We start from the raw sequence: 46,452 nt of genomic DNA on the forward strand, positions 1-46,452 counted from the left end.
CAATTATACTTGTGAATGTACTTAAGAACAGGATAATAGAAGCAATAAAAACAAATATTGATTCGTACTTAATCATAATTTTATTTTTGCTGTCCAATAATTTATTAGATATTAAATACATAACAATCATTAGACTCCAAAAAATAGCATTATTATCAGCTAAATAAATGGATATAGCTGATAATATAAGGAAAAATACAACCAAAGTTTTATAGTATTTTTTCGACATAATTCCCTCCAATATACTGATCGAATATAATATACAAAATTATCCTACATCTCTTAGATCAGTTTCTACCCGTTATTATATTTGTTAAATCGTGAGTTTTGCTTATATTAGCTTTATAATATTTGTATAAATGGAATTTATGTTTTTAGATATTGATTAGAGTATAAATATATAAATTTTACAAGAGTTTTTTTCGGACAAATTAATCTTGGTTTAACTTTGAAGAAGACCACTATAATTAACGAGTTTTAAGTGTTAGTATTAGAAAGGTTGTTAGTACTTTGATTTAAAACTTAAGGATACAAGTTTTGAAATCATGAAGACTATGGGGAGTCCAGGATGTTATTTAAAAATAAAAGATTTAAACCATATGATAATCTGAAGGATTTAAGGAAAGATCTGGAGTAGAAAAAGTCTTGAAATGAGATTTAAAAAAGTTCAATGGCAGATTAATAGTATTTGATATTAGGGAGAAAATAGACAAGAAAAAGAGGACATTTAAGTCCTCTTGGATTTAAGTGCAAAGATTGCCCATTAGACGATTTAAAGATTCGAATAAAGGACTATTTATTTTCCTTCTTCTGACACTCAGGGCAAATTCCTGTGAACTCGAAGTTGTGGCCGTTTATTAGAAAGCCTGTTTCTTTTTCTATCTTTTCTTCTAGAAAATGGACTGGGCAGTTTTCTATGATGAACTTCTTCTTGCAAGACGTGCAGGTTATGAAGTGCTTGTGCTCATCGTTATTTAGCTGATAGTAACTAATGCTATCGACATTGGTTGTCTTTAAAAGAATTTCTGCTTCTTCAAGAGTGTTTAGGTTTCTGTAGATTGTAGATAGGTCAAGTTTGGTCTTATACTTTATTGTTGCGTAAATTTCCTCGGCAGAAATGGGGTTTTCTTCCTTGGCGATTGTTTCTAATATTAACTTTCTTTGCTTGGTAATCCTTAGGCCCTTGTCCTTAAGAATATTTTCTATTTTCAAATTCTCACCTCTCTTCCATTATACTTTTATTTGACAGATAAAGAAATAATAATATAATCATACATGCAAACTGGTTGCAAAAAGAAAAGGAGTTTTAAATGAAAGTTAAAAATATAATTGCAGTTTTAGCCCTAAGTGCAGTCCTTGCTGCTTGTGGCAACAATGCTCAAGAAAATGCAAAGACTGATTCTAACGAAACAAAAGCAGAGATCGACGTTAACGAAGATAGCAAAGACCAAGCTAAGTCTAACGAAGATAAGAAGGATTCATCTTCTGATGAAGCTAATGAAGAAAATGTAATATATGCTTCATTTTTCCCAATCTATAACCTTACTAAGCAAATCGCAGGAGATAAGTTTGAGGTAAAATCTTTTACAAATCTAAAGACAGAAAGTCATGGATTTGAGCCTTCTGCAAAGGAAATTGCAGAATTATCTACTTCAAAACTTATGTTTGTAAATGGTGCTGGTATGGAAGAGTGGGAAGAAGCCGTAAAAAACACAGTAGATATTGATATTGTAAATACAAGCGAGGGAATCGACCTTATTAAGGCAAGCGAAGATGATCACGATCATGACCATGAAGACGCAGACCACGACCATGACCACGAGGATGCAGAACACGACCATGATCATGAAGATGCTGACCACGATCACGATCATGAAGAAGGTGAGGAAGGTCATGAACATCACCACCACCACGGTGAGTTTGATCCACACATATGGCTAGATCCAGCCAATGGTAAGGCACAAGCTAAGGTAATAGCTGATAAGCTTTCAGAAGTAGATCCTGCCAATAAGGATTATTACATGGCAAATTACGAAAAGATTGCAAAAGAACTTGATGATATAGTGGCTGAATACAAGGATAAGTTTAAAAATGTAGATAACAAGAAGTTTATTGTTCCTCACCAAGCTTTCGGTTACCTTGCTCGTGAGTTTGACCTAGAGCAAATCCCACTTAACTCCCTAACATCTACTGGAGAAGCTGATGCTAAGGTTCTTAAGGAAGTATCTGACCTAGCTAAGGCTGAAAAAATTAAGACAGTCTTCTACGAGATGGGAGGATCTGATAAGGAAGCAAAGACCCTAGCAGATGAAATCGGTGCTGAGGCTAAGCCAATCAACACACTTGAGTTTGCAACTGACGAAGAGCTTTCTTCAAACAAGACCTACCAAGAAATGATCAAGGAAAACCTAGAAGCAATCTACGATTCTCTATCATAGGAGAAAAAAGATTTTACAAAGACTATAAAAAATAAAGAGCCTAGGGGTATAATTAAGTATATGAAATTACTAGAAATTAAAAACTTAAAGTTTGGATATGAAGAAAATTTAATACTAAATGATATCAACCTAGAGCTCGATAAGGGTGACTTCCTTGCTATAAGCGGAGAGAATGGTTCAGGAAAGTCGACTCTAATCAAGCTAATCCTAAAGGCTATCAAGAAGGATGCTGGAGAGATTAATATCTTGGGTAAGCCTATAGAAGACTTCGTTGACTTCGAAAAGATCGGCTACGTTCCTCAGGTAAATGACTCGGCAAAGATTGCCTTTCCAGTAACTTGCAAGGAATATGTAAGTCTGGGCCTTTATAAGGAGTTTAATTTCTTAAATATGGCTACAAGGAAGGTAAGGCTTAAGACAGAAAATATCTTCGAATCCCTGTCTATTGAAGACTTGATGGATAGACCCTTCAACAAGCTTTCTGGAGGTCAGCAACAAAGGGTCATGATTGCAAGAGCCCTTGTTTCGACACCAGAAATATTAATCTTAGATGAGCCAACTGTAGGAATTGACGCAAGGCATAAGGAAGATTTCCTAAAACTCTTGCTTCGTTTAAACCAAGATCATGGGATAAGTATCCTAATTATAAGTCATGAGATGGATCTTATTAAGGAATTTGTAACAAGGACAGTAGTTCTTAAGGAAGGGAGGCTAATTAATGCTTAAGTATGATTTTATGTTAAGAGCCCTCCTTGCGGGAGCTATGCTTGCAATAATAATTCCTATGATTGGTGTGGTAATGATAAACAGAAGGACCTCTATGATAGGGGATGCCCTAAGCCATTCCTCCCTTTCTGGTGTGGCTATCGGTTTAATCCTTGGTGTCAATCCCTTGTGGACTTCTTTAATAATATGTGTACTCGCAAGTTTTGCGATTGAGATTATTAGAAGAAGGTTCGACCAATATGGAGATATGGCGACAGCTATAGTGATGAGTGCAGGAATTGGTCTTGCGGCTGTTCTTTCAGACTTCACTCCCGGGGGAACTAGTTTTGAATCTTTCATGTTCGGTTCAATTACGACTGTAGGAAAGGATGACCTTATTCTTATTGGGATTATATTTGTTGTAGTGCTTGTAGTTTCCCTCTATTTTTATAATGCCCTCCTATATAATTCCATAAATCCAATGATGAGTAGGCTTTCTGGAGTAAGGACTGAGCTTGTGGATTCCTTCTTCACCTTGATTACTGCTATAACAGTTGCGATTTCCGCAAAGACGGTAGGTGCCTTGATGATAACCTCCCTTATGGTAATACCGGTTGCGACTTCCCTTCTTCTTAGCAAATCCTACAAGTCATCATATATCCTTTCTATAATCTTATCCCTCCTATTTATGATCTCAGGTATAAGCCTTAGTTTCTATAAGGGAGTAAAGCCAGGTGGAGCCATAGTCCTAATAGCTATTGGGTTTTTGATAATAGTTACTATTGTTAGTCTTATTAGAAAAAAGATTATGGTTAAGAAATAGCTTTAAGTATAATTTAGAAGCTAATAAAATTGTCATAATTTAGTAATTAAAATACAGGCAGGCTAGGGCCTGCTTTTTTTGTAGGTATTTTTGTCGTAAAAAGAAAAGGGACTTTATAGTATAGTGTATATATAAGGAAGGTATTATGAAAATTATTATATCACCAGCAAAAAGATTCAAACATTTTGAAAATAGAAAGACAGATGATATTTTATTTGAAGAGAAAACTAGAGCTCTTGTAGAAAGGATTCAAAAGCTTAGCTTAAATGAAATAGGAAATCTCAACCAGACCAATGATGAGCTAACCGAGAAGGCTTATTTTGATTATAAGGAATTTGACTTTGATCATTTGGACAATCCCGCTCTATTTTCCTATGATGGTTTAGTTTTCAAGCAATTTTCGGAGGAGGACTTTAATGATCCAGCCTACTTAAATGACCATGTCTATATAATCTCTGCCCTCTATGGAGCCCTTAAGCCATATTCAGGCATTAGGGATTATAGACTCTATTTTGATAACAAGATGATCGATCTCTATGATTTTTGGAAGGATGATATCTACAAGGAAGTCTTCAGGGATGGTGAGCTTGTGATTAATCTTGCTAGCAAGGAATATTCTAAAACTATCAGGCCATATCTTAAGGAAGAAGACCAATTTATTACTATAGATTTTAAGGATGAGAAAAATGGAAAGCTTAGATCAATCGTCGCTTGGACTAAACAGATGAGGGGGAAATTTCTCAAGGAGATTATTAGCAATAAGATAGAAGACTCAGAAGAGATCAAGAAGATTGAAATCGACGGATACATATTCGATCCTTATTTGTCCACCGGAGATAATTTCGTATTTATAAGGAGAAAGTCGTGAGACTCCTCCACCTATCAGACCTACATCTAGGAAAAAATATCGGTTCGTATTCCCTAATAGAAGAGCAAGGCTTTGCCCTAGCAGAGCTTATCAAAATTATAAAAGAGGAAGATGTCGATATAGTTATGATCGCAGGAGATATCTTCGATACGATTATTCCAAGTGCCGAGGCCATGGATCTTTATTCTAACTTTATAGAAGAGATAGTCTTTGATTTAGGAAAGAAGGTCCTAGCTGTTTCTGGCAATCATGATTCTTCAAAGAGACTTGATATCAACAAGAGATTCTACAGGTCCAATAATTACTATCTAGTAAGCGAATATGACAAAAACCCTATTAGTTTTGAGGATGATTTTGGGAAAGTTAACTTCTATCTCATTCCCTTTATTTCCATAAATAAGGCGAAAACAATCTTTGATTCATCTATAGATAATTTCACCGATGTCTATAAATACGCCTTAGAAGCTATTGACTATAGAGATAGGAATGTGCTTATCACTCATTGCTACGCTTCAAATATGAGTTCATTTGACAAAGAAGTTTATGACGAAGGGCAAAAGCCTCTTACTATCGGAGGAACTGACGCCATGGATGCAAGTTTATTTGAAGACTTCGACTATGTAGCCCTGGGCCATCTTCATAGGGCTCACTACGTCTTAGACCCTAAGATCAGATATTCAGGGACCTTTATGAAATATTCCTTCGATGAGGAAAATCTTACAAAAACTGTAAGTCTAGTCGACCTTAAAGATAAGGCAGAAATAAGAAAAATCGAAATCCCCTTCTTGAGGGACTTTGTTACAAAAAGGGGAATGTTTGAAGAAATTTTAAAGGAAGAAAGGTCAGAGGATTATATAAAATTTATACTAGAAGATTCCTATATTCATGAAAATGCCATGGCAAGGTTAAAGGAGAAATTCCCTAGGGCTGTCTCAATCACTTACGCCAACAAGGCTGTATTTGAGAGGGAAGATAGTTACGATGTGGACATAGATAAAAAAAATTTGCTAGAGCTTTTTGCAGAATTTTATCACTTCAAGATGGATGAAGACCTTAGACAAAAAGACACCCAACTTATACAAAGGATAGGCTTATGCGACCAAGAAGACTGAAAATGAGAGGTTTTATAACCTACAAGGAAGAGGTCGATATAGATTTTACGACTCTTTTTGAGAAAAAAATATTTTTAATATCTGGGGCGACCGGATCAGGTAAGACCAGCATTTTTGATGCAATAAATTTCGCCTTGTATGGGAAGGTAGCAAGAGACATATCCGCTGATAAATTGAGGTGCGACTTTTTATCAGAAGAAGATCCTTACACCTACGTATCTCTTGACTTTGAAGTAGGAGATAAGACCTATAGGATAGAAAGAATCCCAAGACAGGTCGCAAAAAAGACTAAAATCGGTCAAAATATAGGAAATGCTGTAAGTTTATATGATATTACTGACGGTGTGACTCTTCTAAGCGAGAAGAAAACCGAGACAGATGAGATGATTAAAAACATTATAGGTCTCGATGACAAGCAATTCTCTAAGGTAATGCTACTTGCCCAGGGGAAATTCCAGGAGTTTCTATCTGCCAAGTCCACCGACAAGGCCAAGCTTTTGGGAGATATATTTAAGACCTATGAATACAAGAAATTCCAGGACCAAATTAAGGACATGGCCAAAGATAGTATCCAAAAGATGGAATACATAGATAATGATCTGGAAAATATCATCTCCTATAATGAAGAAATATCCGGACTAATAGATAGGGACTCTATTATAACCCACGATTTTACTGAAATAGAGAAAGTCATAGAGGATAAAAAATTAGTATATAAAAATAAAACAGCCCTCCTTAAGGAAAGTGAATCTACTATTGATAAGGCTATAAAATCTGACATAAGAGATCTTCAAAAGGCTGAATTAGATAATACAAATATAGGAAAATACCAGGAAATAGAAAAAAATCTGAGTGCAGAAAGAGAAAAAGAAAGCGAATACAAAAAGCTAAGAGATTTAATAAGAAAATCAGAGCTCGCAAATAATATTTCTATCTTTGAGAAAAACTACCAAGATGCCCTTACAGATATCGATAAAAATAAGGTTAATCTCGAAATTTTGAAAAAAGATGAGAAAACTGCTCTTAAAACAAAAGAAGAAGTAAGGGGAAAGTACGAAAAGCTTGCCGAGGATAGATTAAAGCTTGATAAGCTAAAAAGAAAAGCAGAAGATGTAGAAAATACTATCCTTTCCTTGGAGAAGTTTAAGGAAGCTGAAATAGCCTACAAATCAATAGAAGAGAGGACAAAGCTACTAGATCAAACTCAAAATGAAAGAGGAAGTCTAGAAAAAGATTTGGCAAAAGAGAGAGAGCTATTTGATCTAAATAACGAATTTTTGGGAGAAATAACTGAAAAGGGAAGGTCTGAGAGTAAGAATCTATCAAATCTTATAGAAAATATCAGAAAAGAAGAGGAAGACTTAAAAAAGCTAAGGGAGATAAAAAGCTACGAAGAAAGTCTCCTATCCTTAACCAAAGAAAAGGATAAGCTTGAATCCTCTGAGCTAAAGGCCAAGGAGAATGAAGATTTACTTATAATCAACAAGCTTATCGATAGGACAAACGAAGAGGGGATATGTCCGGTATGTGGAAGTAGGCATGATGAGGCAATAGGAAAGCACCCAATAGAGGACTACGACCTTGACAAATTAAGAAAGAGTCTAATAAGTAGTAAGGAAGCTATCAAACTTCGACAAGATCAAGTCGAAAAAATAAGAAAAGAGATAGTTTCTGATAAAAATATAAACGAGCTTGAGAAAATCCTTACAGAAAATTACAAGAGAAAAGATGAAATTGAGAAAAATATAGAAGCCTTGAGAGAAAATTACAAGAAAAAAAGCCAAGATAAGATAGACTTTAAGAAAAAACTCGATAAAATCTACCGCGACCTAGAAGTAAAAAAGAAAAAAGAAGATGGGCTAAAAAGGGATGCTCAAGATAATAAAGAAATTGAGATAGCTTACCTAAGCCAAAAGGATAAGATGAAAGACTTATCCAAAGAAAGTCTAGTAGATGAGAAAAAAATCCTAGATAAAGAAATATTAGACTTGGATAAGGATATTACTGAAGTTAACAGGAACTATCAAAATGCAGAGCTTAAGATTAAGGAAATTCAAACAAAGATAGAAAACATCAAGGAAAATATAAAAGACCTTGACCTAAAAAGAGACAAGTACAAGGAAGAATTTGATAAAAAGCTAGAAGAAAATTTTGATAATATCGCTTCTTACAAGGAAGCTCTAGAAAATTATTTTGGATTAGCTGGTAAAAAAGAAGGAATGGAAGAATTTTTCAATAATTTGGAAAAACTTATGATAAGCGAGGAGAACTTTGCTTCTTACAAGGATATGGATGTAATGGACCTCGATAAATTAAGAGGGAAAATTAAGTCAAAGGAAGATGAGAGAGACATAATAAGGAATCAAAAATCAGAGATCCACACTAGACTTGATAATTTCTCTAAAGTAATAGCTAGGCTTAAGCTTTTGAGGAAAGATTATGAGATGAATATGAAAGAAAATGAATCTCTTGCCAGACTTTCCAAGGTGGCGGATGGGTCTTTCGGCAAGGTAAAGGGCAGGGAGAAAATCGACTTTGAGACCTTCGTCCTAACCTATTATTTCGATAAGGTCCTTAAGCTTGCCAATATGAGGCTTTTGGATATGACTGACAATCAATTCTCCATGGTAAGAAAGTCCGATACGACAGATCAAAGATCAAAGACAGGTCTTGATATAGAAATCCTCGATGCCAATACTGGAAAGATGCGTCCGGTATCTACTCTTTCTGGGGGTGAGAGCTTCCTAGCAAGTCTTTCCCTAGCCCTCGGCCTATCTGACGAGATCAGTATGGAAAATGGGGGAGTAAGGATTGATACTCTCTTTATAGATGAAGGCTTTGGAAGTCTATCCAAGGATTATCTAGAAAATGCAATTTCTGCTATTGAAAAGCTCGCCTATGAGGATAAATTTATTGGGCTTATATCCCATGTGGATGAATTAAAAGAAGCAATCGATGCGAAGATTTTGGTTTCATATGAGGCAAGTGAAGGATCAAAGGTGGAGGTTAAACCGTGATAGAGACAATTATTTCAAGATATCCTAGAGAGATGTCTACCTATATCTACAGTAAAATTGAAGAAGATTTAAATAATGGCAAGAAGGCTCTTTTGATAGTGCCAGAGCAATACACCCTCCAGACGGATATTAATTTTCTTAAAAATATCTCCTTTGAGGCGGTAATGGATGCCAAGGTATTAAGTTTCTCCTCTCTTAAAAGCTATATTGGGGAAAAAATTGGTCAGGCAAATGAGAAATTCCTTACGAAAAACGGAAAGATTATCCTAATTTCCAATATCCTCCAAGATATGAATGATAAGCTAAGTTTATTTCAAAATAAATATTCCAATATAGAGTTTGTGAACAATATTTCTTCTTTAATATCATCTATTAAGGACAATGCCTTCGATGAAGACTTCTTTAAGAAAATCGAAGAGAGTGATGATCCTATTACGAGGATTAAATTTAAAGAAGTAAAGATGATCTACGATGCCTACGAGAAGGAGATTTCTGGCAAATTCATAGACTCTGAGGATAGCCTATCTTATATTATAGAAAGACTTCCTAACTGTGACTTCCTAGCTGATACAGTATTTTACTTTGATAAGTTCGATAGCCTATCAGACCTTAAGCTTTCCTTTGTCGAGGGGCTTATAAATAGGGGAAATGAAGTTTTCTTTAGCCTAAATCTCGATACAGAATTTATTAATAGCAAGGTTTTTTCTGACTTGGAGTTTTTCGACTCTACCAATAGACTCTACAGAAAGTTAAATGAAATAACTAAGACTCACGATACAGTCCTTGATAATACAAGCCTTGCGAAAGAAGATATAGCCCATCTTGCTAGAAACTTCGAGAGATTTAATCCTAAGAAATTTGGAGGAAGGCCTAATAATATTCGTTTCCTTGAAAATCCATCTACTAAGACAGAGGTTGAAAATACTGCAAGAATTATAAATTATCTAGTAAAAGAAAATAGCTACCGCTACAAGGACCTTGCTATTTATATTTCTAGTGAGGAAGAATATAAGAATGAAATCGTAAAGGTCTTCAACAGGTACAACCTGCCTATCTTTTTAGATTCTGATAGGAAGCTTATAGACAATCACATAGTAAAGACATTTTTGGCTATTTTAAGACTTGTGATTTATAATTTTAACAGTCAAGACTTAAGCTATTTCCTAAGGTCTGGTCTATTTAGCTTCTCAGAAAACTTTGAGGAAAAGGCCATAATTCTTGAAAATTATATCAAAAATAGGAAGATTAAGGGCAAGATGTTTTTTGAGGACAAATATTTTGCCTATGATGAAGATTTCTACAAAAATCTCTACGAGAATGATCCCAAAAGAGAAGAGAAACTAAGAGCAAAGGCTTATGAATATCAAGTTATAAATGAGCTAAGAGATAGGATTTTGGACCTTCTTAATCCTCTTTTAGAGCTAAAAGAAGAAAAGACGAGGAATCTTTGTATAGGAATCTTTAATATTATAGATGATAAAGATATAAGAAGGGGAATCGCTAGCTTCCAGGAAATCTTAAAAGAAAGCGGAAGGCTTGATGAATACAAGGAAAACGACCAAGTCTGGGATGAGTTTGTAGAAATACTTGAAGAGATTGTAGATCTTATGGGAGAAAGGAGTTCGAGCCTTAGGAAGGTTTATTCCTTGATTGAAGCTACATGTAAGGACATCAATGTAGGAATTATCCCACCTACTAAAGACCACATCGAAATAACAAGCTTTGCTAGGGCAAGGATTGCCGATAGGGGAGTAAACTTTGCCCTAGGCCTCAATGATGTTTTCTTTCCTTCAACTAATAGGGAAGACCTCATTGTAGGCAAGGGAGAAAAGGATAAACTTAGGGCCTTGGATCTTGACCTAAAGATTTTCGATGAAGACTTCGAAGAGCGTGAGAAGCTAGTTTTTTATAAGCTAATTACCATATCAGACAAGCTCTTCTTATCGTATTCCCTTGCCAATAGGAAAAGTGAAGCGATCAATAAATCAATCATCCTAAATTCTATTATGAATATCTTCTCTGATAGGGAAGGGAAGACTTACGGGATGGTTTATGGCAATGACTTGGGTCTTTCCATAGAGAAATTTTCCTACAAGACTATGGAAGTAAGAGCTCTAAGAAGTATCAGACAGATGATGAGAAATGAGAATGTAGATGAAAATGATAGGGAAATTGCTAGGGCCTTTATCAAATATCTTAAGGAAAATGATTCATATGAGTTAATAGAAAAGGGCCTAAACTTTACTAATGATAAGAAAAATCTTAGAGAAGACTTGTCAGGTTCTTTATATAAGAAAAACCACTTCAATGTAAGCGAGATCGAAAGCTACTCCAGGTGTCCTTACAAGTATTTCGTAAACTATGGCCTAAGGCCAAATATCGGCGAAAGCTATGAAGTAGACCATATGGAAGTGGGTAATATTGTCCACAAGCTCTTCGAAGATATTTCTAGAAACTTATCAGAAAAAAACATAGAAGAGCTCAAGGCAAGTGATCTTGAAGATATATTGATAGAAAACTTCAAGGAAGCCACCCTTAGAAATCTTGACAAGACTAGAAGAGAAGATCCTAGGAATAAATTTATCCTAAACAATGTCCTAAATTCTGCTAAGAGAAATTCAGAAAAGTTAATCGACCAGGTAAAAAGCGGGGACTTCAAAATCTACGCTGTAGAAAAAGACTTTGGTTACGAAAATGAAGACAATCTACCAAAAGTCTATGTTGACGATAAAAATTATCTGAGGGGAAGGATCGATAGGATCGATAAGGCTGGCAATTTCGTAAGGATTATCGACTATAAGACAGGAAAGAAAACCTTCAAGATAATAAATCTCCTAAACGGCCTAGACCTCCAGCTTTTAGTCTATATGATGTCGGCTACAGAAAACGAGAAGGACCTCATGATTCCCGTAGGATCCTTCTACATGCCCCTATATGATGAGATGGAGTCTGTAAATAGCGAAGGATATTCTAAAGAAACTTTAGAAAAGGCTATGAATGATAAGTTCAGAATAAATGGCCTTATAGTTAAAATTAACGAAGAAATCTTTAAGATAATAGATAAAAATGCAGAAAGTCCAAAGGATTCTAGTATACTTGATTACAAAAACTCAGATGTCCTTAGCCCTGAGGAAGTGATAAAGCTTGAGCAATTTACTAAAAATCTTGTGGGAAGCTTTATAAAAAATATCAAAGAAGGAGATATTAGCCTTAGACCTTTGGCCTATGATTCGAATAGGAATGAGTGCCAGTATTGCGACTTTAAGGGAATATGTAAGTTCGATGAGACTATCGACCAGCTTCGTTACAGGAATTTTGATAAGGATAAGACAATAGAGGACTTGGGAGGTGAAGATGACTAAGATGGAATTTAGCAAAGACCAGAAGGCTGCTATAGAAACTAGGGGTAAAAATATTATAGTTTCGGCTGCGGCAGGATCTGGTAAGACGAGCGTTCTCGTAACGAGGATTATCCGCCTTCTTATAGAAGATAGGAAGGATATAGGAAGTTTTATTATAGTTACCTTTACCAACAAGGCCTCAGTCGAGATGAAAGATAGGATAAGGACTGCCCTTGAAGAAGAGCTAAAGAAAAAGGGAAGTGATCTTAAGTTTATCAAAGACCAACTCAAAAACTTAAAGCATGCCCAAATCAAAACCCTCCACTCCTTCTGTGCGGATATGCTAAGAGAAAACTTCTATTATTTCGACGACCTATCTCCAAATTTCAAGGTTATTAACGAAAATACGTCGACAATATTAAAATCTACTGCAATCGATGAGGTCTTTGACAAAAGATATGAGAAGATGGATACCTCCTTTGAGAACTTCCTCCACAACTTCGCTAGCAATAAATCCGATAGCGGGGCAAAAGATATCATCTTAAAGACTTACGAGAAAATCATGGCTGAAGTAAGGCCAATTGCTTGGCTAGATCAGGCGACTTCGGAAGGCTTTAAGCTTGATAAGTTTAAGGAAACTGTAAGAAGCGAAATAGATCAAATCCTAGACTTAGCTAGGACCAACTACGACTTTACCATGGGCCAGGCTATGCGTGATAAGCACCAAGAGCTAATCTTCGATGATTTTTCAAAGATAAATGACCTTACTATTTTACTTGATAAGGATTGGGATAAGTTTATAAGACAAATTTCTAAGGTTAAATTTGGAAGAATATCTAAGTCCAAGAAGGATGTCGAAGAAGACTATAGCTTCATCAAAGATACGAGAGATTTATATAAGGAAGATATCAAAAATGTAGCTAAGTTTGTGACAAATACAGATAGCCTAACCATGGAGCTTTTTGCCAAGAAGGAAGAGGACCTTCTTTCTGAAATCAATGTCTTGGTTAAGGACTTCATGAAAGTATATCAGAGACTAAAAGAAGAAAAGGCCTATCTCGACTTTTCTGATATGGAGCATAAGTTTATCGACCTGATCGATATAGTAGAAGCTAGAAATAAGCTTAGACAAACTTACAAATATATATTCTTTGACGAATATCAAGACTCAAACGAAATTCAAAATTACATTATAGAAAAGCTTAAGGGAGAAGATAATCTATTTTTTGTAGGAGATGTCAAGCAGTCCATCTATGGCTTTAGGAGGGCTGAGCCAAAACTTTTCCTAGAAAAACTAGAAACCTACGAGAAAGATGATAAGTCAGTTAGGATTGACCTTAACAAGAACTTTAGGTCACAAAAGGAAGTCTTAGACTTTGATAACTTTATCTTCGATAGGCTAATGACTAAGGAAGAAAGCGACATCGACTATAGAGATGGCGGCCACAGACTCAACTTCAACAAGAATGAGCAAAGTGCTTACGAGAGAGCTAATATAAAGGTGATTGATAACAAAATCCGTGAGGAAGATTATCTAGTCAAACTTATCGAAGAAATCAGGACTATGGGCTACGAATATCGTGACATAGCGATTCTTTTAAGAAGCGGAGGAAAGTCCTATGTCTACGAAGAAGCCTTTAAGAAGGCGGAGATTCCTTTCTTTAACGATATAAGCAAGGTTTCCTTTAGGGCTGTTGAAGTTACATTTTTCATCAATCTCTTAAAATATCTTGCCAATCCAAAAGATGACCTAACTCTTTTGTCTATACTTAGGTCTGAAATCTTCGATTTTGATGAAGATGATTTGGTTGAAATTAGATTAAGCTCTGATTCATATTCCTTCACTAAAGCCTTTGATGAATATGACAAAGATGATACGATTGTAGAGAAAGTTAATGACTTTAAGACGGTTTTTACCGACTTAAGCTATAGCAAAAACCTCCTTTCCCTTTACGAATTTGCTAATTATGTCTTCGAAAAGACAGGATTTTATGAATATTTGCTGGCAAGAGATAGGGCAAGTGATAGGATAAATAATGTCGAAAGTTTTATAGATATAATGGATGAGTATGATAGGACTAATGACAATGGCCTATTTGGCTTTTTGGACTTTGTAGATTCACTTTCTATGAATCAATCGGACAATATCCAAACGACAAGAGAGCTTTCCGAGGCGGAAGATCTCGTTAGGATAATGACTATCCATAAGTCCAAGGGCTTGGAGTTTCCAGTAGTAATCCTTGCAGATTCTGGCAAAAGATTTAACAACAAGCACTTGCGTGAATCAATTGTCTTTGATGATGATCTAGGAATTGGGATCAATCTTTCTGATTATGAAAACAAATTGAGATTCTCGTCTCTTAGGAAAAACTTAATCAATGATAAAATCACTAAGGAAAATAAAAAAGAGGAGATGCGAATCCTTTATGTAGCCATGACTAGGGCAGAAGAGATGCTATTTATCACAGGCGAGAGAAATCTTAAGACAGTAGGAAGATTAAAGGGGAGAATAGACTTTCTCAATATGAATACCTACATGGATTGGATTCTTTCGATTCTTTCAAGAGATAAGGTCTCAGAAGAATTATTTGAAGACTATGAGACCAATGCTCTAGCAGGCCTAGCTTCCCTTGAAGTAATAGAAGAAAGTGATCCTATAGATAAGTTTGAGTCTAAGGATATTACAAACTTTCTTAAAAGTGAAGATGTAAATCAAGAAATTTATAATAAACTTAAAGAAATTTTCGATAGGCCATATCCTTATGAAGATCAAACTAGAGAATCTATAAAAAGATCTGTTACAGAAATAAGTAAGGACTTCGATCCTTCCCTTGACGGCTATAGACTTCCTAGCTATGGGGAAAACGAGCTTGTAGGAGACTTTAGGAAGGCGAAGTTTATGACAGAAGAAAAATCCTACAAGGCTACCGATAAGGGAACTATGATCCATAGAATCTTCCAAGCCCTAGACTTTAAGGACTATGATAAAGTAAGCCTAAAAGAAGAAGTCGATAGACTTGTTAGGGAAAAAAGGATTGAGGAAGATAGCTTGGACCTAGTAGAATTAGATAAAATCTTGGGATTTTTTGAAGACCCTTTTATCAAAGATATATCGCAAAAGGCTACAAATATCAGAAAAGAAGAGTCCTTTCTGATGACCTACGAGGACTATTATGTCAATGGACAGATAGATTTGTTATTTGAGATAGATCAAAAGGTAATCTTAATCGATTTTAAGACGGATAGAACAAAGAGGGAAAACTTATATAAGAAACAAATCCAAATTTATAGACAGGCTATAGAAAAATCTCTAGGAAAAAAGGTAGATACTTCCCTAATCTATTGGTATAACTTTAAGGAATTTACAAAAATCGAATAAGAACAAACTAAAAAACGACGAGAATAAAGCTTATCTAAGTTCCTTCTTCGTCGTTTTCATTTATTTATTCTTCTGTGATTATTTTTGTATCGTCATATTCGATATAGTTAAAGTAGTGGTCGATTTCGTTTAGGTCGGCGTTTTGATAGATTGTAGTCATCTCCTCATTCATTTCTCCTATGAGGGCTAGGATAAAGACACGGAGGGACTTTTGGCCGAAGAACTTATCCGATATATTCATCTTAGCTCTCCTTACAGCTCTGGAATGGGCGATTGTTTTTGCAAGGTCGACTCCAGTGATGGAACTCTTTTTAGTGATAAATCTTGAAAAGAAATCTAATAAATCTCTTAGGGTCTCTACCCTTCCTATAAGATATTTATAGGCGAAGTTTACCGGAAAGCCCTTGGTTTGGATGAGACTTTCGAAAAACTCTTTCTTTGATCCGTTTCTTTCAAGGATTATTGACTGAGTAACTGTATCAAAGACCTCATTTATCTCAGAAGCCGCATAGTCTAAAACAATATTAATTATATCATAGTCGGGATCGTTTATATTATCTATCATCTTCGTAACATACGAAGGTTGCTTCTCTTCACTAGTTGACCTATATTGGTATATATAATTAGCGAAGTCATAGAAAGTATGTCCCTTATCATCAATCGGCATGGCAAAGATCTTAGATGAAATCTTATCCATGGCAGTGATTACAAAGTGAGGGGTTAGGATTTTTTCGGCTTGATCAATGATTATATCGATTGCATCTTCTATATTCCTGGCCTTTATAAAAAGTATATTCATCAAGGCCTTGATCCTAAACTCGTACTCATAGTTTAAGTTACTTATTACGATCCTTCCTATATACTTGCTATAGATTGGGAAGTACTCAGCAATATTTGGAAAAACTATTTTATTCATATATCCCTGGTATGGAATGTCTATTCCTGTTTTTGATCTTAAATTATCTATGATTATTTTTTTATAATCCATATTATCAAAAAGCGGGTTGTTGGCCTGGATCCTAATATAGTTGTGAATTACCTCTTTAAGGCTAAGCTGGTTGGTCATGGTGTGAAGGATTGCATCTTTTACTATTTCCTCCTTGCCATTATAGTCAGTGAAGGAGAAATTATCTATAAGCTCAGTCGTGACAAAAACTTCAAAACCATTATCTGTAGAGGTCTTGTTATTAATTAGGATATGTCTTATAGGAAGGGGATAGGTTATGGTCGATCCTGTTTGGATATCATATATAGTATTTCCTATTTCGCTTGTGTATTTGGCTGTTCCATTTTCGTGAAGATGGCCTGTAAAGACAAACTTAACCCCACTGTCTGCAAGGATTTCTATAGGAGTTTTTCCATCTATCCTAGGATCTTTATCTTCAAACTTATCCCTCCATTCTTTTATGATAAAAGGTGAGAAGGCGAGTTCTTGATTTCTGAAGTTTGGAAGGAGGGCATGGTGGGCTACGACAATTACCATATCCTTTCTCTTCTTAGCTTCTTCAATTTTTTCTAGCATCCATTTAATCTCTTCTTTTGTAATAGATCCTGGAATATTCTCCCTGCCATCTCTATGTTTTTCTTCCCTATCAGCAGAGTAGATCGAAGTATCGAGCATTATTAGGCTAAGTCCATTTTTATCGAGATAGTCCTTTTTTATCCTTGCTACATAGGAAAAATATCCATGGGCGTAGTAGGAATATTTAACGTCTCTATTATATTTTTTGTTAACAAAATCTAAATAATTCTTAAAAATCTGGCTATCCCTATAAAACTCAAGTATGGAATCATCCTCATAGATAAAATCATAGATTTCTTCAAATTCTCTTGGATTAACATTTTTAGTCTTTTCATCATTTAAGAAGTCATAGGCCCTGTGGCAGTTGATGTCGTGGTTGCCTGGTGTAAGGAAAATTTTCCTCCTAGGATCCTTATTCTTCCAATCCCTTAAATAACCTGCGACTATCTTATGAGACTTATACTCTCCTTCTTTGACCATATCTCCAGGAAGAATCAAGTAGTTACTGCCTGCATTATCTACAATTTCTAGGGCACGCTTAAAAAGCCCCTCGCTTTCTACGACAAGCTTCCTTTCTACTTTAAGCTCCTTGATGAAACTTTCGCTAGGTCCCATTAGCTCATTTGCTAGAACATGGGGGTCGGATATAATCGATATATCAAAATCTTTTATAAAAATTTTTTCTCTTTCTTCATTAATATCTTTCATACTTCTATTATACTTAGAAGGGCTTAAATTACACTAATAAAAATTAGGTTTGCAAATTATAAAAAAGCAAAGTATACTAAAACAGTAGTATATAAGACCTTGATAAGAAAAGTACATATAAGTGAATTTTTTACAGAGAAAACCAGTAGCTGAGAAGGTTTGAAATTTTTATATGGAAGTGCATCTTTGAGTCTTGTGGCTGAATTTTTAGGCCATAACAGTGCGAGTGTTATATCGCAAATGAGATTTCTATTTTTATAGAAGTGAATTTAGGTGGAATCACGGCTAAGCTCGTCCTTTTTGAGGGACGGGCTTTTTATATGCTATAAATATATAGAAAATGAATATAGATAGAAGGAGAATATGAATTTATCTAAGAAAATCATCCTAGCTTCTTCACTAGTTTTACTTACTGCCTGTTCTACTTCAAGGGCAGAAGTAGAGAGAGATAAAAATTTAGTGAAAGAAGAGATCACAGATCAAAAGACAGAAGAAAATTTCCAAGAAGAAGAGATCATCGACTTTAATGATCCCAACTTTGATATAAAAAATGTAGATTATGATTCATGTTGTAAATAAAAGGAGATATTATGAAAAATAAGAAATTATTGGCTGCTTTACTTTTAGCTTCAATAAGCTTAACAGCTTGTGTGAAAAATGGGGAAGACGAAAAAAAAGAAACCAAGACCGAAACCAGCCAACAGGCAAATCAAGGAGAAAGTCTTGTAGACAAAGAACACAGTATAAAAGATGAGCCAAGGTATGGAAGTAAAATTAGAATTGGCTTTGACGGTGATCTTTGTATAGCAGGCCAAAATATAGCAGAAATTGAAGGCTACTACAAGGAAAAAGGACTTGATGTAGAATTCGTAAATACAAAACAAGGTAAAGATGCTCTAGGAACAGGCCAAATTGATGCAATGACAGGGGAGTTTGGGGGACTATTAGTTCCAGCAACCAAGGGACTTAACTATGTCTTCTCAACATCCAACCACTCAGGTTGTAAGTCACTTTATGTTCTAGATGAAAGTTCATATAAAGAAACTAAAGACTTGGAAAATGAAGCTGTTGCTGTAACAAATGGTATAGGTAACAGTGGACATAACACTCTTTTAAGATTCCTATCCCACGATGGAATAGATTCAGACAAGATTAGCGTTAAACCTGTAGATCCTTCTGCAGTAATCCAAGCTTTGGAAAGTGGGGAGATAAAAGGAGCAGTACTTGATGACCAATTCGCTCAAGAATTCTTACAAGCAGGAAAAATTAGACCTATAAGATCTCTTACAACAAATGATGATTTTAAGGAAGAAGTATGCTGTGTAACAGCCTTTAACAGAGATTTCGTTGAGCAAAACCCAATGATTGCTGAGCTTGTAGCAGAGCAAATCGTAAGGGGAAGCCACTACGTAGCTGATAATCCAGAAGATGCTTTAAAGAAACTTCAAGATAATAACCTAGCAGCAGGAGATCCTAAAGTTGCTACTGACCTATTAAAAACCTATGATTACAGCCTAGATAACGAAGATGGACTTGAAACAATTAGGGCTTACTTTGATGATTATAAGAAATTAGGTTTAATTGATGATAGCAAATCTACAGATGACTATATCAAAGAATACTGGATACCACTAGGAAATGGAGAAGTCGAAGTAGTTGAATAATAAGGAGATTTTATGCAAGATAGCAAATTTCTTAATGAAAATTTAAAAGAAAAGCTAACTGCAAAAGATTTAGAAAAACTTGAAAGTGGTGATGAAAAGCCTTCTATTATTGGGCTTTTCATTCCTCTAGTCTTTGCAGTCTTAGCTATTCTAGAATTTATATATGTTAAAAATTATGATCCAAATATAGAAATTACAAGGTTATATCCAACTTTTCTAATGATTCTAGGAGGAATTTACCTAATTTCCCTTCTAATATCATTAAAGTTTGAAAGGGTTAGGGACACTTTAAACCATTACTGGCCTTTATATACAGCGATTTTTGTAATATTTATTGTATTTGACTTGTTGACATTGAAATTTAATATATTACAATTGCCATATTTCCCATGGTTAGATAAGGTATTTAATTCAATGGCAGCTGATAAATCTTACTTATTAGAATCAGTAATATCATCGCTCAAACTCTTATTTACTGGTTATATTATAGGAGGACTCTTGGGAATAATTACAGGAATTCTTGCTGGTTACTTCGAGAAGGTTAACTATTGGATCGACCCAATCCTAAAACTACTTGGACCAATTCCTACAACAACTTGGCTTCCACTAGTTATGGTTCTTGCTATTAATTTATTCCAAGGAGCTGTATTTATCATAGCCTTGGGAGTTTGGTTTCAAGTAAGTCTTGCGACTATTACAGGAATTAGAAATGTAGATCCTTCATTTTATGAAGCAGCAAGGACTTTAGGAGCGACTAACAAGGACATGGTAAGAAGAATAGCAATACCATCTGCGATGCCAAATATCTTCCAAGGTCTAGTATCTGCGATGAGTGCAGCTTGTAACGCCCTAATCGTTGCTGAGATGATGGGAGTTGAGTCAGGTCTTGGCTGGTATATAACATGGAAGAGCTCTTGGGCAGATTACACTGCTATGTATGGAGCTATAATCCTACTAGCTGTAACCTTCGTTATAGTTAATATCCTAATCAAAAAGCTAAGCGATAGGGTACTAGTTTGGAAGAATGAGGGGGGAATATAATGACAGAATTAGTATTTGATAATGTAGGCAAATTATTTACAAGAGCTGACAAAAATGGCTTAACTCATGCCATATCAGATGTTAGCTTTAAAGCTAAGGAGAAAGAATTCGTATCCATAGTTGGTCCATCAGGTTGTGGTAAAAGTACAATGCTAAGACTTATAGCAGGTCTTATTGGACCAAGCTTTGGCGAAATCACCCTAGATGGAGAAAAAATCACAGAGCCAAGAAGCAACAGGGGCATGGTTTTTCAAAAACCAACCCTATTTCCTTGGCTAACCGTTAAGGAAAATGTGGCCTTTTCGGGAGATTTAGCCAAGAAAACTGATGATAAGATGGTAGAGAAATTAATAAATAAGGTAGGTCTTGAAGAGTTTAAGGAGGTCTACCCATCAGCTCTTTCAGGAGGAATGGCCCAAAGAGTATCCCTAATAAGAACTTTAATCAACAAGCCAGAAGTAATGCTTCTAGATGAGCCACTGGGAGCCCTTGATGCCTTTACTAGAATGAATATGCAAGATTTAATCCTTGACTTATGGAAAGAGGAAGAAAATCTAAACATAATGGTAACCCACGATGTTGACGAAGCTATATATATGTCAACTAAGGTCATAGTTATGCAGGCAAATCCAGGAAGGATTAAGAAAATAGTAGACATTGACCTCCCTTACCCAAGATCAAGGACAAGCAAGGAATTTACCGCTTATAGAAATGAAATAATGGAAGAATTAAATATTGATTAAAATCAACTCTCAGAGTATTTTCTGGGAGTTTTCTTATGCATAAAATAATTTGATAAATTGGTTACAATTAATTATATATATTATCTAATGCTAGTAGAAAAAATAAAAAGGTATTATTTAGAGAAGATTTTGTCAGTGGTGTAATCCTTCTTGTCGGCTTTTTCTTAGCCTTTTAATGAATCCTCAAGAGATGATTGATTTATTGAGATTAGAAAATATCTTATTTTGCAAAGGAATATTTGGATTTCTGGTATCTATGGTTTTGTTTATACTTTAGCTTGGAGTGGGAAAAGAGCGGCTATATTTTCGATTGTAGGATTTATATCAGTAATATTTACCTACATCGGAGTAAATACTCTCCTACCATCACTACATTCTTATGCATAATTAGAGCCTTTGAGGCTCTTTTTATTTATCAATCAAAACTAGTGTGATTGAGTAAAAAGAAAGATGGAGTAAAATACTTATAGCTTAATTTATTAAGTGAAAGGAAATTTATGGATATTAATGAAAATTATAAGAAAGTAATTGAGCCTATTTTTATGGTGGCTTTGATAAGCATACTGATATTTTTATCGAATGTATCATTATTAATTCTTGCCACAGGTCCAATTCTTTTGAGTATTTATATTTTTAAATACGGATACAAGGGATTTTTAACTACTCTTCTTGGGACTTTTATCCTAGGACTCTTGTATATGGATATAAAAGATTTGATAGTACTAGTAGGCTTGATTTTTCTAATAAGTTTATGCTTTTATCTACCGATTAGATATCAAAAAAACGACAAGGATGAGATTCTAACGGTATTTATTCTCCTGACTTTTATCCTAACAGGATCCTTTAGCTATTCTTTAGTTAAAGAAGGATTAAGTCTTGATTATCTTGCAAATGAAATGAAGGGGATAATCGAAGGAAGCCTAGAATACAAGTTACCAATAGAATATATTAAGCTAAGTATAGGGCTTTACCCAAGCTTCTTTGCTTTTTTTTCTTTTATCTACTCTTTAGCTGGCATCAAACTTATTAGAAATTATGTAAGTATAAAGCTATCTTTAGTGGATGACCTTAAGAAAGCTAACGAGCTTAGGTTGGAGTGTAAGGATGTGTTAGCCCTTGTGGCCTTTGCAGGTCTTTCCTATCTATTAGCCTTTTTATTTAAACTTGATATGAACTATGTTAAACTTAATATTATAGGAATTATCCTAGTTATTATAGCCTTTAATGGCTTATCGGCCTACGATTATATGATATCAAAATCATCAATTCCCGTATCTAGAGGATTTCAGTGGTTTTTCATTATTATTTTATTAGAATTTTTGCTGATTTTTTTCGTGATTTTAGGATTTATTGATATAATACTAGATATAAGAAAGAAAAGGAGCTTAAATGAATAAAGAAGATGTATATGTGGGAATGGAAAATATTATTGCAATAATGGCTCTACCAGTCACAGCTTCCCTTGTCATATTCTATTATAATCAGATACTTGGATCGATTGCGATTATCCTAACTATTGTCCTCTTTTTCTTTTTAAGAAAGATAAATATGAAGAAGAAGGACGACTTACAGGCCTATGTTGATGATATGAATGTATCCTTTGATATAATCACTAAAAACGTAGTTTTTGAGATGCCCTTTCCGATTGCTATAGTAGAAGACGATAGGACAATTAAGTGGCACAATACTTATTTTAGAGATTTGTTTGACAAAAAATCCATCGTAGGCAGTGAGATAGATAAGTTTCTACCAGATTTTTCTGATGTAGACTTTAAACAAGACGGCATGAGTCTTCCGAAAAATATTAGTATAGATGGAAAGATATTGCAATTTTATTATCAAACTATAACTAACGAAGATAATGGCAAGACTCAGACCTTCCTTTATGGAATCGACAACACATACGACGAGTCTATCAAGCAGCTTTTTAAGGATAAGAGACTTGTATTTTATTCTGTAATCATCGATAACTACGAAGATATCAGAAATTCTACAGAATCTGTCGACAGACCCCAGGTTATTGGAGAAATTGATAGAGTTATCAATGAGTATTTCAAAAAGTACAATGGTTTGATCCGTAAATATGAAAATGATAGATACATGGTAATAAGTGAGTATCAAGATTATAGGGATATTTACGAAACTAAGTTTTCAATTCTTGACGGGGTAAGAAATATTGAAAAGGGAAATACTCTTCCACCAACTCTATCAATTGGGGTAGGAATTGCAGGGAAAAACCCAACAGACATATACTCTGATTCTAGAGAGGCTGTTGACATTGCCCTATCTCGTGGAGGAGACCAGGCTGTTGTCAAGCTTGAGGATAATTACGAATATTTTGGTGGAAAGACTAGAGCGATAGAGAAAACTAGCAAGGTTAGATCTAGGGTAATATCCCAAGCTCTGAGGAGAATGATTCAATCGTCACCTGATATTTATATTATGGGACATAACAATCCCGATATGGATTCTTTCGGCTCATCCCTTGGAGTTTATGAAGGGACTTATGATATGGGAAAAGAAGTCTATATCGTATTAAATGAGGTAACAAGGCCAATTGAAAATATGTACGACAGGGTAACGACAGAGTTAAGTGAACTTAAGGGAAATATCCTAACAGAAAGTGAAGCCTTAAGTAAAATCAGTCCACAATCTTTGATAATTGTAACAGATAATCACAGGAAGAACTCAACCGAAGCACCAGCCCTTCTGGATAAAAGCGATAATATTTTTATTATCGACCATCACAGAAGAGGCAAGGACTATATAGAAAATGCTACTATTTCTTATATAGAGCCTTATGCTTCAAGTGCATCTGAGCTTGTAACAGAAATCCTATCTTATCTAGACGAAGACTTTAAGGCAAGAACTCCTATAGCGGAAAGTCTCCTTGCAGGTATAACAGTAGATACCAAAAACTTCGTCTACCAGACTGGTGTTAGGACCTTTGAGGCAGCCTCAATTCTTAAAAGATGGGGAGCTGATTCTGTTTATATCAAAAGAATGTTTAAAGATGATTTTGAAATAGTAAAGTATAAGTCAGAAGTTATAGCAGATTCATTTATAGTTAATGATTTCATAGCCATAGCCCACTTCAAAAGAGATATCGATGGATCAACATTAATAGCTTCTCAAGCGGCTGATGATCTGTTAAATATAAAGGGAGTTAAGGCAAGCTTTGTCCTTACTATATCCAATAATAAAATTCACATTTCAGGTAGAAGCTTAGGAGATATATCGGTACAATTAATACTAGAGCGTATCGGAGGCGGTGGTCACTTAACAGCTGCTGCTACCCAACTAGATATGACTATGGAAAATGCTGAAGACATGTTAAGAAAAGCAATTAAAGAATATTTAAGAGAGGAAGAAGAAAATGAAAGTAATACTAACAGATAATATTGTAAGAGTTGGAGTTAAGGGAGACCTTGTAGATGTAAAGCCAGGATATTTTAGAAATTACCTTGATCCTCAAGGAAAAGCTGTAAAGGCTACAAAAGAAAATATGGCAGAACTTGAAAAAATGAGAGAAGAGCTTAAGGCTGAAGAAGCAGAAAACAGAAAAGAAGCTGAAGCTCTTAAGGATAAAATCGAAGCTTTAACAATCACAAAACAAGTTAGAGTTGGAGAAGACGACAAACTATTCGGTTCAGTTACAAACAAAGACATTGCTGAAAGCCTAGCTGAAGAAGGTATTGAAATCGATAGAAAGAGAATCGAAGGTGTTGAAAAGATCGAAGGCCTTGGAGAATTTTCTCTTAATGCAAGACTTTATGAAGGAGTAAATGCTGATCTTAAAGTTAATGTAGTAGCTGAGGAAGCCTAATGACTGAGGGCCTAAGGCCCCTTCCAAATGACTTCTTAGCAGAACAAGCTATAATCGGAAGTATCCTTGCCAAAAACGAGACTTTCGATAGTGTAAATCAAATTATAAAACCTGTAGACTTTTACGATTCTAGAACGCAGAGGATATATAAATCCATCCTAAAGATGTTTGAAAAAGACATCAAGGTAGATGAGATTTCCCTTATATCCCAGTTAAAGAATGAAAATATATTACAAGAAGTTGGAGGGGAGGAGTTTATCACTGAGATTACCCTCTCCTCATTTTATACTCCAAATATCGATACATATGCCAAATCAGTCAAGGAAAAATCTATTCTAAGAAGTCTAATAGGGGCGAGTGAGGATATTATCGATCTAAGCTACAGGCATGATGACAAAATCGACTCTATCTTATCAGAAGCGGAAGCTAAAATATTTGAAATATCCCAAGATACACACAACCAGGGCCTTGTTAGATTATCTGAAACTATGAGCGAAACCCTCCAGATGATAAACGAACTAACCCTATCTGATGGAGAGATTACTGGGGTAACGACAGGTCTTGAAACGGTAGATAACAAGCTATCAGGACTTCAAAAATCTCAGCTTATCCTTCTTGCAGCCCGTCCAGCCATGGGTAAAACTGCCCTAGGGCTTACTATCGCATGGAATGCTTGTAAGAAAGATAAGTCTGTTGCTTTTTTCTCTCTTGAGATGAGCACCTACCAGCTTAATCAAAGGCTTTTGTCTATGGTATCTATGGTGAATCTCGAAAATATTATAAGCGGTTCTATAAGAGATGAGGACTGGCAGCTTCTAATCCATGCTACCAAAGAGATCACCAGTAAGGATATATATGTTGACGAAACTCCAGGAATTACCCTATCTGAGATGAGAAGTAAGCTCAAAAGATTAAAGGCTGAGTCAGGTCTAGACCTTGTTGTAATCGACTATCTACAATTGATGCAGGCTGATGGTAGACAAGAAAACAGGCAAAATGAAATCGCCTCAATTTCTAGAGGACTTAAATCTCTATCAAAAGAGCTCAATTGTCCTATTTTATCCCTAGCCCAGCTTTCTCGTGAGGCCGACAAGAGGGCAGACCATAAGCCTATTTTATCAGATTTAAGAGAATCAGGTGCAATCGAGCAAGATGCGGATGTCGTTATGCTCTTATATAGGGAAGATTATTACGACGAAGAAGATAATCCAAATGTCGCAAAGCTTATTTTTGCCAAGCACAGAAATGGTGCAACTGGAACAGTCGAGTTATTTTTCAACAAACCATGTACCACCTTTAGAGACTTTACCAATAGAGAAAAAAATGAATAGAATATATCTTGAAAAGATTGATATCGAAACAGCCTTTTTGGTTAAAGAATGGACAGACTTCAAAGACCCAAGGCTAGTTGGCTACAATTATTCCTCCCTATCTGATTTTGAAATAAAAATCTGGTATGGGTCTATCACTACACCGAGGAAGAAGTATTTTGCAGTCAAAAGATATGAAGATGATAGATTCATAGGTTTTATTGGTCTTAAACGAATAAATCCAATCACTAAAAAAGCAAAACTTGGCATAGTCTTTGACAGTGCCTATACATCTATGGGTTATGGATCTGAATCTATTGATTTACTTTTAGCTAAGGCTTTTAGAGACTATAAACTAAAGGAAGTAAGTCTTGATGTAAATTTATTTAATGAAAGAGCATACAAGGCTTACAAAAAGTGTGGTTTCAAGGATGGTTATGAATCGACAGAAGTTTTTGAAAATCAAAATATAGACTTTGACGAAAGGTATTTTACTTACAAATCAGGACTAATTTATTCGAAAATATTGACTATGAAAATAAAAAAGGATGACTACTATGGACTTTAAGATGCAAGATTTAAAACTAGATATGGGAACTACTCCTATAGAGAATATGTTTCTAAATACCTATGTGCAAATGGCAGATGGAGACCAACTTAAGGTCTATCTTTTGATTTATAAAGATTGCTACAACTACCGAAGGGTAGACAGTGCGAAGATTAAAAGACAACTTAGATTTTCCGATGAAAGATTCGATAAAGCGGTGGACTTTTGGGTTAATATGGGAGTATTTAGACAAAAGAGGGCCGACAATGGGACTGATTTTATAGAAATTGTTTCCTTAAGACAAATGTATTTTGGTAATAGTGAGGATAATCAGTCAACAGAAGCTGCCTACGACCTTGCCCAAAGGAAGTCAATTATGTTTTCAAATATTGAAACAATGATAGGAAGAAGTCTAACTCCAGCGGATATTACTAGGATCCAAGAGACAATCCTTGAATATAATTGTGATCCAGAGCTCGTCACAGAAGCCTTTAGGCAGGCTAAGGCAAGTGGTAATGTGGATGTAAAATATGTGATGGGATTTGTAAAAACATGGCGCGACCAAAATATTTCAACCTTAAATGATCTTAGGATGAAAGAGGAAAGGGATAAACTCGTAAGGAAGAGGTCTCCTCGTAAATACAGGAGAAATCCCGCCTCAGCTAAAATGGAAGCAAGCGATAATGACGAGATTTCATCATTTATCCAAAGAAGGAAAGAAGAAAGATTCAATAGAATTATAAACCAAAGGGGTGAGGATAATGACTCCTAGTCAAAAAGCTAGCGCCATTCTTGAAGAAAGAAGGAAGACTGATAAGAGGAATCAGCAAAAAAGAATTAGAGAAGTCTATGAGAGGCTCCCGCAGATTAAAAGTTTGGATAAACAAATAAAAGAAATTGGTTTTACAACTCTTTCTCTCATTGCAGAAGGAGTCGATACCGGGGACTTGGAAAGTAAAATAGATCATCTAACTAATGAAAAAAAGAGGATTTTAAAAGAAAATGGCTATCCCTTAGACTATATGGACATGCATTATTTCCACGACAAATGCAAGGATACTGGCTTTATTGGAAGAAAAATATGCACTTGCAGGAAACAATTAATAATAGATCAGAAGTATGACCAATCCAATATCAAAAGCCAAATTACCGAGGAAAACTTCCAGTCTTTCAATATAAATCTATTTTCCAAAAATACTAACAGGGTCTATGGAGTTAGCCCTTATGAAAATATGGAATATATAATCAGGGAAGTTAAGAGATACATAAATAACTTCGCCTTTGAGACAAGAAATATTTATATTTACGGAGATGTTGGCAGGGGAAAGACTTTTCTTATCAATTCTATAGCAAAGGAAATCCTAGATAGGAACTTTTCAGTAGTTTATATGACTTCTACCAAACTTTTCAAATTCCTAAACGACTACCATTATGCATTCGAGGATAGGAGAGAGAATCTAGAAGAAAAGTACAGGTTGATATTCGATTGTGATCTTTTAATAATAGATGACTTGGGTGCAGAGTCTACCCGTCCAGCAGACAGGTCCAATCTCTTCGATGTGGTTAACGAGAGAATGAATGACGGTAAGCCTATAATATTTTCATCTAATATTGATGAGGAAGGCCTAGAAGAGATTTACGGACCTAGGATATTCTCAAGAATTATGGGCAATAATAGCAGGATTTTTGAAATATTTGGTGAAGATTTAAGATTGAGGTAAATATGCTTGTAGTAGATAGTAAGACTATGAAGAAAATTGACCAATATGCCATAGATGTACTTAAGGTTCCTTCTATATGCTTAGTAGAAAGGGCAGCCCTTGCTGTGATTAAAAATATTAATCTCGAAGTAAGGACCTCCTTTGCTATTGTGGCAGGAGTGGGAAATAACGGAGCAGATGGCCTTGCTATTGCAAGAAATCTCCTCGCTATGGGAAAATATGTAGAAATCTATATAGTAGGCGATCTTAGTAAACAAAGCCAAGATTTTAAAATAAATCTAGATTCCTGCAAACGTCTTACAGATAAAATCTTTATGCCAGAGAGCATTGAAGACCTTGCTATAATGGAAAAGAATTTGGAAGAAGTCTCTACTATAATAGATGCTATCTTTGGCACAGGATTAAACAGGACCGTAGGGGGCATGCAGTCTTACATGATTTCTCTTATAAATAGAACTATGAAATACACAATCTCTGTCGATATTCCTTCAGGTCTTGATGGAGATAGCGGGAGATTTTGGGGAGAGGCCGTAGATTGTGACCTTATAGTTTCTATGCAGCTAATGAAAAGAGGAGTCTATGAAAAGAATCGCTTCAGGGATAAGTGCATAGTAGAAGATATTGGCATACCACAAAAGGCTATTAGAGCGATTTTGTAAAGTTAGAGCGAGCTTGGATAAGATTATTTGAGCTAGCTCTTTTTTTGTTAAAGTTGTAGGGAAAATGTAAAATATATGTTGAAATTTTAGGGATTTTAGTATAAACTATAAGATGGATATAAATATGAAGATTTTATATTTTATTATAAACAAGGAGAAATTAAATGAATGAACAAGAAATTGATTTGATTGAATTGTCTAAGAAGATTGCGAAGCATCTTCCTATGATTATTATATTTTCTATTATATTAGGAGCGGCAAGTTTTCTTTTATCTAAGTTTGTCATCACTCCTAAGTATGATTCAAATACAACAATGATAGTTAGCAACTCAAATCAAAACAAGGATCCAAACAATCCACAAACTAACGTAGAACTAGGACAAATTCAAGCCAACAAGGCCCTAATTTCTACATACTCAGAGATAGTTAAGTCAAAGGGAATTGCTGAAAGAGTAATAAATAATCTAGGACTCGATATGGACTATGAGGAGTTTTCCTCAAAGGTTTCAATCGAACCTGTAAAAGACACCCAGATTATTTCTGTAAAAGTTGTAGATACAATCCCAGAAAGAGCGATGGATATAGCAAATGAAACGGCCAATATTTTTAAATCTTCTATTGGAGAAATTATGAATGTTGACAATGTCCAAATTCTCGATGGGGCAATCCTTCCAGAAGAAGCTTCTTCACCAAATATCAAGAAAAATACAGCTATAGGTCTTATTCTTGGTTTTGTGCTTGGTGTAGCTGTTGTTTTATTTAAGGAAATAGCAGACTCATCGATCAAATCAAGCGAAGAAGTTACAGAATATTTCGATATACCAGTTATTGGTATAGTGCCAGATAGTGAACAAGGAAATTAATATGAGCAGTAGAAACAATCATTATAATGCTTCCATGTATGACGAAGCTATTCGTTCTGTAAGAACTAATATACAATTTAGCAGCTTGGATAAGAAAAACAAGGTAATATCTATAACTTCTGCGAAACCTGCCGAGGGAAAGTCCACAGTTATCTATAAACTTGCCAAGTCCTTTGCAGATAATGGAGATAAGGTTATTCTTTTAGACTGTGACCTAAGATCTCCTTCTATTTCAGAGATTGCAGGAATTAACGATAATGTAGGAATTACAAATTATCTTACAGGTAAGGTCAATATCCAAAGAGCTATTAATAAGGATAGAGAACAGTCAAATCTCGACATGATTTTCACAGGACCTGTTCCTCCGAATCCCGCAGAGATGTTGGCATCAGATACTTTTAGAGAATTCATAGAGGATTTGTCAAAAGAATACGATTATATATTTATCGACACACCACCTGTGGGACTATTTACTGACGCATCACTAGTATCAACCATAAGTGATGGTGTTATCTTTGTTATAAAATCTTCTGACACCAAGAAGGAAGACATAGCCCTTGCTATTGAGAATCTCAAAAAGGTCGACGCCCATATCCTAGGTGCTGTTCTTACCCATATGCCAATGAAAGATAAAAAATACGGGAACTATTATTAGATGATAGATATACACAATCATATAGTTTATGGGGTAGATGATGGATCGAGGAGCCTCGATGAAAGTATGAAGATGGTAGATCTTTATATGGAGCAAGGCTTTTCTGAAATAATTGCTACAAGCCATTTCGATAGGTCAAGATATATGGTAGATTCCTCTGAAATCAGAGAAAAGGTTGATATTTTAAATAAAACAATACAAGATAGGGGACTTTCTTTTAAGATTCACCCAGGCCATGAGATACAGGTAGAAGCTGGGATGGAGAAGAAGTTAAAGTCAGGAGACCTTCTTACTTTGAATGATTCTAGATATGTCTTGTGCGAGTTATCCTTTGTAAATAAGCCAAATTTTTTAGGCGAACTTTTCTATAGTCTGGGACTTGAAGGATATGTGCCAATCATAGCCCATGCAGAAAGATATCCATATGTAGAAAAAGATATAGACTGGCTTCTAGATTTTATAAAAAAGGGAGCCCTAGTTCAGATAAACTATTCATCTATCAAGTCACACAAAGAAATAACAAAGACCTTACTTGAAAGAAATATGGTCCATATAATAGGAACTGACGCTCACCAGTCTGAGTGGAGGAGTCCTGAAATAGGTGAATATAAGAGAGAGATTCTTGAAATTATTGGAGAGGAGAAGTTCAAAAAGCTATCTTCTACAAACCCTTCTCTTATTATAAATGATCAGTTTATCTCTAGTGAATACGACAAGGTTAAAGTTAATAAGAAAAAAGAAAAGAAAAGTATATTTAATTTTTGGAGAAGAAAATGAAAATAAAATATATAATTTCTTCTGCCCTAATAATCCTAATTCTTGCTTCCTGTAACAAAAAGGAAGAAGATTACCAGGCTAAGAATATAAAGGTTGAGTCAGTCTTTGACAAGGTTGAAAATGGAGCTAAGGACGAACCGAAGGAAAATGCAAATCCTAAGCCAGAAGAAAAGGCAGGAGAAAATAAAGATAATCCTAAGGGAGAAAATCAAAATAATCCTAATGAGGATAAGAAGGCGGAAGAAGCCAATAATAAAAAGAAATATAAGACACGTGATACTACAAATATGAGATCTAATCCAAATACGGAAGAAGATAACGTACTTGTAGCAGTTCCAGGAGGAAGGGAATTCGAAGCCATAGAAGAGGCAAACGCCGAAGACGGTGTATGGATAAAGCTAAACTTCGAAGGAAATACCGGATTTATCAGAAAAGATCTCTTGGACGAAGTAAAGTAGACCGCTAGAATTAGCGGTTTTTGCTTGCTCGATTTTAATAAAATCCCCCATTTATATTTACAATTTCACCTGTTATATATTTAGCCTTGTTAGAGATTAAAAACTCTACTAAATCTCCTATCTCTTCTGGGCTTGCGAACCTATTAAGACCTACTTCTTTCTTTAGATCTTCTAATTCATTAGAATCAAAGTCATTTCTCATCATATCCGTATCTACAATACCACATGCTATGGCGTTAACTTTTATATTCATAGGGCTAAGCTCCTTGGCTAGGGATTTAGTAAAGGAGTTGATAGCACCCTTACTTGCTGCATATGCACTTTCCATACTCGCTCCTACTTCTCCCCAGATGGAAGACATATTAATAATTACTCCGTCTCCTCTACTTAACATTTTTGGGACTGCTCTTTTGGAAGCAAGAAAGACAGAATCTAAGTTAATAGCAAGAATCTCCTTCCATTTATCGAACTTTGTATCTTGGATTAGGGAGAAGTGGGATATGCCTGCGTTATTAATCAGAATATCGATATGACCGAAGTTACTTTCACCTATCTCAAACATTTTCTCTACTTCATCTTCTTTACTAACATCTGCCTTTACAGCAATCACAAAGGGATTTTCTTTCCTAAGTTCATCAAGGAGCTTAAGGGCATCTTCCTCGCTTTTATTGTAATTTATTATAATTTTATAATTCTTATTAAGCTTCCTACATATGGCAGCCCCTATGCCACGTGAGGAGCCTGTTACTAATACTGTTTTCATATCTATATTCTATCATAAAATCTTGTAATTAGGATAGATTTCTTTGGGTATCAATGTAAAGAGAGAAGAAAGGATAAAATATGAAATATTACACAATTAATGACGGACTAAAAGTTCCAGTAATGGGAATGGGAACTTATAAGATAGAAGACGAAAAACTAATGGAAGAAGTAATTCAGGCAGCTCTTGAACTAGGTTATGAGTATTTTGATACTGCAAAATACTATAACAATGAGGCCTACATAGGTAAGGCTTTGGAAAATGCTCCAGTAAAAAGAGAAGATTATATGCTAGCAACAAAGGTTTGGCCAAAAGACTTTGGGCTAGATGAGACTAAAAGATCAATTGATGAATCCCTTAAGGACCTAAGGACAGATTATCTAGATGTAGTTCATCTCCACTGGTTTGGCAAGGACTTCGATAAGGCTTGGAAGGTCTTTATGGACTATAAGGACCAAGGTATTGTAAAATCAATAGCTGTATGTAATTTTATGCCAGAGCAGTTAGTGAAGTTACTTGAAGTAGGAGATGCTCCTTCAATGGACCAATTAGAAAGTCATCTCTTCCTACAAGATACAGAAACAAGGACTTTTCTTAGGGAAAATAATATAAAACATCAAGCATGGAGTCCACTTGCAAGGACTAGGGGAGGCTTACTTGATGAAGAAATCCTAAAACAATTGGCTGATAAGTACAATAAAACTCCAGCCCAAATAGCTCTAAGATGGAATATTGATCAAGGAACAATGATAATTCCAAAGTCAGTTCACGCTAATAGACTTAAGGAAAATATTGATATTTTTGATTTCGAGCTTGAAGAATCTGATATGCATGCTCTAGCAAGCCTTGATAGGAAAGAGAGATTCTCCCAAGACCCACTAGATGAAGATTGGTTAGAAGAAATTAGAAATATGTGAGGAATTCCAATTTGATAGCGATGAATAATATGGCAGATGATATGAGAAAAATTAGTCCTGCTGTAAAAACTTTGGTCCATTTTTATCATTTTGAAAGCAATATATGATTGATGGTCCTAATTTGCTAAAATTTAATATGTAGTTAGAAATACCAGAGAATTTACTTCTTTGGTATTTTTTTATTAAAAAAATTTACAATAAAAGTTGAACAACGTTCATTAGGGCGTATCATATATTTGTAGCAATTAATGAACGGCGTTCATTTTGAAGAAATTGGAGTGATTATATGGTAAGTTTTACGAACGACAAGGGAAAAGTTATAATGGATTCTGCTCTTAGGATTTTCAAATCGAAGGGAGCTGACAACACTTCCGTAAGAGATGTGATGAAGGAAGCGAGCTTTGGCCTGGGGACCTTTTATCTTTATTATTCAGACAAGAAGGACCTTAAGGAAAAAATAGTCCTAAATATAGCCAAGGATATTATTATTAAGGCAGAAGATAGCTGTAATCAGGAAGATCCTATCGAAAGATACATATATTTTCTAGATTACATTATAGATTATCTAATAGCCCATCCATTTGAGCTGGACCTTTTAAGTAAGAATATCACTTGGGCCCTTTATACTAAGATTGAAAATGATGAACAGCTTAAAGAAGCTGAATCGTCCTTACATTTTATTCTTAGCAAGTATGAGAATCTCTTTACAGGGGATTATACCGAGAGTCAGAAACTCTACATACTTTCTTTGACCCTAGAAATTGTAATGTCTACTTGTAAAAGTGCGACAATGGATGAATCAATTTTGACTATTGGAGAGATGAAGCCGGTTTTGTATGCTAATATTAAAAAAATGTTTAATAGAACAGGAGAGATAGAATGAAAAAGATAACAAAGTTTATTTCACACCATCCTAGGCTTGTCTTATTGATAATGACTCTATTATTGATACCATCTTGGATAGGATATAAGAATACAGGTGTGAACTATGATATCTTATCATATTTGCCAGCTGACCTTGAAAGTACCCAGGGCCAGGAGATACTAGATAAAGATTTCAAAAATGCAGCTACCGGTATGCTGATTCTTAAGGGCGATGATTACGATGCAGACAAACTTAAGGAAGAGATACTAAAGATTGAGGGAGTAGAAGATGTTATTTCCAAATCTTCTATAGTAGGAGATAGCGTTCCAAGCGAGTTTTTACCTGATGAGTTAAAAGATGTTTTCTATGCTGAAGATTCGACCATGCTTATGGTTAAGTTTAGTGAAAGCTCTTCTTCATTTAAGACAATGGAAGCAATAGATCAGATTAAGGCTATTGAGTCAAAGGAGAAATTTTTAAGTGGTATATCCTCTTTAGTTAAGGATACAAAGGATTTAATAGATCACGAAACACCAATATATGTAGGATTGGCGGTAGTGCTAGCCTTGATTGTCCTAAGTTTTACCAATGAATCGACAATTATACCATTTCTTTTCTTATTAAATATCGGCTATGCGATTTTGTATAACTTCGGAAGTAATGTTTTCTTAGGAGAGATTTCCTATATAACTAAGGCCATAGCGGCAGTATTGCAGCTTGCTGTTACGACAGACTATTCAATCTTCTTATATCACAGATATGTAGAAGAAAAGAAAAGACGTGATTCCAACAACGTAGCTATGGATAAGGCTATGCAAAAGACTATAGCATCAATCTTTGCTTCATCACTTACAACTTTTGCAGGATTTTTGGTACTTATATTGATGAGGTTAGGACTTGGTAAGGATATCGGTCTTGTAATGAGTAAGGGTGTCCTTCTTGGACTAATTTCTACAGTAGTAGTATTGCCACCAATGATATTAATAGCTGAAAAACTAGTAGAAAGATTTAACCATAGGGTATTTCTACCATCTTTCGAGAAGACTTCAAATCTTGTCCTAAATCACAAGAAGACATTTTTCCTAGCCTTCTTGATCCTCTTTGTACCAGCTATTTATGGGGCACATAATACAGACCTCTACTACAATCTAGACAGGTCTCTTCCAGCAGATCTTGATTCGATTGTAGCTTTAAACAAGATGAAAAAAGATTATGATATGGCTTCAACACATTTTGCTGTGGTAAGTGATGACTTGAGTAAGCAAAATATTAACGGACTTGTGGATGAGCTTGATAAGGTAGAAGGTGTAAACAATGTTTTAGGTCTTAACTCTTTTACAGGCCTAACTCTTCCAGATAGTGTTCTACCAGATAAACTAAAAGATAATTTCCATAAGAACGGATATCAAATGCTTATGATGAATTCTAAGTATCAGACAGCATCAGATGAGGTAAACGAGCAAGTTGACGAAATTCATAAAATAATCAAAGAACACGATCCTGATGGATATCTTACAGGGGAGGCAGTCCTTACAAAAGACCTTACGACAATATCTGATAGAGACTTCAAGATGGTAAACATAGCATCAATTGCGACTGTATTTGTAATACTAGCATTTGTGTTCAAATCACTTGGTATTCCTATAGTTTTAATAGCAGTTATCGAACTTGCTATACAAATCAACATGGGTATCCCATTCTACTTGGGACAAACAATCCCATTTGTAACATCAATCATAATAGGTGTTGTCCAATTAGGATCTACAATCGACTACTCTATCCTTATGATGGATAGGTTCTTGGCAGAATATAAGAAAAGTGGAGATGTAAACAAGTCGCTTAAGCTAACAGTAAAGGAAGCTTCAAAATCTATTGTAACTTCAGCCCTATCATTTATGGCTGCGACAGTAGGTGTAGGCTTGTATTCAAAAATGGAAATAGTTTCAACAATATGTATGTTCTTGGCAAGAGGAGCTATAATAAGTATGCTTTCAATAATATTCTTCCTACCAGCCATAATCAGCATAACATTTCCATTTATCAAAAAGACAACTAAGGGATTAAACTAGGAGGAAAAGATGAAAAATAAACTTGTAAAAAGCTTATCTGTAGCGCTCGCAGGCTCAATGCTTGTGACAAATGTAGTTTTTGCAGATGGGTCAGTTAAGAAAAACGAAACCTTGTATGTAACACAAGAAGAAAATGAAATAAAAGATAAGACAGCATCAATCTGGATTAACTCAGATGGTAATGTAAAGGTTAAGGATAAGTCAAATCTTAAAGATATCAAAAACCTGAAGACAGATGAAAAAATTGATACAAAAGATGGTTATATAAACTGGAATGAAGATAGCAAGGATGTATACTATCAAGGACAAGCAGAAGAAGACCTTCCTGTAGATATTTCTGTAAAATATTTTCTAGATGGTAAGGAGATTAAGGTTAAAGACCTAGAAGGAAAATCTGGTCACCTAAAAATCGAAATATCAGCTGAGAACAAAAGAAGCGGAATGGCTACAGTAAATGGTAAAGAACAAAAGGTATTTTCACCATACCTAGTACTTGCTGAAATTAACTTCGATGAAGATAAGGTTACAAATATAAAAACAGACGACGGCAAGGTCGTAAAAGATGGTAAAAACGAAATTGTAGCAGGAGTTCTCGCACCAGGACTTAGACAAAACTTTGAAGAAATCCTTGAAGATGATAAACTTGATAAGTTCAAGGATAAAATCGAGATGGAAATGGATGTAAAAGACTACAAGCCTACTGAGGTCTATGCGGTAATTACAAACGAACTCTTCCAAGATTCCGCTAATATCTCATCCTTAGACGATTTAAACAAGGGAATTGATGAGCTTGAATTAAATGCAGCTAAGCTTGTTGATGGATCTAATCAATTGGCAGATGGGGGCAATAGATTAAATGATGGTATAGGTCAGTTAAGTAACGGAGCTAGCGAGCTTGCAGCAGGTTCTGGAAAAATCGTATCATCATTCGATCAAATGGCTAATGCCTTTGCGGACCTACCTAACCAAGTCGGAGCAATGACTTCAGCAATTGACATGCTAAATAACGGAGGAAGCAGTCTAGATCAAGGTATCAACCAATACACTGCCGGAGTTAATAAGGTTAATGAAAATATGCCAAAGCTAACAGAAGCTAGTAGACAACTAGAAGCTGGAGCAAGTGACCTAGATGATGGTCTTCTAGAACTTGATAATGCGACATCAACACTAAAAGAAAAAATGGGAATGGCTGATGGCAAAGAAGACTTGGGCAAATTTAGTGAATCCATGACTGAACTTAAGACAGGACTTGATAGCCTATCAACAGGAATTGCTCCACTAAGTCATGGAGTAAGTGAGCTTAGCCAAGGATTAAGTAAACTTGAAGACTCAAGTCGAGAGCTAAGTGGGGGAGTTAATAATCTTCTATCTTCCACCCAAAACATGCCAAATCTTGATCAAAATTCAGCCGATCTTACAGCTCAAGCTCAAGCAATTGATGCAGTAATAGCAAACTTAGAAGAAAATAACGAAGATGGAAATCTAACAGGTCAAATCGAAAGTCTAAGAGCTGTTAGAGACAATCTCTACCAAGAAAGTGAAAGCGTGGCTACAGCAGGATATGCTTATAGCCAAATCTCAGGATCTCTTGAGCTTCTTTCCCAAGGAGCAAGCGAGCTTAGCGGAGGAATCAGCGGGGCTTATAAGGGAGCAAGTGATATCGATGAGAAATTAAAGGCTTCATCAGATAAGATGATTACAGCTTCAAAGAGTCTTGCCGCAGGAACTGAGAAAATAAGCCAGGGATTTGATAAGAGCAATCTAGCCAAATTACAAGAATCTATAGTTATGCTAGATGAAGCTACAGGAAAGTTAAAACAAGGATCAGCTAAACTTAAGGAAGGAACTAGCCAAAATAGGGCAGGTGTTGAAAACTTAGCAGCTGCAGTATCTGAGCTTGACGGTAACTCTCAAAGCCTAAGAGAAGGTAGTGCAGAACTTTCAGGAGGATTGGCACAATTTGCCGAAAGAAGCAAGGCCCTATCATCTTTAGGAAACATCAATGAAGAAGCTATAAATCCTATGGCTGAAGGGCTAAACCAACTAAATGATGGAATAATGAAACTAGACTCATCTACTAAAGAATTAAAAGACGGAAGTGACCAATATATGGCTTCATTTGAAGAGTTTAGATCTGGCCTAAGCGAATACAAGGCAAAGGGAATCGATGAAATTGCCAATAAAACATCTGAAGTAAATGAAATTTCAGAAATCTTAGATGAAATGAGTAAGCTTGCCAAAGAAAACAATTCAATCACAGGCACAAGTGATGACTTTGAAACAAGATCTAGGATAATTCAAAAGATTAAATAAAAATAAGAACCTACGAAAGTGGGTCAGAGCGTAGACAAAATCCAAAAACGCTTATAGGGTACAGAAATTTAGAAATTCTAAATCTCATAATACTATAAATCGCAAACTCACTTAGGCTCGAACAATGCGATTTACGGGCGTATTATTTCGATTTGAATTTCTTGAAATTTCTTCCGAATGGAACGCTTCCTTTTGGATTTTGTCCCTTTGTCAAAAGTCTGACTTACGAGAGTGGGTTCTTCTATGGTTAAATCTAAAAAAGCTCTTTAAAGCTTCTATTAAATCACACTTATCCATTATTGTTTATGATGAAAAGTGTATGATTTAATGAGCTTAAAAGAGCTTTTATCTTACTTATCTTTTTTTCTTAAATATTTATCTATATTTTCTGCGGCTTTTTTACCTGCTCCCATGGCAAGAATTACTGTTGCAGCTCCGCTTACTGCATCTCCTCCAGCAAAGACAGCTTCCTTTGTTGTCATAGTCCTATCATCTATTATAATTCCACCCCAGCTTTCTGTATCTATATCTGAGTTGGTGTTTTTGATAAGTGGATTAGGTGATTGGCCAATGGCGATTATTACAGATTCAAACTCGCATTCTTCAAATTCTCCTGTAGGAATAGGACGTCTCCTGCCAGAGCTATCTGGCTCTCCTAATTCCATTTTCTCAAGTTTTACTTTCTTAACCCAGCCATTTTCTCCCATGATTTCTACTGGATTGTGAAGATTCATAAACTTGATACCTTCTTCTCTGGCATGGTGGCTTTCTTCGATTCTTGCAGGCATTTCTTCGAAGCTTCTCCTATAGACAACAGTTACATCCGCTCCCATTCTCTTGGCAGACCTTGCTGCATCCATCGCCACATTTCCTCCACCTACAACACAGACCTTCTTTCCTATATGGACTGCCGTGTCATATTCAGGGAACTTGTAGGCCTTCATGAGGTTCATCCTAGTTAAAAATTCGTTAGCTGAATATACTCCATTTAAGTTTTCTCCAGGAATACCTAGAAATCTTGGAAGACCTGCTCCAGTAGAAAGGTAGATCGCTTCAAATCCCTGATCGAAGAGGTCTTTTATAGAAATTGTCCTTCCTACGATCGTATTAGTCTGAAGTTTGACACCTAGACCTATTACGTTTTTAAGTTCCTTTTGGACGAGTTTTTTAGGAAGTCTAAATTCTGGTATACCATACATTAAGACTCCTCCAGCTGTGTGAAAGGCATCAAACATAACTACTGAATAGCCTCTTTTGGCAAGGTCAGCTGCAGCAGAAAGACCAGAAGGGCCAGCCCCTACTACTGCGACTTTCTTGTTTATGCTAGTTACTTCGACTGGCTTGTTGTATTTTTTATTATTTCTATAATCTGCAACGAATCTTTCAAGTCTTCCTATACCAACAGGCTCGTCTTTTATGCCTCTGGTACATTTTCCTTCACATTGGACCTCTTGTGGGCAGACCCTACCGCATATTGCAGGAAGATTGTTGGTCTCAGCTATTTTGTCGTAAGCTCCATCTAGGTCGTCTTCAAGGATTAGGTGGATGAATTCAGGGATTTTTACTCCTACTGGACAACTTGATACACAAGGCTTGTTTTTACATTGGACACATCTGCTAGCTTCTTCTTTGGCCATTGCTAATGTATAGCCAAGACTTACCTCGTCAAAATTTTTATTTCTTACATCAGGGTCTTGTTCTGGCATTGGAACTTTCGTTTTTGCCATATTAAACTTAGCCATTTCTTACCTCCCCTGTTAGATTGCATATATGATCACGTTCTTCTGTAGAGTAATTTCTTGATCTGTTCATAGCTTCATCGAAATCAACCAAGAATCCATCAAAGTCTGGGCCATCTACACAAGCAAACTTCATTTCGCCTCCAACTGTAAGCCTACAACACCCGCACATGCCTGTTCCATCAACCATGATAGAGTTCATTGAAACTGTGGTAGGAATATCGTGAGGTCTTGTAACATTTACTACATTTTTCATCATGATTGCAGGACCGATAGTAAGAACGTGGTCGTATTTTTTTCCTTCTTTTATGAGATCTTCTAGAACTTGGGTTACAAATCCTTGTCTGCCATAAGATCCGTCGTCTGTTGTTATGTATAAATTATCTGAAGAAGCCTTAAGCTCATCCTCTAGGATTATTATGTCCTTATTCTTAAAGCCCATTATTACATCGACATTAGCTCCGATTTCATGAAGGTATTTGGCTTGGGGATAGGCAATAGCTGTACCAAGTCCTCCTCCAACGACACAGACATTTTTGCCTTTTAGATAATCAAGCTCGGTAGGCTTTCCTAGTGGACCTACGAAGTCGAGGAAGCCATCTCCTGCCTTTAAGGCATTCATCCTCATTGTAGTACCACCAACGATTTGGACAATAATAGTCACATTTTCATCATCTGTTGATGAGATAGTAAAGGGAACTCTTTCGCCTTTCTCATCAAGTCTAAGAATAATAAACTGGCCAGGCAAGGCTTTTTTTGCAATAGCTTCTGCCTTGACAACAAATTTAATGGTATTCTCATTTAAATTAGTTTTTTCTATAATTCTTGCCATAAGATCCTCCTAATATAATATTATCAAATACTAAACTAATTTACAATAAGGGTGCAAAAGTATAGGGAAATAGTAGAGTATATATTATTGATAATATTGAAAGGAAGGGGAAATATGACAGAGAAAAAATATACTAACAAGTATTTGCTTAAAAGATTTATACCTTATTATAAACCTTACAAGAAAGTACTTACTATAGATTTATTATCAGCTGCTCTTACGACCATAAGTCAGCTAGTCCTTCCTCTATTGCTATCCTACCTAACAGATTGGGCTCAGTTAGGCCTTCTCGATATGCCTAGGCTAGGAAAGGTCGCTCTAATATACCTTGCGACTAAGTTTATAGAGGTTGTGTCAAGATTTATCATGCAATCTTATGGGCACATCATGGGGGCATTTATTGAAAAGGATATGAGAGGGGATGTCTTCTCCCATCTTTTGACAATGGATACGGAGTTTTTCAATGAGGCCAAAATTGGCCAACTTATGGCTAGGATGACTACAGACTTAAACGAGATTACAGAATTCTCCCACCATGTACCAGAAGAATTCTTAGTAGCAGCCATTAAGCTTGCTGTATCCTTTGTAGTCCTTCTAACTATCAACTGGCAACTTTCCTTAATTATATACATCCTAATACCAATTATGTATATATTTTCTAGGAAATCCAGACAGAAGTTTAGACAGGCGACTATGAATACAAGAAAGCAAATTGGTGCCATAAACTCAGGAATCGAAGATACTCTTCTTGGAATCAATGTTGTAAAAAGTTTTGCCAATGAAGATATAGAAAAGGAAAAGTTTGGCAGAGAAAATGAGAAGTTTGCCGATATCAAGAAGGACCAATACTTCAATATGGCCAAATATTTCTGTGTCAAGGATGCCTTTTCAGGTTTTATGTATGCAGTATTAATCCTAGTCGGAGGAATTTTTGTAATCCAAAAGACAATCACCGCAGGTGATCTTATAGCCTTTACTATGTATTTAAATATGCTAGTTGCAACTATAGAAAGGCTAATTAACTTTACCGATACTTACGAGAGAGGGACAACTGGTATCGAAAGATTTGTCCAAATCATGAATCTCGATAGGGATATATATGATAAGGATGAGGCAAGAGATTTAGAGGACGTTCAAGGAAAGATTGAGTTCGACCATGTTTATTTCAAATACCCTGAGGCAAAAGAGGGAGATCCTTATGTCCTAGATGATATGTCCTTTACAATTGATGTAGGAGAAAATATATCCTTAGTTGGGCCATCTGGCGCAGGAAAGACCACTATATCCAAGCTAATCCCAAGATTTTATGATGTAGATGATGGTGCTATTAGAATCGATGGAGATAATATCAAGGATTTAACCATCGACTCCCTAAGAGATAATATAGGAATAGTCCAACAAGATGTCTATCTTTTCAGTGGAACTATTAAGGACAATATAAAATATGGTAAGGAAGGTGCCACAGATAAAGAAATCGAAAAGGCAGCAGAGCTTGCAGGAGCCTTGGAATTTATCAAGGACCTACCATATGGATTTGATACCTATATAGGAGAGCGCGGGGTTAAGCTTTCTGGTGGACAGAAGCAGAGAATATCTATAGCCAGGGTATTTCTCAAAAATCCACCAATACTGATACTCGATGAGGCGACTAGCGCCCTTGATAATAAGAGCGAGTCGATAGTTCAATCATCTCTAGAAAAACTAAGTAAGGGAAGAACAACCCTTACCATAGCCCACAGACTTTCTACAATAATAAATGCAGACGAAATCCTAGTCTTGACCTATGATGGCATTGTAGAAAGGGGAAACCACAAGGACCTCCTTGCCAAAAAGGGAGTCTACTATAATTTATATAATTCAAACAACACAGACTTGTTTGGATAAGATTGAGCAGGGAAACCTGCTTTTTCTTTGGAGATTTTTAGATAAAGTATATTCTTAGCAAACTTTACTTAAATACGATGATTTTATAAGGCTTAAGTCGTATAATCCTATAATAGATAAGGAGATAATATGGGAAAATTTTTCGGTAAGATTTTACATGGGCTTGCCACTATTTTGGGAAGTATATTTAATCTATTAATAAACATAATGAACGTAATAACCATGACCTTTGAAGGAATCAGACAATTACTAACGTTGATATTTGTATTTGGTTGTTCGACATTTTTTTTCTTTCCTGTCTTTGCTTTGGCCATACCGAGGAAGTGGTGGACGGTTATATTTATAATATTAATCATTCCAATCCTTGGTCCCAAGTTTATATCCATGCTGAAGTATGGAAACTACACCCTGACAGAGTGGATGTACGATAGGGCGGATACATTGATAACAGGAAAGAAAGTCGGCTACGATTCCATTTCTGATTATTCTAACAAGTATAAGTTTGAAAGAGAAGAAGAAAGAAGAAGGGCAGCCGAAGAAGCTGCAAGATTTCGTCAAGAAGAAATGAATAGAAGGTTCGAGGAAATGTTTAGGGGATTTACCTACACTAACATGAACCAGGGGAATTGGAATTCCTATAATACAAATTCAGGCTATAGCAATATGACAAATGACCTTGGCTTTAAGGAAAAATATGAGAAGGCCTGCAATGTGCTTGGAGTAGATTATCAAACAGATATCTACCAAGTTAAGCTTAATTATAGAAAGCTTGCCAAGAAATATCACCCTGACATAAACAAGGATCCAAGTGCAACAGAGAAATTCCAGGAAGTAAACGACGCCTACGAATTCTTGACAGAAGAAAATATCAATAAGTACAAGACGAACTATAGATGAGGTAATTATGACGACTGAAGCAATATCTAGCTTAGATCAGGCTGTTATCCTTTCAGAAATTGCCTCCAATGCTGGAGCTATAATGCTTGCTAATGGAGCAGAAATTTATAGGGTGGAGGATACAGTAGAAAGAATAATAAGAAGCAAAAAAAATATTAAAGACGTAGATGTTTACTCTACTGCCAATGTTATTGTCCTATCTTTTTCCTTCAACCAGGAAATCCACACCAATATCAGAAGAGTTAAGTCTAGGACCTTTAACCTCTATTATATAAACAAAGTCAACTCATTTTCAAGAGAATTTGTAAGTGGGAAGTACAGCCTCCAGGAAGCTCTAAAAGAACTAAATAAGATAAAAGCTGATCCTGGTTATCCTCTAGCCTTTCAAATATTTGGTTCAGCCCTTTCTTCCGCAGCCTTTACAATACTTTTAGGAGGACAAACAACAGATATGCTAATTTCCTTCTTGGTAGGATTTGTATCGTATATAGTAAGCTTTCAGTTTCAGGAGGCAAAGTTCGGATTCTTTTTGGTAAACTTTATTGCAGGTCTAGTTGTAAGTTTAATCACTGTGACTTTTAGACTCTTCCTACCTTATATCGCGGTAGATAAAATCGTAATAGGATCGATGATGGCCTTCCTTCCAGGAATCACCCTAACAAATGCCATGAGAGATCTGATGAGTGGGGATGTAACAAGCGGGCTTACTGGAGCTACAACTGCTATCTTAGTTTCTACCGCACTAGCCCTTGGAGTTGCTATGCCAATAACTATAGCAACCTACATTCGATAAGGAGGAGAAATGTATTTATACGAATTTATAATATCTTCCATAGCGGCTATAGGATTTGCTTTGATATTTCAAGTTCCCAAAAAACCCCTCTTAATAGCTGCCTTAAACGCAGGATTCGGATGGGTGATTTATAAAATGACGATAGCCTACACAGGAAGTGTCTATATAGGAACTTTTCTTTCAGCATTCGTCATATCATTTATATCAGAATTCTGTGCAAGATATTTCAAATTTCCAGCTTTGGTCTTTATAGTTCCTGGTGTAATCAATCTTTGCCCAGGAGAAGCTATATTTAATACAATGAAATACTTTATTAATAACGAAAGTGCCTTGGTTCTACTAACCTTGTCCAAGGCCCTTGCAATAGCTGGAGCGATATCATTTGGCATACTTTTATCTTCATCATTTTCTAGGAATATGAAAAACTTTAGAAGAAGAAAAGTCAAGAGAACGAACTACTTAAACTACTTTAGGAGGAAAAAATGAAACAAACTATATATCTAGCAGGCGGATGCTTCTGGGGAGTAGATGCCTACTTTAAACAATTAGAAGGAGTCGAAAAAACAGAAGCAGGATATGCTAATGGCCTAACAGAGGATACCTTCTACGAAAATCTCAAAAACTCAGATCATGCCGAGACAGTAAAAGTGACCTATGAAGATGAAGAAATTAGCTTAGAGAAATTACTTGAATATTTTTACTATATAATAGATCCCTTTTCAATTAACAAGCAAGGAGGGGATATGGGTCGACAATATAGGACTGGAATCTATTCTGAAGATAGAAAGATACTAGAAGAAGCAAGAAAATTCTTAGAAGAAAAACAAAAAAATGAAGAAGAAAAAATACAAGTAGAAGTAGAGAAACTAAAAAACTTTATAAAAGCAGAAGAATATCACCAAGACTATCTAAAGAAAAATCCAGACGGCTACTGCCATGTCAATCTATTAGATAGGCCTGATTTCAATTAAAAAGCTAGAGAAAACATAGATGTCCAGGAATAAAAACAGGGCATCTTATTTTTTTTGAAAAATAAATTGACATAGGCAAAAATCCATGGTATTATATAACAGTCGGCGAGAGCTGATGGAACCAATTAAATTAAATAAACAATAACATAACCTAAAATTCTTTTGAAATAAAGGATAACAAAATTTAAATCACGCATTTGATATAAGTCAGATGTAAATGAATAAGCCAGAA

General features: G+C 35.5%; 39 protein-coding genes and 1 other annotated feature. Of the genes, 33 read left to right on the forward strand and 6 right to left on the reverse strand.

Translation table 11 applies throughout. The features are described from left to right. Window positions 1-229: hypothetical protein (locus RCH56_RS02765; protein ID WP_306483474.1), on the reverse strand; the 229-nt coding region annotated here is incomplete at its 3' end. A 563-nt stretch (window positions 230-792) separates the two neighbouring features. Next, window positions 793-1,212, reverse strand: a complete 420-nt coding sequence (locus RCH56_RS02770; protein ID WP_306483475.1) for a Fur family transcriptional regulator — start codon at window positions 1,210-1,212, stop codon at window positions 793-795. Window positions 1,213-1,310: 98 nt separating this feature from the next. Here RCH56_RS02770 and RCH56_RS02775 point away from each other — a divergent pair, with 98 nt between their 5' ends. The 8 genes from RCH56_RS02775 (at window position 1,311) to RCH56_RS02810 (ending at window position 15,683) form a co-directional block, all read left to right on the forward strand. After that, the gene (locus tag RCH56_RS02775; RefSeq protein ID WP_306483476.1) at window positions 1,311-2,438 is read left to right on the forward strand and encodes a metal ABC transporter solute-binding protein, Zn/Mn family; all 1,128 of its coding nucleotides are present in this window, start codon (window positions 1,311-1,313) and stop codon (window positions 2,436-2,438) included. Between the two features lie 60 nt (window positions 2,439-2,498). Further along, window positions 2,499-3,164 (forward strand): metal ABC transporter ATP-binding protein, encoded by a 666-nt coding sequence (locus RCH56_RS02780; RefSeq protein WP_306483477.1) that lies wholly within the window; start codon window positions 2,499-2,501, stop codon window positions 3,162-3,164. Then, window positions 3,157-3,966: a metal ABC transporter permease gene (locus RCH56_RS02785; RefSeq protein ID WP_306483478.1), complete on the forward strand. Its 810-nt coding sequence runs from the start codon at window positions 3,157-3,159 to the stop codon at window positions 3,964-3,966. Before RCH56_RS02780 ends, RCH56_RS02785 begins: the two co-directional genes overlap by 8 nt. Window positions 3,967-4,111: 145 nt before the next feature. After that, window positions 4,112-4,834, forward strand: a complete 723-nt coding sequence (locus RCH56_RS02790; RefSeq protein WP_306483479.1) for a YaaA family protein — start codon at window positions 4,112-4,114, stop codon at window positions 4,832-4,834. Then, window positions 4,831-5,946 carry an exonuclease SbcCD subunit D gene (locus RCH56_RS02795; protein WP_306483480.1) on the forward strand — a complete coding sequence of 372 codons (1,116 nt, stop codon included), beginning with the start codon at window positions 4,831-4,833 and terminating at the stop codon, window positions 5,944-5,946. Before RCH56_RS02790 ends, RCH56_RS02795 begins: the two co-directional genes overlap by 4 nt. Window positions 5,947-5,948: 2 nt before the next feature. After that, window positions 5,949-8,963, forward strand: coding sequence for an AAA family ATPase (locus RCH56_RS02800; RefSeq protein ID WP_306483481.1), 3,015 nt, complete (start codon window positions 5,949-5,951; stop codon window positions 8,961-8,963). Further along, window positions 8,960-12,325, forward strand: coding sequence for a PD-(D/E)XK nuclease family protein (locus RCH56_RS02805; RefSeq protein ID WP_306483482.1), 3,366 nt, complete (start codon window positions 8,960-8,962; stop codon window positions 12,323-12,325). Before RCH56_RS02800 ends, RCH56_RS02805 begins: the two co-directional genes overlap by 4 nt. Continuing rightward, the gene (locus tag RCH56_RS02810; RefSeq protein WP_306483483.1) at window positions 12,318-15,683 is read left to right on the forward strand and encodes a UvrD-helicase domain-containing protein; all 3,366 of its coding nucleotides are present in this window, start codon (window positions 12,318-12,320) and stop codon (window positions 15,681-15,683) included. Before RCH56_RS02805 ends, RCH56_RS02810 begins: the two co-directional genes overlap by 8 nt. A 64-nt stretch (window positions 15,684-15,747) precedes the next feature. On the opposite strand, the gene RCH56_RS02815 is transcribed toward RCH56_RS02810, so the two are convergent. Beyond that, window positions 15,748-17,913 carry a metallophosphoesterase gene (locus RCH56_RS02815; protein ID WP_306483484.1) on the reverse strand — a complete coding sequence of 722 codons (2,166 nt, stop codon included), beginning with the start codon at window positions 17,911-17,913 and terminating at the stop codon, window positions 15,748-15,750. Window positions 17,914-18,003: 90 nt separating this feature from the next. Next, window positions 18,004-18,215, forward strand: a binding site (T-box leader). A 61-nt stretch (window positions 18,216-18,276) separates the two neighbouring features. Between RCH56_RS02815 and RCH56_RS02820 the strand changes: the two genes are divergently transcribed. From RCH56_RS02820 to RCH56_RS02895, 16 genes are all read left to right on the forward strand, one after another. After that, complete coding sequence (locus tag RCH56_RS02820; RefSeq protein ID WP_306483485.1) at window positions 18,277-18,492, forward strand: hypothetical protein; 216 nt, start codon at window positions 18,277-18,279, stop codon at window positions 18,490-18,492. A gap of 11 nt (window positions 18,493-18,503) precedes the next feature. Then, window positions 18,504-19,577, forward strand: a complete 1,074-nt coding sequence (locus tag RCH56_RS02825) for an ABC transporter substrate-binding protein (RefSeq protein ID WP_306483486.1) — start codon at window positions 18,504-18,506, stop codon at window positions 19,575-19,577. A gap of 12 nt (window positions 19,578-19,589) precedes the next feature. Beyond that, window positions 19,590-20,618, forward strand: coding sequence for an ABC transporter permease (locus RCH56_RS02830; RefSeq protein WP_306483487.1), 1,029 nt, complete (start codon window positions 19,590-19,592; stop codon window positions 20,616-20,618). Then, on the forward strand, window positions 20,618-21,361 hold the full coding sequence (locus RCH56_RS02835) for an ABC transporter ATP-binding protein (protein ID WP_306483488.1): 744 nt from the start codon (window positions 20,618-20,620) through the stop codon (window positions 21,359-21,361). The genes RCH56_RS02830 and RCH56_RS02835 overlap by 1 nt, the downstream gene beginning before the upstream one ends. A gap of 497 nt (window positions 21,362-21,858) precedes the next feature. Beyond that, complete coding sequence (locus tag RCH56_RS02840; protein ID WP_306483489.1) at window positions 21,859-22,758, forward strand: hypothetical protein; 900 nt, start codon at window positions 21,859-21,861, stop codon at window positions 22,756-22,758. Next, entirely contained in the window at window positions 22,751-24,760 is a 2,010-nt protein-coding gene (locus RCH56_RS02845) for a DHH family phosphoesterase (RefSeq protein ID WP_306483490.1), read from the forward strand. The genes RCH56_RS02840 and RCH56_RS02845 overlap by 8 nt, the downstream gene beginning before the upstream one ends. Then, on the forward strand, window positions 24,738-25,187 hold the full coding sequence (rplI, locus tag RCH56_RS02850; RefSeq protein WP_306483491.1) for a 50S ribosomal protein L9: 450 nt from the start codon (window positions 24,738-24,740) through the stop codon (window positions 25,185-25,187). The genes RCH56_RS02845 and rplI overlap by 23 nt, the downstream gene beginning before the upstream one ends. After that, a complete protein-coding gene (dnaB, locus tag RCH56_RS02855; RefSeq protein ID WP_306483492.1) occupies window positions 25,187-26,518 on the forward strand; it encodes a replicative DNA helicase in 1,332 nt (443 codons plus the stop codon). The genes rplI and dnaB overlap by 1 nt, the downstream gene beginning before the upstream one ends. Then, window positions 26,511-27,065, forward strand: coding sequence for a GNAT family N-acetyltransferase (locus tag RCH56_RS02860; RefSeq protein ID WP_306483493.1), 555 nt, complete (start codon window positions 26,511-26,513; stop codon window positions 27,063-27,065). Before dnaB ends, RCH56_RS02860 begins: the two co-directional genes overlap by 8 nt. Continuing rightward, entirely contained in the window at window positions 27,055-27,816 is a 762-nt protein-coding gene (locus tag RCH56_RS02865) for a DnaD domain-containing protein (protein WP_306483494.1), read from the forward strand. Before RCH56_RS02860 ends, RCH56_RS02865 begins: the two co-directional genes overlap by 11 nt. Beyond that, window positions 27,806-28,765 (forward strand): ATP-binding protein, encoded by a 960-nt coding sequence (locus tag RCH56_RS02870; protein ID WP_306483495.1) that lies wholly within the window; start codon window positions 27,806-27,808, stop codon window positions 28,763-28,765. Before RCH56_RS02865 ends, RCH56_RS02870 begins: the two co-directional genes overlap by 11 nt. Before the next feature lie 2 nt (window positions 28,766-28,767). Next, the gene (locus RCH56_RS02875) at window positions 28,768-29,424 is read left to right on the forward strand and encodes an NAD(P)H-hydrate epimerase (protein WP_306483496.1); all 657 of its coding nucleotides are present in this window, start codon (window positions 28,768-28,770) and stop codon (window positions 29,422-29,424) included. Between the two features lie 164 nt (window positions 29,425-29,588). Next, window positions 29,589-30,287, forward strand: coding sequence for a YveK family protein (locus RCH56_RS02880; protein WP_306483497.1), 699 nt, complete (start codon window positions 29,589-29,591; stop codon window positions 30,285-30,287). A 1-nt stretch (window position 30,288) separates the two neighbouring features. After that, window positions 30,289-30,942, forward strand: a complete 654-nt coding sequence (locus RCH56_RS02885) for a CpsD/CapB family tyrosine-protein kinase (RefSeq protein WP_306483498.1) — start codon at window positions 30,289-30,291, stop codon at window positions 30,940-30,942. Beyond that, entirely contained in the window at window positions 30,943-31,719 is a 777-nt protein-coding gene (locus tag RCH56_RS02890; RefSeq protein WP_306483499.1) for a tyrosine-protein phosphatase, read from the forward strand. Continuing rightward, window positions 31,716-32,177, forward strand: coding sequence for an SH3 domain-containing protein (locus RCH56_RS02895; RefSeq protein ID WP_306483500.1), 462 nt, complete (start codon window positions 31,716-31,718; stop codon window positions 32,175-32,177). Before RCH56_RS02890 ends, RCH56_RS02895 begins: the two co-directional genes overlap by 4 nt. 34 nt (window positions 32,178-32,211) lie before the next feature. On the opposite strand, the gene ymfI is transcribed toward RCH56_RS02895, so the two are convergent. Continuing rightward, window positions 32,212-32,940 (reverse strand): elongation factor P 5-aminopentanone reductase, encoded by a 729-nt coding sequence (ymfI, locus tag RCH56_RS02900; protein ID WP_306483501.1) that lies wholly within the window; start codon window positions 32,938-32,940, stop codon window positions 32,212-32,214. Between the two features lie 80 nt (window positions 32,941-33,020). Here ymfI and RCH56_RS02905 point away from each other — a divergent pair, with 80 nt between their 5' ends. From RCH56_RS02905 to RCH56_RS02920, 4 genes are all read left to right on the forward strand, one after another. Next, the gene (locus tag RCH56_RS02905; protein ID WP_306483502.1) at window positions 33,021-33,857 is read left to right on the forward strand and encodes an aldo/keto reductase; all 837 of its coding nucleotides are present in this window, start codon (window positions 33,021-33,023) and stop codon (window positions 33,855-33,857) included. Window positions 33,858-34,143: 286 nt separating this feature from the next. Beyond that, on the forward strand, window positions 34,144-34,740 hold the full coding sequence (locus tag RCH56_RS02910) for a TetR/AcrR family transcriptional regulator (RefSeq protein ID WP_306483503.1): 597 nt from the start codon (window positions 34,144-34,146) through the stop codon (window positions 34,738-34,740). Next, window positions 34,737-36,791 carry an RND family transporter gene (locus RCH56_RS02915; protein WP_306483504.1) on the forward strand — a complete coding sequence of 685 codons (2,055 nt, stop codon included), beginning with the start codon at window positions 34,737-34,739 and terminating at the stop codon, window positions 36,789-36,791. The genes RCH56_RS02910 and RCH56_RS02915 overlap by 4 nt, the downstream gene beginning before the upstream one ends. A 9-nt stretch (window positions 36,792-36,800) precedes the next feature. Continuing rightward, the gene (locus tag RCH56_RS02920; protein ID WP_306483505.1) at window positions 36,801-39,104 is read left to right on the forward strand and encodes a hypothetical protein; all 2,304 of its coding nucleotides are present in this window, start codon (window positions 36,801-36,803) and stop codon (window positions 39,102-39,104) included. Window positions 39,105-39,454: 350 nt separating this feature from the next. On the opposite strand, the gene gltA is transcribed toward RCH56_RS02920, so the two are convergent. Beyond that, on the reverse strand, window positions 39,455-40,846 hold the full coding sequence (gltA, locus tag RCH56_RS02925; protein WP_306483506.1) for an NADPH-dependent glutamate synthase: 1,392 nt from the start codon (window positions 40,844-40,846) through the stop codon (window positions 39,455-39,457). Further along, window positions 40,839-41,675 carry a sulfide/dihydroorotate dehydrogenase-like FAD/NAD-binding protein gene (locus RCH56_RS02930; protein WP_306483507.1) on the reverse strand — a complete coding sequence of 279 codons (837 nt, stop codon included), beginning with the start codon at window positions 41,673-41,675 and terminating at the stop codon, window positions 40,839-40,841. Before RCH56_RS02930 ends, gltA begins: the two co-directional genes overlap by 8 nt. Window positions 41,676-41,789: 114 nt before the next feature. Here RCH56_RS02930 and RCH56_RS02935 point away from each other — a divergent pair, with 114 nt between their 5' ends. The 5 genes from RCH56_RS02935 to msrA all read left to right on the forward strand — a co-directional run bounded on the left by RCH56_RS02935 (window position 41,790) and on the right by msrA (window position 46,220). Then, window positions 41,790-43,559, forward strand: coding sequence for an ABC transporter ATP-binding protein (locus RCH56_RS02935; RefSeq protein WP_306483508.1), 1,770 nt, complete (start codon window positions 41,790-41,792; stop codon window positions 43,557-43,559). A gap of 129 nt (window positions 43,560-43,688) precedes the next feature. Then, window positions 43,689-44,456: a J domain-containing protein gene (locus RCH56_RS02940; protein ID WP_306483509.1), complete on the forward strand. Its 768-nt coding sequence runs from the start codon at window positions 43,689-43,691 to the stop codon at window positions 44,454-44,456. A gap of 7 nt (window positions 44,457-44,463) precedes the next feature. After that, the gene (locus RCH56_RS02945; protein ID WP_306483510.1) at window positions 44,464-45,249 is read left to right on the forward strand and encodes a threonine/serine exporter ThrE family protein; all 786 of its coding nucleotides are present in this window, start codon (window positions 44,464-44,466) and stop codon (window positions 45,247-45,249) included. Between the two features lie 9 nt (window positions 45,250-45,258). Then, window positions 45,259-45,735, forward strand: a complete 477-nt coding sequence (locus RCH56_RS02950; RefSeq protein ID WP_306483511.1) for a threonine/serine exporter family protein — start codon at window positions 45,259-45,261, stop codon at window positions 45,733-45,735. After that, complete coding sequence (msrA, locus tag RCH56_RS02955) at window positions 45,732-46,220, forward strand: peptide-methionine (S)-S-oxide reductase MsrA (RefSeq protein ID WP_306483512.1); 489 nt, start codon at window positions 45,732-45,734, stop codon at window positions 46,218-46,220. The genes RCH56_RS02950 and msrA overlap by 4 nt, the downstream gene beginning before the upstream one ends. Window positions 46,221-46,452: the final 232 nt, after the last annotated feature.

The organism is Anaerococcus sp. (assembly GCF_030825785.1).
In the GTDB taxonomy this organism is placed as follows: Bacteria; Bacillota; Clostridia; order Tissierellales; family Peptoniphilaceae; genus Anaerococcus.

What these genes read in the sequence shown, in the direction of transcription:
- RCH56_RS02775 (WP_306483476.1), top strand. Translation starts at nt 1,311, where the DNA reads ATGAAAGTTAAAAATATAATTGCAGTTTTAGCCCTAAGTGCAGTCCTT.
- RCH56_RS02780 (WP_306483477.1), top strand. Translation starts at nt 2,499, where the DNA reads ATGAAATTACTAGAAATTAAAAACTTAAAGTTTGGATATGAAGAAAAT.
- RCH56_RS02785 (WP_306483478.1), top strand. Translation starts at nt 3,157, where the DNA reads ATGCTTAAGTATGATTTTATGTTAAGAGCCCTCCTTGCGGGAGCTATG.
- RCH56_RS02790 (WP_306483479.1), top strand. Translation starts at nt 4,112, where the DNA reads ATGAAAATTATTATATCACCAGCAAAAAGATTCAAACATTTTGAAAAT.
- RCH56_RS02800 (WP_306483481.1), top strand. Translation starts at nt 5,949, where the DNA reads ATGAGAGGTTTTATAACCTACAAGGAAGAGGTCGATATAGATTTTACG.
- RCH56_RS02810 (WP_306483483.1), top strand. Translation starts at nt 12,318, where the DNA reads ATGACTAAGATGGAATTTAGCAAAGACCAGAAGGCTGCTATAGAAACT.
- RCH56_RS02815 (WP_306483484.1), bottom strand. Translation starts at nt 17,913, where the DNA reads ATGAAAGATATTAATGAAGAAAGAGAAAAAATTTTTATAAAAGATTTT.
- RCH56_RS02820 (WP_306483485.1), top strand. Translation starts at nt 18,277, where the DNA reads ATGAATTTATCTAAGAAAATCATCCTAGCTTCTTCACTAGTTTTACTT.
- RCH56_RS02825 (WP_306483486.1), top strand. Translation starts at nt 18,504, where the DNA reads ATGAAAAATAAGAAATTATTGGCTGCTTTACTTTTAGCTTCAATAAGC.
- RCH56_RS02830 (WP_306483487.1), top strand. Translation starts at nt 19,590, where the DNA reads ATGCAAGATAGCAAATTTCTTAATGAAAATTTAAAAGAAAAGCTAACT.
- RCH56_RS02835 (WP_306483488.1), top strand. Translation starts at nt 20,618, where the DNA reads ATGACAGAATTAGTATTTGATAATGTAGGCAAATTATTTACAAGAGCT.
- RCH56_RS02840 (WP_306483489.1), top strand. Translation starts at nt 21,859, where the DNA reads ATGGATATTAATGAAAATTATAAGAAAGTAATTGAGCCTATTTTTATG.
- RCH56_RS02845 (WP_306483490.1), top strand. Translation starts at nt 22,751, where the DNA reads ATGAATAAAGAAGATGTATATGTGGGAATGGAAAATATTATTGCAATA.
- rplI (WP_306483491.1), top strand. Translation starts at nt 24,738, where the DNA reads ATGAAAGTAATACTAACAGATAATATTGTAAGAGTTGGAGTTAAGGGA.
- dnaB (WP_306483492.1), top strand. Translation starts at nt 25,187, where the DNA reads ATGACTGAGGGCCTAAGGCCCCTTCCAAATGACTTCTTAGCAGAACAA.
- RCH56_RS02860 (WP_306483493.1), top strand. Translation starts at nt 26,511, where the DNA reads ATGAATAGAATATATCTTGAAAAGATTGATATCGAAACAGCCTTTTTG.
- RCH56_RS02865 (WP_306483494.1), top strand. Translation starts at nt 27,055, where the DNA reads ATGGACTTTAAGATGCAAGATTTAAAACTAGATATGGGAACTACTCCT.
- RCH56_RS02870 (WP_306483495.1), top strand. Translation starts at nt 27,806, where the DNA reads ATGACTCCTAGTCAAAAAGCTAGCGCCATTCTTGAAGAAAGAAGGAAG.
- RCH56_RS02875 (WP_306483496.1), top strand. Translation starts at nt 28,768, where the DNA reads ATGCTTGTAGTAGATAGTAAGACTATGAAGAAAATTGACCAATATGCC.
- RCH56_RS02880 (WP_306483497.1), top strand. Translation starts at nt 29,589, where the DNA reads ATGAATGAACAAGAAATTGATTTGATTGAATTGTCTAAGAAGATTGCG.
- RCH56_RS02885 (WP_306483498.1), top strand. Translation starts at nt 30,289, where the DNA reads ATGAGCAGTAGAAACAATCATTATAATGCTTCCATGTATGACGAAGCT.
- RCH56_RS02890 (WP_306483499.1), top strand. Translation starts at nt 30,943, where the DNA reads ATGATAGATATACACAATCATATAGTTTATGGGGTAGATGATGGATCG.
- RCH56_RS02895 (WP_306483500.1), top strand. Translation starts at nt 31,716, where the DNA reads ATGAAAATAAAATATATAATTTCTTCTGCCCTAATAATCCTAATTCTT.
- ymfI (WP_306483501.1), bottom strand. Translation starts at nt 32,940, where the DNA reads ATGAAAACAGTATTAGTAACAGGCTCCTCACGTGGCATAGGGGCTGCC.
- RCH56_RS02905 (WP_306483502.1), top strand. Translation starts at nt 33,021, where the DNA reads ATGAAATATTACACAATTAATGACGGACTAAAAGTTCCAGTAATGGGA.
- RCH56_RS02910 (WP_306483503.1), top strand. Translation starts at nt 34,144, where the DNA reads ATGGTAAGTTTTACGAACGACAAGGGAAAAGTTATAATGGATTCTGCT.
- RCH56_RS02915 (WP_306483504.1), top strand. Translation starts at nt 34,737, where the DNA reads ATGAAAAAGATAACAAAGTTTATTTCACACCATCCTAGGCTTGTCTTA.
- RCH56_RS02920 (WP_306483505.1), top strand. Translation starts at nt 36,801, where the DNA reads ATGAAAAATAAACTTGTAAAAAGCTTATCTGTAGCGCTCGCAGGCTCA.
- gltA (WP_306483506.1), bottom strand. Translation starts at nt 40,846, where the DNA reads ATGGCTAAGTTTAATATGGCAAAAACGAAAGTTCCAATGCCAGAACAA.
- RCH56_RS02930 (WP_306483507.1), bottom strand. Translation starts at nt 41,675, where the DNA reads ATGGCAAGAATTATAGAAAAAACTAATTTAAATGAGAATACCATTAAA.
- RCH56_RS02935 (WP_306483508.1), top strand. Translation starts at nt 41,790, where the DNA reads ATGACAGAGAAAAAATATACTAACAAGTATTTGCTTAAAAGATTTATA.
- RCH56_RS02940 (WP_306483509.1), top strand. Translation starts at nt 43,689, where the DNA reads ATGGGAAAATTTTTCGGTAAGATTTTACATGGGCTTGCCACTATTTTG.
- RCH56_RS02945 (WP_306483510.1), top strand. Translation starts at nt 44,464, where the DNA reads ATGACGACTGAAGCAATATCTAGCTTAGATCAGGCTGTTATCCTTTCA.
- RCH56_RS02950 (WP_306483511.1), top strand. Translation starts at nt 45,259, where the DNA reads ATGTATTTATACGAATTTATAATATCTTCCATAGCGGCTATAGGATTT.
- msrA (WP_306483512.1), top strand. Translation starts at nt 45,732, where the DNA reads ATGAAACAAACTATATATCTAGCAGGCGGATGCTTCTGGGGAGTAGAT.